Source organism: Glutamicibacter uratoxydans (assembly GCF_050753455.1).
Classification (GTDB): Bacteria; Actinomycetota; Actinomycetes; order Actinomycetales; family Micrococcaceae; genus Glutamicibacter; species Glutamicibacter uratoxydans_A.
On record NZ_CP192736.1, the window covers coordinates 856,825 to 913,789 of the forward strand.

A 56,965-nucleotide genomic window follows, 5' to 3' on the forward strand; every position below is an offset into this window, starting at 1 on the left:
ACATCACCGTCGACGCCTACCTGGCTGCCGGTCACTTCGATGACCCCAATCACGAGTACCTGCAATTTGTGCGTCAGGTCGGTGCTCGTCATGAGCACAGCCGCATTCTCGTGGCGAAGCGCGGGAGCCAGATCATCGCCAGCATGTCGCTGATGGAATACGGCAGTGCCTATGCCGATGTGGCACGTCCCGGAGAACTAGAAATCCGGATGCTCAGCGTGGACCCTGCCATTCAGCGCACCGGTGCCGGTCGGGCGATGGTCAAAGCTGCCGTGGCGCACGCCCGCAGCCTGCCCGGGGTGCACACCGTGTCGCTAACCACGGGTGGACACTGGGTCGCTGCGCGGGCACTCTATGAGCACATGGGCTTCACCCACCAAAGTGAGCGTGACTGGTTTGTGCCAGACACCGAAATCCGTCTGGTGGTTTACACCTACGCCCTCTAAGCTCGGGGGCGCCAGCTAGCTGTGACGCGGTGGCCGGTGGTGGGATGCTTCCCGCTGTCGGCCACCGCTTTGTCTTCTCCCGCCGCGCACCGCTCGAAGAATCCGAGTTTGTCCTTGCCAGCCACCGGTCTTCTTGGAACACTGAGGCCATGGGAATCATTTACGCAACCACCATGGATCCGACCAAGACCGAACTGTTAACCGCGTGGCTGCCGCACCAAGAGTTCTTTATCGGCGCCGGCACCCCACAATTAGAAACCGTCGGCGGGTTTCGTTTGGAAGATCCTGCCGGCGAAGTGGGCATGGAATTTATTATCGCCATCGATCGGCAGGACTCGGTGACCTATCACCTGCCCTTGAGCTACCGCGGGGCCGCCTTCCCGGGCGGGGAGGCACACCTTTTGGGAACCAGTGAGCACGGGGTCTTGGGATTGCGCTATATCTACGATGGGGCGGGGGATCCGGTCTGGAACCAATGTGTGCGGGACCTCTTCGCCGGGAACAGTACCCCGCAACACCAGAATATTTCCGACACCGACGAGCCCCGGGTGAGCCTAACCAGACCCGCCGCGGCTGCAGGCAGTCTTGAAATCATCCGTCGTCCGGTAACGGGTAGTGGGCCGGGGAGCGAAGTGATTGGGCTCTGGCAGGACCTGGACGGTGTGGAACAACGTGGCGCGGTATTGCGCATGGCGTAACTCTTCGCAACGGAGCTGATGCGTGGCCGCGGCGGTGCAGGGGCTAGAATTGGAGGAGAAATCCAACCGCCCATCCTAGGGAGATATATGTCTGCCATCAGCCGTGAGGACGTAGTGCATTTGGCACGCCTGGCTCACATCGAGATGAGCGACGCAGAGCTGGACAAGATGACCGGTGAACTCGGCGTAATCGTCGATGCCATCGCATCCGTCAGCGAAGTCGCATCCTCCGACATCCCGGCCACCAGCCACCCCATTCCGCTGACCAATGTGTTGCGTGAAGACATCGTGGGACAAACCTTGTCCATCGACGAGGTGCTGGCCAACGCACCGGACTCCGACTCGGACCGCTTCAAGGTCCCGGCCATTCTGGATGGTGAGTAAACCCATGAACGATTTGATTAAGCTATCCGCCACCGACTTGGCCGCCAAACTGCGTGCCGGTGAGGTCACTTCCGTGGCCGCCGTTCAGGCACACTTGGATCGGATCGCCGAGGTTGACGGAACCCTGAACGCCTTCCTGCACGTGAACGCCGAGGAAGCGCTCGCCGTGGCGGCCGAGGTCGACGCCATCCGCGCTGCCGGTGGTGCCGAGGCTGCGGTACTACACCCGCTGGCCGGTGTGCCGATCGCGATCAAGGATCTGATCGTCACCAAGGGCCAGCCCACTACCGCCGCCTCGAAGATGCTCGAAGGTTGGATGAGCCCCTATGACGCGACCGTGATCGAAAAGATCCGTGCCGCAAAGCTGCCGATGCTGGGCAAGACCAACCTGGACGAATTCGCGATGGGTTCCTCCACCGAGCACTCGGCTTACGGGGTCACCCGTAACCCGTGGGATCTGAACCGTATCCCGGGTGGTTCCGGTGGCGGCTCGGCTGCGGCCGTCGCCGCTTTCGAAGCTCCGCTGGCGCTGGGCACCGACACCGGTGGTTCAATCCGCCAGCCAGGTGCGGTTACCGGTACCGTGGGCGTGAAGCCAACCTATGGTGCGGTTTCGCGCTACGGTGCGATCGCTATGGCGTCCTCGCTGGACCAGATCGGCCCAGTTTCTCGCACCGTGCTGGATTCGGCCTACCTGCAGGAACTCATTGGCGGGCATGATCCGAAGGACTCCACCTCGCTGACTAACGCACTGGATGGTCTGGTGGCTGCCGCCGAAGCCGGGGCCACCGGGGACCTGAAGGGCCTGCGCGTCGGGGTGATCAAGGAGCTGACCGGCGACGGTTACCAAGAAGGTGTGCAGGCACGCTTCAACGAGTCGCTGGAGCTGCTCAAGACCGCCGGGGCGGAGATCGTTGAGGTCTCATGCCCGAACTTTAAGTACGCGCTGGGCGCTTACTACCTGATTATGCCTTCGGAAGTTTCCTCCAACCTCGCCAAGTTCGACGGCGTGCGTTATGGCAACCGGGTGCTTCCTCAGGACGGGGCGTTGACCATCGAACGCGTTATGGGTGCCACCCGTGCCGCCGGTTTCGGTGAGGAAGTCAAGCGCCGCATCGTGTTGGGGACCTACGCGTTGAGCGCTGGGTACTACGACGCCTACTACGGTTCGGCACAGAAGGTGCGCACGCTGATTCAGCGTGACTTCGAGGCCGCCTTCCAGCAGGCCGACGTGCTGATTTCCCCGACCGCGCCAACGGTCGCCTTCGAGCTGGGTTCGAACGACGACGATCCGCTGGCAATGTACCTCAACGACGTGGCCACCATCCCGGCCAACCTGGCCGGTATCCCTGGGATCACCGTGCCCGGCGGTCTGTCCGAGGGGCTACCGGTGGGAATCCAGTTCCTGGCACCGGCCTTCGAGGACGCTCGTGTCTACCGGGCCGGTGCCGCACTGGAAGCACTACTGGAAAAGCAGTGGGGTCACAGCCTGATTTCGCAGGCACCGGCCATTGATGCCGTGCAGATCGCGCAGAAGGCCTAAAGGGGGAACACGAAAATGACTACCGAAGAACTAGTCGACTTTGATGTTGCGCTACAAAAGTATGATCCGGTACTGGGCTTTGAGGTCCACGTCGAGCTGAACACCAAGACCAAGATGTTCTCCGATGCGCCCAACGCTTTCGGCGACGATCCAAACACCAACGTCACCCCGGTGGATTTGGGTCTGCCCGGCGTGCTGCCCGTGGTCAACAAGACCGCGGTGGAATACTCCATCCTGATTGGTCTGGCGCTGAACTGCCAGATCGCCCAGACGTGCGGTTTCGCCCGGAAGAATTACTTCTACCCGGACACCCCGAAGAACTTCCAGACTTCACAGTACGATGACCCCATCGCTCACGACGGCTGGTTGGACATCGAGCTGGAGGACGGCGAAGTCTTCCGTGTGGAGATCGAACGCGCTCACATGGAAGAGGACGCGGGCAAGCTGACCCACATGGGCGGCGCCGCAGGCCGTATTCAGGGCGCGGACTACTCGCTGGTGGACTACAACCGCGCCGGTGTGCCGCTGGTGGAAATTGTCACCAAGCCCATCGTGGGTGCCGGTAAGCGCGCGCCGGAATTGGCTCGCGCCTATGTGGCCGCGATCCGCGAAATCGTCAAGAACTTGGGTGTTTCTGATGCGAAGATGGAGCGTGGCAACGTGCGTTGCGACGCTAACGTTTCGCTGATGCCCAAGGGTGCACAGAAGTTCGGCACGCGGACCGAAACCAAGAACGTGAACTCGCTGCGCGCCGTGGAGCACGCGGTACGTTTTGAAATCGAGCGCCATGCCGCCGTGCTGGACTCCGGCGAGAAGATTGTGCAGGAAACCCGTCACTGGCATGAGGACACCCGTTCGACTACTTCGGGTCGCCCGAAGTCGGATGCCGATGACTACCGCTACTTCCCGGAGCCAGACTTGGTGCCAATCGTCACCACCGTCGAATGGATCGAAGAGCTGCGCGCCCGTCTGCCGGAGCCACCTGCCGAACGCCGCAAACGCCTGAAGGCCGAATGGGGTTATGCGGATAAGGAATTCCGTGACGTGGTCAACGCCGGGGTGCTCGACGAGATCGAGCAGACCATTGCTGCCGGTGCCACCGCGGCTGTAGCCCGCAAGTGGTGGATGGGTGAAATCGCCCGCCTCGCCAAGGCTGCCGATAAGGAGATCGCGGATCTGGGCGTCACCCCAGAAACCATCGTTGAACTGAACTCGCTGATCACCGCGAAGAAGATCAATGACAAGATCGCCCGCCAGGTGTTGGAATTCGTGCTGGCCGGTGAAGGCACCCCAAGCGAAATCGTTGAGCAGCGTTCGCTGGCCGTCGTGAATGATGACGATGCGCTGGGTAAGGCCGTGGATGATGCCATGGCCGCCATGCCGGATGTCGTTGAGAAGATCAAGGGCGGCAAGATGCAGGCCATCGGCGCCCTGATGGGTCCTGTAATGAAGGCGACCCGCGGTCAGGCCGATGCCGGTCGCGTACGCGAAATCGTGATGGAGAAGCTCGGACTCTAAGTCTTGAGTTTTAACCCGCCTCTGCTGCCATGCCTCCGTCAAGGAGGCATGGCAGCAGTTGTTTAAGGCTATTGCCCACGCTAGCGGACGGGTTAGCGCAAAAAATCTTGGCAACCCTTTCGCGAAGCAGGTTCCTGTAGCTAAGGCTCCTGAAGTGAAATCCGCTGAAGTTATTAGAGGACGCTGAGCTCCAAATACTTGATCCGGCTTGTCTAGTAAATATTTTTAGCTGTTGTTATGCTAAGTACCTGCTTGGGGCGGAAGGAGTAGGACATGCGTTCTTGGTCGCGGTTCGCCGCACTCGTCGTCTTGTTGATTGCAATGCTTGCCTTAATGATTTTCCAGTGGTTGCCCGCGCTGGCCTTCCTGCCGGTCGCCGGAGGTCTTCTAATCTGGGAGAACACCGAAGAGCTGAAATCCTCAACGGATTCTGCCTCCGCACACCGAGGTAGGTAAAGCTGGACACAATTGCCAGAGGAGAATGATTCACTCGACCATGAGACTACGCCGCGCAACAGCCAATGATGTTCCAGCAATTCAAACCATAGGGTTGCTCACTTGGCCAGCAACTTATCTACCGTTTGCTTCGCCCAATTTTGTTTTGGCTAATCTGAATTCCTGGTGGACTGAGGAAGAAGTGCAGCGAAGTATCGCGGAAGATGTAACGATTCTTGCGTGCGAAGAAAATCAGGTTCTGGGCATGTTAACTCTAGGGATGTTCGAGTCGGAACCGGTGATCTGGAAAATCTATGTTCTTCCAGCGGCACAGGGCAAGGGCATTGGTCGACGTCTGCTGAACGCGGCATTCGAGCAGGTGGGTGATTCGGCCGATATTAGACTCGAATTCGTGAAGGGTAATGAGCGGGCCCGGGCTTTCTACGAACGTGCTGGATTCGAGCTTGATTTTGAAGAAGACCCGGGCGATGGGACGACTACCGTATGGATGCGGCGTAAGGCGCTCAACGCTGTGCGCTGAGTGTCTTGAACAATAGGGTCATCGGCAAAGTGCTCAAGACAGGAATAGAGTAGGGCGATGAGCACCTCATCCGCTGGCGACCCTGCGTTGCCCGCATCCGAAGTCACCATTGACCTTGCGCTGGTCCGACAGCTCATTCGTGCCCAAGCACCGCAGTGGGGGCACGAGGAGATCAGTTATCTAGCTACCGGGTGGGATAACGAGGTTTACCGTTTGGGGCCGAAGCTGATTATCCGCCTACCGCGTCGGCAGCTTGGCCAGATCCTTGGGGACAAGGAGCGCAAGTGGCTTCCGCGGCTGGCTGTTGCCACCGGGGTGGACCTAGGTCTGGCGCTTTTTGTAGGGAAACCAACCGCGGCGTATCCATTCACGTTTTCCGTCTATCCCTTTGTGCCAGGTCGTAGTGCTGCAGAGTTGCCTCGACACAGACGAGATGAATACGCACGCGAATTCTCAGACCTCCTGCGTAGCTTGCATCAGAAAGCTGAGCCTTCGGCCCCCACCAGTGAGTTTCGAGGATGCCCGCTGGCTACGCTCAATGCGCGAACACACAAGCAAATTGCAACCCTTGGACGAGAAGCGCAAGCTCCGGCAAAAACGATTTGGGAAGCAGCGCTTGCCGCGGCTCCTTTCTTCGGAGCACAGGTCTGGCTGCATGGTGATCCACATCCCCAAAACACCATCGTGAATCATTCTGACCCCGCCGCACTTTCGATATCGTTGATCGACTTCGGTGACCTTTGTGCCGGTGACCCGGCCAGTGATTTGGGTATGTTCTGGATGCATTTCAGCCCCGCTGGCGTGGCTGAGGCCTTTGCTGCTTACGGTGTGGCAGAGGGTAGCTCGCGCTGGTTGCGGTCACGCGGCTGGGCACTAAGATATGCGTTGATCACTTGTGGGTTGGATAAGAACGACCCGCTAGGCCGTGTGGGGTGTGAAACTCTGGAGATCCTTCTAGCTGGCGAGAGAGCGCGACGCAGCTGAGAAATCAACCGATCACCAGACGCTTTACGGTATTTCTAATCGCCTCGATGACCTCTTCGACAGTGCCGCGGTGAAGGTGCTCCGCTCGCACAAGAAGGTCGATTTGTCTACCTGAATTTAGGTTCTTAATTGGTCGTAAAGTCACCTGTTCGTTTAGCGTTTGACGTGCGGTAAAACGAGGGAGGATGCCCAAGCAGCCGCTGGCCTGAATAAGCGCACCTGCGGTGGCGTAATCATTGACTCGATGCTCAACCCGTGGGGCCTTACCAGCTAGCGCGGCGATCGTTTCTAGGACATCGGCAGGTGAATAACCGGAACGCGAGACGACCCAGCGTTCATCGATGACTTGCTCGGGGGAGAGCTCTTCGAAGTTAGCTAATGGATGGTCGCGACGAATTGCGATATCTAATGGCTCGAAGGCTAAAGGAATCACGGCAATGCGATCCTCTGGCCAGGCGGCGGTGTGCGGCATGCGGTGCGCCAAGACCAAATCGTAGGACGAGGTCAACGCCGGAAAATCTTGCTGGGAGACGTCTTCGTCGGAGAAGTGAAGTGGTGGCAGTTGACCATGCGGGTAGCTGAGCAGGGGAGCGAAAATTGTTTGACCGATGGAATGGAACCCCGCAATTCTAATTGGAACATTCTGGTCTTGTTCTTGGGTGCGGATCTTCGCAGCTACCTCGGCCAAAGTGGAGGCCACCGATGCGGCGGCGGCGGCGAGAAGCTTCCCCTCAGCCGTCAGTACTAAGCGGCGGCCGTCCTTCTGCGTAAGTGGTGCGGGGAAGCTGCGTTGCAGCTGGGCCAAGTGCTGGGACACCGCTGAAGGTGAGACGAATAGGGCCTTGGCTACGGCATTGACACTACCTAGATCCGCGAGCTCACGCAGGATACGTAACTGATGCAACTCCATGAAGTAAATACTAAATCGTCGCATCAGTAAATCGATGATCTTCTAAGGTTTAGTCTTTCGCTGTCGGGTGCGAGACTTGAAGCAACGTCAGAACTGTCGCGCAGCCATTTGCCCGATCTAAGGAACCCATATGAAAGCACTGTACAAATCTGGTCCGCATGCCGGATTGGAACTTGTTGATCGTCCTGAGCCGGAAACCGGCGCACACGATGTCAAAATCCGGGTCATGACCACTGGCATTTGCGGTACCGACCTGCATATCGAAGCCTATGACGAAGCCGCTAAGGCGATGATCAACACGCCGTTGATTCCGGGACACGAGTTCTACGGCGAGGTCGTGGAAGTTGGTGACTTCGTCCACGGGGTCAAGGTGGGGGACCGGGTTTCGGGTGAAGGGCATGTCGTGTGCGGGATTTGCCGCAACTGCCGCGCGGGACGCAAACAAATGTGTATCAACGTGGACTCGGTCGGTGTCCAACGTGACGGAGCGTTCGCGCAATACGTGGTGATCCCCGAAAATAATGTCTACATCCACCGTGATGAGCGCATTACGCCGTTGCTAGGGGCGATCTTTGATCCGTTCGGTAACGCGGTGCACACCGCGCTGCAGTTCCCCATGGTGGGCGAGGATGTCCTCATTACCGGAGCCGGCCCGATCGGACTCATGGCTGCCGCCGTCGCCCGCCATATTGGTGCGCGCAATATTGCCATTACCGATGTCTCTGATTCTCGCCTTGAATTGGCCAAGAGCATGGGCGTAGATCTTGCGGTGAATGTGGGGAGCACTCGGATTAGCGAAGCGCAGCTGCAACTCGGGATGGTCGAGGGATTCGACTACGGCATGGAAATGTCCGGGCACCAGTCGGCGCTGCCGGAAATGATCGAGAACATGAACCACGGCGGCAAAATCTGTTTGCTCGGTTTGCCCAGTACCACCATCGACATTAATTGGGGAAAGGTCGTCACCCACATGCTCACACTACGTGGTATTTACGGCCGTGAAATGTTCGAAACCTGGTACGCGATGAGTGCCATGCTCACCTCCTCTGATCTCATGCGCGAACGAATCTCTTCGGTGGTCACCGACTTCCTACCCGCCACCGACTGGCAGCAAGGGTTCACCGCCGCCCGAAGTGGCAACGGTGGCAAGGTCGTGTTGGACTGGACCGTTTTCGGAAACTAAGAATTTCTCGTTACAACAAGGAGTATTTGCAGATGTACACGGATTTGAAAGACCAGCTGGCCGCGGAACTAGAGGACTTGAAGAACTCCGGGCTATATAAGGCTGAACGGCATATCGACTCGCCACAATCGGCCAGTATTCAGGCCGGGGAGTTGGGCAATGAAGCACGTGCGGTGCTCAATTTCTGCGCCAATAACTATCTTGGTCTGGCCGATGACGAGCGGATTATCAATGCTGCCAAACAGGCCATGGACGATCGTGGGTTCGGTATGGCATCGGTGCGATTCATTTGTGGAACGCAGGATATTCATCTTCAGCTAGAACACAAGCTCTCGGAGTTCCTCGGAACCGAGGGCACCATTTTGTTCTCTAGCTGCTTTGATGCGAACGGCGGGGTGTTCGAATCCCTTTTTGGCAAGGAAGACGCCATTATCTCCGATGCGTTGAATCACGCCTCGATTATTGACGGGATCCGCCTATCCAAGGCCGCACGCTTCCGCTACGCCAACCGCGACATGGCCGATCTTGAAGCCCAGCTGCAGGCCGTGAGCCAACTGAATGACGGAGCCGGAGCTCGACGTACCATCATCGTCACCGACGGTGTGTTCTCGATGGACGGCTACTTGGCACCGTTGGAAGAGATCTGCGATCTGGCCGAGAAATACAATGCCCTAGTGATGGTTGATGACTCGCACGCCGTAGGCTTTATGGGGCCCACCGGAGCCGGAACCCCGGAACATGCCGGAGTGTCACACCGGGTGGATATCTACACCGGAACCTTCGGTAAGGCCCTCGGCGGGGCCTCGGGTGGGTACGTTTCGGGTCGTGCCGAGATCGTGGAGATGCTGCGTCAAAAAGCTCGTCCCTACCTGTTCTCCAACTCGCTGGCCCCATCCATTGTGGCCGCGACCCTCAAGGCGCTGGAGTTGGTGGCCGGGAGCGGGGAATTGCGCAGCAAACTGGAGAGCAATGCGTCGCTGTTCCGTTCGAAGATGGCCGAGGCGGGTTTCGAATTGCTCGACGGTGAGCACGCCATTATTCCAGTGATGTTCGGCGACGCGGTCCTGGCCGGGCAGATCGCGGCGCAGATGCTTGAACGCGGAGTTTTTGTTACGGCCTTTAGCTACCCGGTGGTGCCGCAGAATGAAGCGCGAATCCGGGTGCAGCTGTCCGCGGCACATAGTGCACAAGATATTGAGCGTTGTGTTCAGGCCTTTATCGATAGCAGGGAAGCGGTAGCCTAAACAGTTCACGGTGTGTCCCATCGACCGCCGCAGGAGACCTGGGGTCGTGTCTGAATTTTCGTGGTTCGGGCATGGCCCCAAAGTGCTTAAACCCGCTCCGGACCTTCCGAATCCAGGTGAGACTTTTGCGCGAGAGTGTGTGAGAGCATTCCTCCGTCCGAAATACCGGATGCGATTTGCAGGCTGGGTGAGGCGGGAACTTGCACAGCACACTACGGTCGAAGATAACGGGACAGGACTGCCGCCGACTCCGACTTGAGCGATGTAGCGGCGGTCGCCAACCCGGGAGCTGAAACCGTGGCACCCGAGTCTAGGAAGTGACGATGAGCAGCCTGCTACTACGCAATATTGCCCAACTATCGACTGTCGATGCGCAAGGCACGGTGTTTCATGACGCTGCCGTTCTCATCCAAGATGGTTTTATCGTGTGGATAGGGCAGGATGCCGAAGCTCCGGAAGCTACCGAAATCCATGACCTCGGCGGCCGAGCCGTGCTTCCGGGCTGGGTGGACTCACATACTCACCTCATCTTTGGTGGAGATCGTGCCGAGGAGTTTGTCGCCCGCATGGCCGGTGAGTCCTATACTGCTGGCGGGATCGCGCAGACTACCAGTGCGACGGCCGCGCTGAGTGATGCCGAACTTCTGGCCGCGGTGAACGCACGACGTACCGAGGCACTGAGCATGGGTACCACCTGGATGGAGACCAAAAGCGGCTACGGACTGAGTCACGCCGAAGAAGTCAGGCACGTTCGGTTGATCCGGCCGGTGATCGATCAACTGACCTTTCTGGGTGCACATCTGGTACCGAAGGGTATGGATGCGGAGCAGTACACCGATCTAGTGGCTGGCCCGATGCTGGCCGATGTGATTGGTCAGGTCGACTTTGTGGACGTTTTCTGTGAACGCGGTGCCTTCGACCAAGCACAGAGCCGACGCGTCTTAGCGGCCGCAACCCGTGCTGGGCTTGCCACGAAGGTGCATGGAAATCAGCTCGGACCAGGCCCCGGAGTGCAGCTGGCCGTGGAATTTTCCAGCCATTCGGTAGACCACGTCAATTACCTTGAACCCGAGGATCTGCAGGCGCTCGCCAGCAGCTGGTCTGGCTGGGAGCGGCATACTCGCAGCGGTCTACGTGGCGTGGTCGCAACGTGCCTCCCTGCCTGCGACTTGTCTACTAGGCAGCCGTTTGCGCCAGCACGCGCCCTCGTGGACGCGGGAGTGGAGATCGCGTTGGCGTCGAACTGTAACCCCGGGACGAGTTACACCTGCAATATGAACTTCGTGGTTGCTACCGCGGTCTTACAAATGGGGTTGACCCTGCCAGAGGCCATTGCCGCGGCCACCTATGGTGGCGCGCTGGCCTTAGGTGTGGAATCGCAGGTGGGAAGCATTGAGATAGGCAAGCGCGCGGACCTTCAGGTTTTGGACGCACCCAGCGCAGCACATCTGGCCTATCGTCCGGGGATGGCGCTGACCTATGCGGTGTACCGGGCAGGTGAGCATCACCGCGGCATTGCGGATCGCGGACTGGAGAAGTAGCCCCACAAAACCTAGGCAAGCAGCTCGCTGTGCCAGTAGGCATTGCGTCGCGGCGTTTGCGAGGCGTCAAGATGCGTCGGCAACAGCACATGGGGTAAACCCTGATGCATGATCACTTTGATGATGCCAGCCTGTTCGGCGGTGTGATGGTTCCGGCAGAGTAGGCAGCCATAACGGATGTCGGTGGGACACCCTCCTTGCCAGCCACCCTGCGCTGCATGGTGCACATCGCAATTCCCCGGTGGTTGACTGCAGCCAGGAACCAGACAACCTCGATCCCGCGCAATGATGCCCTTTTTGAGGTAATCCGGGTAGAAGCGGCTGCTGCGGCCCAAGTCCAAGACTTGTCCATCTCCGCCAAAGACGACGGGAAGAATTTTGGAGCGACAGAGTAGTTGACGAAGATCCGTGGCGGATAGTTCTACCCCGTGTGCGGTAACGCCCTCGGCGGTAGACAAGTCCTGGAGATCCTGCAGTTTCATAAAGACCAGCAGTTCTGGTTCAACCGTTTTCGTTGGAGGCTGCTCACTGTGGGATACCGGAAGTAGGTCTTGGTTCTCGTCGCTCCGCTGGCGCGGCGGGCGGTTGTTACGCTGTTCGAGCAGCGCCAGCAGGGCATTCAGCCGTCGTAAGGATGGCGGAAGGTGTTCGTCGATTTGCTCCGCGAGATCCGTGGCGGTTATCGCTAGGGGGCCGTCCTGGACTGAATCCTTGGCGCTTTCGTCGGCTGCAGGGTTTTCGTTTGCTTCCATGGGGTCGATTCCCGCCCAGTCAGGTGCCGGATTCTCGCTCTTAAGCCATTCGGGAGTAGCAACCTCTGAAGCAGCTGGTGTGTGTTTCGGGTTCTGTGGGGAATCCGCGGTGGTTGAGGGGTTGGAACGGCGTTTACGCGCTGCCTGCCCGGCAAGAGTTCGAGCCTTATCGGCACCGGCCAACAGCGAACGAAGCAGCTCGGCATTGATGCCCCTAACCCGTAGCCGGTATTCATCGAGCCCATTGACGGTGCGTACTTTCACCAACCCTTCCTCCAGCGTGATTAGCTCGCTATGAGACTTACGGTATTTGCTCACGAGGGCATTGGTACGTTTGCGGCAACTACGTGGGTCATCTGAGCGCAACAGTTCGCTGGCATGTTCTTCTAGACTGCGTCCGTCACGGTGCCGAGCCGCGGGCGCCAAAGGTACGCCCTGCGCAATGGTGTCGGCCGGCTCTAGCCGGTTGAGAGCCCGCGCAGATTGCAAAACGCTGCGCGGATCGCAGTGTGGATCCAGCCACCGGGTAGCAAGTTGCGGGAAACGCGCGGTGGTGAGTGTTCCGGCCATAGTGATGCGCCCGACGACAAGTTGCGCGTCGGTGAGCATTCCGGCGGCCTCGTGGTAGTCGATGCGTAGCCAGGCCGACAGGAAGTCGGTAGGAGTTTTGTAACAGGGCCGCCCAGCCGCGAAACGCGCGTCACGTTCGTAGTCGGTACGTTGTTCGCGTAGCGCATCGTATTCGCTCATTTCGAGCGAATGCGCCCCGGTGGCGGCGGCCTGCAGGGCTAGTTGGAGACGGGCACGGTGCGCCAGATGCGCCAGCTGTTCGATATGACTCAGGTATGCCACGACCAGTCGTGGATCTTCGCGTTCTAGGCACTGCGCAACATTCTGCTGCAGCAATTGCAGCGTCAACGCGGTAGTGCGTTCGAGCATTTGGGCTGAAAACCGGTGACCCTGCTGCTGTGTGGCATCGAGCAGGGTTTGCAGTGCGAGGTCCAAAGATGTTTGGGTCATGCGTTCATCATCGGGTAGCAGCAGGAAAGTCAGGCGAGGATAAGGGAAAATGTGGATAACTTGACTTGGGGCTACGTAGACACGCTCAGAGCTAAATTCACGTCTTGTTTGCCCGAAAACATGGTTAGTGCTGGTGAGGTCGTGATAGACAAGGACTATGGCTACTACTGCAATTGATGGAAACCCAGTTCAGACCGTAGGCGAGCTGCCAGCCGTTGGCACCAAGGCTCCCGAATTCACTTTGACCGACACCGGTCTTGGCGACTTGACCAGCGCATCGCTGGCAGGCCGTCGTGTTGTACTCAACATCTTCCCCTCGGTTGACACCGGGGTTTGTGCAGATAGCGTGCGCAAGTTCAATGAGCTGGCTGCCGGGCTGGAGAACACCACCGTGGTGTGCGCCTCCAAGGACCTGCCGTTCGCGCTGGCTCGCTTCTGCGGTGCCGAAGGCCTAGAGAACGTAGTTGCCGCCTCGGCATTCCGTTCCAGCTTTGGCGAGGACTTTGGCCTGACTCAGGCCGATGGACCACTGCGCGGGCTGTTGGCTCGCACCGTGATTGTGCTCGATGAAGAAGGCAAGGTCATCTACAGCCAGCTGGTTGACGAGATCAAAACCGAACCTAACTACGATGCCGCGATTGCCGCGCTGAGCTAAACTCAAGTCGAATTCTTTCCGGCGTTTGCCCTACTGAAATATTCGGTGTGGCAAACGCCGGTTTTTATTGCCCGCGCTCCGACTCTTAGCTAACTGCGCGGGCGGCGGCATGGATCCGTGGGGCGATCTTGCGCAGTAACTTATCGAGTTTTGGCTCATCGGTGCGTGAGACCGTATCCGAGAATCGCTCCAAGCTCATCAACCCAAGCCAAATCCGGGCTCGGTGCGCCTGGTCGGCATCCGGTGCCACCTGGTCAATCAGCTCCTGGCCATGCCACAGGCATAGGTATGCCGTGTTCAGCGCCGGATCCCAGGCTGCGGCCAGATCCCAGTCCAAGATCCCGCTTAGCCGTCCATGGAGCCAGTGCACATTGTGCCCGGCCAGATCCCCATGGACCAACCCCGCCGGCACCTGTGCCAAGCGTGGCAGTTGCCCCCACAGCACGCGGGCCGGGGCACGTAAATCTTCTGGCAGTGCCTGGTAACTGGCGGCAATCCGTGCCTGCGTCCACGGGCCCCGGAACGCAAAAGGCTCCGCCAACAAGGGGCGCAAGGGCTCCACCGGGACTTCGGCCAACATTTTCACGATGTCCCGCAGGACCTTCGGGTCTCCCGAATGCGGGGGATGGGCAGCACCGGGGATGTAGCTCATCCCCACCGCGGCCTGTCCCTGATGTTCCACTAGCTCGGTGAGCTGCCGAGGAACCGGTACGGGAAGCAGATCGGCCAAGGCATTATGTAAGGCCACACTGCGCGGAAGCTGGGCGCTGGCCGGAGCGTCGCGTGCCATCCGTATCACCGCCGTCGGCGGTAGCAGCAACACCCGATGAAACTGCCCACCTTCCTCAACCCGGGCAGTTTCGGTGCTCATGTGGGGGAAGAGCCGTCGAGCCAGCTGGAGTTCGTTCACGGTGGCGGCACGGCTCATCGGCGGTCCTCTATGGTAAAAACAAGAATAATGGCTGGTTTCTACGCTAGTGCACAACTGGCGGCCAAAAAATCAGCCGCGACACAGTGTCACGACCTAGGATCGAATGCGTGCAAAGCAATCTGGAAAAGAATGGACTTCTCGGGGCGCTACCCAAGCCCCGGCAACTGAGATTTGAGGTCTTCCTAGTACTGGCGCTGTGCTTGGGGCAGTCGGCGGTGTACTCAATTGTCAGCTTCTTGGACAAGGTGAGTCGAGCGCCGCTCGGGGAGCAGACTACCTCGATGAATAACCCGCGCAGTGTCCGGCCGTGGTTCGATCTGACCTACCAGCTTTTGGACATTTTCTTTGCGTTGATCCCGGTGGTGTTGGCACTGTACTTATTGCTGCGCACCTTGGGGATCGGGCCGCGGCAGCTAGGACTTGACTTTGCCAAACCCTGGCGTGATCTAGCGTGGGGAACCGGACTGTTTCTGGTGATGGGGCTGGGCACCCTCGGGATTTACGCTGCCGGCCGGACACTGGGAGTGACGACGGCGTTGTCGGTGGTGAATCTCGACGACTATTGGTGGACCATCCCGGTGCTCTTACTCTCGGCGGTGCGGCACGCGGTGCTAGAAGAAGTCATTATGCTGGGCTTCCTTTTCGCTTATGGCAAGGCCTTGCGCCTTTCACCGTGGTTCATCGTGATTGCCTCGGCGCTACTACGTGGCAGCTACCACCTGTATCAGGGTGTGGGGCCGTTTATCGGTAATGCGCTCATGGGTGCGATCTTCGGGTGGTTTTACCTCAAATACGGACGGGTGATGCCGCTGGTGATCGCTCATTTCCTGCTCGATGCGGTCGGTTTTGTTGGGTTTGCGCTGCTGGGTCCGGCCATCGGCATCGGCGCTTAAAACGCACAAGGCAGGGTTGCGTGGTTCAACTGCTCCACGCAACCCTGCCTTGTCATGCTGCGGCCGGTGACCGGGACATACTCGGTCAGCGGAAGCACTATAGGACGACTTCACCCTTGCCAGTTTGGAAGGTTACCGACAAGATCCCCGGGGTTCCATTGGGCGCTTGGTAGTTCATGCTGACCTCGCCCAGTTGCACCTGATCGGGTTTGCCCAGCCACTCCAATACCCGGTCCCGGGACCCGGCAATGGTGATCTCATCGATGTAACCCGTGGGTTCCAAGGCACGCGATGGATGCAGATCCTCGGTGCCCTCATCCCAACGCAAGAGGTAGGGAACCTGTGGGTCTGCGATCAGACCCTTAATGCCAATCTGCTGCCAGGTCAGTTCTCGTCCATCGGGGAACTTTCGGTTGCCCGGAACTGCCTGACGGCCCAGGCGCTGCTCGGCGTCGGACATATCGTCGAGTGACACGCACCAACCCATCCAACCGCCACCCAGTTCGGAACGGGCGCGAACGGCCTGACCGAAGGGGGCTTTGAGGCTGGCAGGGTGGTTCAGTACCTCGACCACTTCGAGGTACTGGTTATGCTTCAGCGGGAAAATTACATTGCGCGTTCCGAAACGCGGGTGTACTCCGCCTTTGACGAATTCCAGGCCTAGCGCCTCGGAAATCTTCTCGGCGGTTTCCAGTAGTCCCTCGGGACCACATGCGTACGAAACGTGATCTAGCCTCATCATGCGCCCATCATGCCACCAATGTGATCCTAGTCTCGACTTAGGCATACCTAAGTATGTCTCCGGTTGTTGACGATGAGATTCGAGCGAAGAAAAACGGGCCGGGTTTTATGACCGATTACGACAGTTATCCCGCGCTGAAGATTGCATCGCTGCACCCGGTCAGTCAGACTGGACACTAGGTCATGAGTCCCAGTATTGAAGCCCCGGCTTGCTGGGCGGCAACCCTCCACCGCGGTGGGGTGCCCCGGGTGAAGACCTGGCCCTGTGCGCAAAAGCGTACGAAGGACAAGCGCGGGTTACACCCTGAATGCTGGCAATAGATGCCCGCCCCACGAAGGGTGTTCATCAGTGGTGTATCCCCGAATAGTTGATGAACTATGGGAGGACTACCGATGAGCGATAATTGGTCATTCGAAACACGTCAGATTCATGCCGGCCAGACACCAGATCCGCAGACCGGTGCTCGGGCCCTACCGATTTATCAGAGTACTTCCTTCGTGTTTCCCGATGCGCAGACTGCGGCCGACCGCTTCGCGCTACAGGACCTCGGACCGATTTACACCCGTATTGGTAATCCCACCCAGGAAGCGGTGGAGAACCGGATCGCCAGCCTAGAAGGCGGCGTGGGCGCGTTGCTGCTGGCTTCGGGGCAAGCGGCCACCACTTTTGCCATCCTCAATCTCGCCGAGACCGGTGACCACATCGTGGCCAGCCCAAGTCTCTATGGCGGAACCCAGAACTTGTTCAAGCACACCCTGAAAAAACTGGGTATTGCGGTGACTTTCGTCAGCGACCCGGACGATCTTCAAGCGTGGAAGGCCGCCATCCAGCCCAACACCAAAGCGCTCTTTGGTGAGGTGGTCTCCAACCCCCGCCAGGATGTGCTCGAAATTTCCGCCATCGCCGAGATTGCACATGCGGCCGGTATCCCACTGCTGGTCGATAACACCCTGTCCACCCCGTTCTTGATCCGTCCGATCGAATTCGGTGCCGACATTGTGATTCACTCGGCCACCAAGTATCTCGGTGGGCACGGAACGGCCATAGCCGGGGTCATCGTGGACTCGGGGAATTTCGACTTTGCCGCCAACCCAGAAAAGTTCCCGGGCTTCAACACCCCTGATGAGTCCTACAACAACTTGGTGTTCGCCCGCGATCTGGGGGTGAACGGAATTTTGGGTGCCAACTTGGCCTACATTCTCAAGGCGCGCGTACAGCTACTACGCGACCTCGGCTCAGCTGTATCGCCATTCAACGCCTTCCTGATCGCCCAAGGCTTGGAAACACTGTCGCTGCGCATGGAGCGTCACGTGTCCAACGCGGTGCTGACCGCGCGCTGGTTGGAAGCTCACCCGCAGGTCGAGCAGGTCGCCTACGCCGGGTTGGAATCCTCGCCGTGGTTTGAACGCGGCCGCAAATATGGTCCGAATGGGACCGGCGCGATCGTATCCTTCGATCTGGCCGGCGGGGCCGAGGCTGGCAGGGCCTTCGTCGACGCGCTGGAATTGCACTCAAATGTGGCCAACTTGGGAGATGTGCGGTCCTTGGTCGTGCACCCGGCCTCCACCACCCACGCCCAGCTCACCGCAGAGGAGCGTGCCGCCGCAGGCGTGCGTGACGGTTTGGTGCGGCTGAGTGTTGGACTGGAGAACGTGAAGGACATTCTGGCTGATCTGGAATTAGGTTTCGCCGCGGTGGCGGCGCAGCAAGCGAACAACTTGGCTGAATCGCACTAGCCCATGACTACGACCGTGACTACTGAAAAATCTCTGACCAGCTCCCGGCATGGAGTTTCTGGCCTGCGCCGGCACCTTGCCGTGGGCGAGTACCGCTTCGAAACCGGAGGGTACTTGCCGCAGGTGACCCTCGCCTATGAAACTTGGGGTCAGCTCAACGCCGAAGCCTCCAACGCCGTGCTGGTCACCCACGCCTTGACCGGCGACGCCCACGTGAGTCAGGGGGAGTCGGACTACGCCGGATGGTGGGAAGATTTCGTTGGACCGGACCGGGCCATCGACACCAATAAATACTTTGTGGTGGCGGTCAATATTATTGGCGGCTGCAACGGCAGTACTGGCCCGGGCTCCCCGGACTCGGCGGGAGTAGCGTGGGGGTCGCGTTTTCCCTTCACCACGATCAAGGATTCGGTGCACCTGGAGACTCGTCTGGCCGACGCGCTAGGTGTTCCGGCGTGGCACACCGTCATCGGTGGCTCGATGGGTGGAGCGCGTGCCTTGGAATGGGCGGTGCTCTATCCGCAGCGGGTTCGCAACTTAGTGGTGATGGCCGCGTGTGCCCAGGCGACAGCAGAACAGATTGGCTTCGCCCAGGTGCAGAGCGAATCGATTCGTTTAGATCCGCACTTCGCCGGCGGAGATTACTACGCTACCGGTCAGGCCCCGGATGCCGGGTTGGGGGTAGCACGCCGGCTGGCGCACCTGACCTACCGTTCCGAGGCCGAGCTACAAACTCGTTTTGGGCGCTTGAGCCAGGGCTCCGAAGATCCTTTGGGATCGGCGAGTTGGCCCCGCGGACGCTATATGGTTGAAAGCTACCTGGATCATCAGGCGGCTAAGCTGGCCCGACGCTTTGACGCGAATAGTTATTTGGTGCTGACCGAAGCTCTAATGAGTCACGACGTGGCGCGCGGATTCGGCTCGCTGAGCGAAGCTTTGGGTCGGTTGGCCTCGGTCAATACGGTGATTGCGGCGGTCACCTCGGACCGGTTGTACTTACCGGAACAGTCTGAAGAACTGGCCTTGCTGATCCCTTCCGCAGGGCAGGTGCACTATATCGACTCACCGATCGGTCACGATGGGTTCCTGACCGACGCGCATCAATTGGCCGAGGTACTGGCCGAGCGAGTCTTTACCGAGTAGGCCCCTGCATTGTTTGAGCGACTTAGCTAAGCGGCGCGCACGGTAACAACGCGGTGGGGGGCTCCCAGTCCACGATGGGCTGGGAGCCCGCACACTTTAACCGGTGCGGATCTACTGTCCGGCACCCAGCGAATCGTTGGGCGCCGGGCTGCTAAAGGGCACGGGTTCTGGGCGTTTGGGTGTGATGCCATCTCCCGAGGACTGATGGCGTAGCCGACGCAACACCCAAGGGGCCAAATGTTCGCGGGCCCATTGTAAATCTTCGAGCCGAGCGGTGCGCCAGGTGCGGGTGTCGGGTTCGAAATCGATCTCGGGCACCAACTGGTGCGGCACATTCAGCGCGTCCAGAGCCATCGCGGCAATGCTTTGGTGACCGAGCGGGGAGAAATGCAGCCGATCTTCGGACCACATCGCGGGGTGGCGCAATTCGCGCAGCGCCCACAAATCGGCCACGACGGCATCGTAACGTGCCGCTACCGCACGAACGTTCTCGTTGTAGATTGCCACTTTGCCACGAATCCCGCCCAGCACTGGGGTATCGCGAATATCTGGGCCGTTGAAGATCAGCAAGGTGGCCCCGGTGCCGGCTAGCTTCGCAATCGCGGCATCGAGCTGATCGGCAATCTTATCCGGGTCTCCGCCGGGGCGCAGGACATCGTTGCCGCCAGCGCAAATGCTGATCAAGTCGGGGTTCAGGGCGATGGCTGGTTCGAGCTGTTCATCGACGATCTGTTTGATCAAACGGCCGCGGATTGCCAAGTTGGCGTAGGAAAAATTTTCGACGCTGGAGCTGAGCTGTTCGGCCACCCGGTCGGCCCACCCGCGATGTCGGCCGGGGTTGCTCTCATCGGGGTCTCCGATACCTTCGGTAAAGGAGTCACCTAAGGCGATATAGCGCCGCCAAGGGTGGGGCATGAGGTTATCCGAAGCTGCCGAGGTTTCCTTGGAATTCTGTACCACACACCCATGATTACTGCTGAGTAACCAAAGTTCAAGGAGGCGGAGAAAATATCATCCTTGGGGAGTAGCGCGTAGGCTGGAAGACACTATGGACGATACAGCTGTTGCCCCCGTTGCGTTGATTTCCCGCTCTGCAGCCGACCGTGCTGGCACCCCACTGTTGGTGCTCTTGCACGGGTACGGTTCCAATGAAGAGGACCTGATGGGTCTGATGCGGATGCTGCCCGAAGAGTTCACCTATCTGTCGGTGCGTGCTCCGTTACCTGCCGGTCCGGGATATTCTTGGTTCCCGCTCACTCAAGAGATCGGTTACAGCATCGAATCGGTGGAAGCCAGTGTGGTGCAACTCTGGGAATTTCTCGGCCCGGTGCTGGAAGAGTTTTCCTCGGTCACGCTTCTGGGCTTTTCCCAAGGTATGGCAATGGCCACTTCGCTGGCTCGCTACCAGCGCGAGGCGTTCCGTGCCGTGGTAGGGCTCTCCGGGTTCGTCGTGGATTCCCCCGAATCAAAAATTTTCGATGATGCGGCACTAGAAACTCATCCGTTGCCCTTGTTCTGGGGACGGGACCTAGCTGACCCGGTCATTACCTACGACAAGATTGATTACACCATGGGGTGGGTGCCGCAACATACCGAGCTGACCCATGAAACCTACCCACAGATTGGGCACTCGGTGTCAGCTCAGGAGCTTGCAGACGTCAGCGATTTCCTGCGCAAATACGTGCTGGACTTGCCGAAGTAGCGCAAACCGGTATCCGCGGCCCTGCCGGGAGCATCGCCGGTGGGCTACTGGGCGCGTTCCACGGTGACACACTCACCGTGGACGCACACCACCTCGCCGCCACGCAACTGGGCACCGCGACGGGTTTCGACTTCACCGTCGACGGTCACCAGACCCTCGGCAATAAGTTCTTTGGCATGCAGCCCATCTTCGGCCAGATTGGCCAGTTTTAGTAGCTGTCCAAGGCGGATGGACTCATCACGGATTTCAATAGGGAAGTTCTCTGCGGAGCTCATAACACCATTGTTCCCCATCACCTGCGGGGTCGCGGTCTCACGGTGCCTAATGAGTTGCACGTCTCACCCAGCCGTCACGATGCTACGCCGCGGGGCAATGGGAGCTAACCTTGAAAGGTATGTTTCCACCTGCGGACCGCAACCAGCGGCCTCGTGATACCCATGGAGTTGATATGGCGCCACAGTCCAAGCTTGATCAAGTCATTTCCCTCGCCAAACGGCGTGGTTTCGTCTTCCAGGCCGGTGAGATTTACGGCGGTTCCCGTTCCGCATGGGATTATGGACCGCTAGGTACCGAGCTGAAAGAAAACATTAAGCGCGAATGGTGGCAGACCTTCGTGCGTGGGCGCGAAGATATGGTGGGTCTGGATTCCTCCATCATCCTGCCAAAGGCCGTCTGGGAAGCCTCCGGTCACGTCGCAACCTTCACCGACCCGTTGGTCGAATGCACCCAGTGCCATAAGCGTCACCGTCAGGATCACCTGCTGGAGGCCTTCGAGAGCAAGAAGGGCCGTCCAGCCCAAGACGGGATGAGCGAAATCGCCTGCCCGGATTGCGGCACCAAGGGTCAGTTCACCGACCCGCAGCTGTTCTCCGGGCTGGTTAAGACCTACCTCGGCCCGGTGGATAACGAAGCGGGCCTGCACTACATGCGTCCCGAAACCGCGCAGGGCATCTTCGTGAACTTTGCAAATGTGCTCACCGCCAGCCGGAAGAAGCCCCCCTTTGGCATCGGCCAGATCGGTAAGGCTTTCCGCAACGAAATCACCCCGGGTAACTTCATCTTCCGTACCCGCGAGTTCGAACAGATGGAAATTGAGTTCTTCACCGCACCGGAAGATGCCGACCATTTCTTCAACGAATGGGTTGAAGCCTGCTGGGCCTGGTTCTTGGATCTGGGAATCACCGAGGAAAACTTGCGTCGCTTCGACGTGCCGGATTCCGAACGCGCCCACTACTCAGCCGGAACCATCGACTTTGAATACCGCTTCGGCTTCCAAGGCTCGGAATGGGGAGAGCTGATGGGCGTCGCGAACCGCACCGATTACGACCTGTCGAGCCACACCAAGGCATCGGGCAGCGAGCTGAGCTACTTTAACCAAGCCACCGGGGAACGCTACACCCCCTATGTGATCGAACCATCCTTCGGCCTGACCCGGTCGATGATGGCGTTCTTGGTGGATGCTTACACCGAAGATGAAGCTCCGAACACCAAGGGCGGGGTGGATAAGCGCACCGTGCTGAAGCTGGATCCACGCTTGGCTCCGGTGAAGGCCGCCGTACTACCGCTAAGCCGCAACGCCGATTTGTCCCCGAAGGCCAAGGATCTGGCCAACGAGCTGCGTAAGCGTTGGAACATCGACTTCGATGACGCCGGGGCGATCGGCCGTCGTTACCGTCGTCAGGATGAAATCGGTACTCCGTTCTGCATCACCGTGGACTTCGACACCCTTGAGGACAATGCGGTGACCATCCGTGAGCGTGACACCATGAGCCAGGAGCGCATCGCCCTGGACCAGGTCACCAGCTACCTTTCCGAGCGGTTGAACGGAGCCTAGGGGCATGACCGAAGTGAACTTCCGCTCCTGGCGTTCGGGCGATGACCTGGAATTGCTGCAGGTTTTCGGTGACCCGCGCTCGCCGCAGGCGCACCAGGACCGCACCATGTTGCGCGCCGATTCCGACGCACCGTTCTCGCGCTGCTTGGTGGCAACGATCCAGGACGTAGCGGTTGGCGCCGGGGTGGTGTTTGCTTCCTCGCTGCACCCGCAGCGACTGTGGCTCTATGTTGAGGTGGCGCCGACTCATCGTCGGCAGGGGATTGGGCGTGCGCTGGTTGAGCAGTTACGTGCGCTCATCCCTGCCTCGCAGACTCAGGCCCTGAAAGCCCGGTACACGGTGACTCCCGGGGATAGTGCCCAGGCTCCGGCCGGTTTCGTCGCCGCACTGGGGCTGCGCAGCATTCAGATCTCACGGGACGTGATTTTGGAACCCGGGGCGTTAGCCGAACCGGATTTCGAAAGTAATGAGCGGGTGATCGAGGAGATCGCCACCGGCAGCGTTGAGCTGACCACGGTGGTGATGGACTTCTACAACGCCGTTCACGACTGGGATCCAGCCAAGATGACCGTTGGTTCGGCGCAGCAGATGCTGCTCAACGATGCCACCGGGGCCCAAGGTGCCTTGGTACTGCGCGATAAGCCCAAGAGTGCTGGAGGGAAGATTTTGGCCTTCGCGGTCAGCTATGTTCCTGCTCGGGCCGAGGCTCCCACGGACGTGCTGGTCGGGCATAATCCGGCCTTCACCGATGATGAGGTGGCCGAGGCGGTGCGTGACATGGTGGCGATGCTGATCCACCAGTATCCGGTGCAACTCGAGGTGGATTCTTCGATGTTTGTGCTTTCTTCCTTGGTGGATGCACTGGAGAAAGTTGAACAGGCCACGGTAATTTCCACTACACACATTATGGCCAGTGACGCATAAGTTTTGTGCGGCATAGTTTCAAGCCTTGGCCGGGTCCTTAGGGCCTCGCCAAGGCTTTTAAGTCGCCGGATGGCATTGGCTGTTGAACATGGCGTGAGATGACTTGGACGGTGGGCTCGAAGTGAGAACTGCCCCGAACTGAGCGTAGGATCAGCCCCGAAAGCAATCAAGGAGTTCCATGGCGAACACACCCACCGCTAAGTTCGGTGCACCGAGTAAACGCGGACTGCTACTTGGCCTCCTGCTGGCCGTATTTGGTGGGGCAACCATGCCCTTGCAGAGCCGGATTAATGGGGCGTTGGGGCAAGAAATGGGTTCACCCGTGGGGGCGGCCCTGATCAGCTTCATCGGTGGGCTGGCTCTGCTCATCCTGATGTGCCTGCTTGTTGCGCCTTACCGCAAGGCAGCACTCAAGATCGTTCCGGTGCTGCATGAACGCCGCTTTCCGTGGTGGTATTTGATCGCCGGAGCGGTCGGTGCCAGCACCATCATCTCCCAAGCGGTAGCCGTGCCGCTGGTTGGTGTGGCGCTTTTTACCGTCTGCTTGGTGACCGGACAAACTATCGGCTCCCTGCTGGTAGACCGTGTGGGTTTCGCCTTAGGGGTGCGCCGCAGGATCAGCCCGCTGCGTTTACTCGGTGCGATCCTCACGATCGCCGGGGTGCTCTGGGCCGCTAGTCCACGACTTTCGGTGGACAGCAGCGTGCTGCAGCTACTTCCGGCGCTGCTCTTTGCGATTTTCATCGGCACGGCCATGGGGTTTCAAGCCGCATCCAACGGGGTGCAAGCCCGAGAGTTTGGGTCCCCGGTGGCTGCGACGCTGGTGAACTTCACCGTGGGAACGATAATGTTAGCGGTCAGTTTTGCGCTATTGCGCCCGGCTGAACTGGGGCTGGCAGACTTGCCAGGTCAATGGTGGTACTACATCGGCGGGATTTTCGGGGTGTGCTTCGTGGTCATCTCCTCGTTGCTGGTGCGTTACCTCGGTGTGCTGTTGACCGGGTTGGGGATGATCGGTGGGCAATTGGTGGGTTCCTTGTTGCTGGATATGTTCTTTCCCAGCGCCGGGACGTTGCTGCACCCGGCTACCGTTGCCGGGACGATCCTGACCTTGTTGGCGATCGCCTTAGCGTCGATCTCCGGTTCCCGCTCCGGGCCCCGCCGTCCAACAACCTCATGAGTGCAGCGGGGAACCGGCTTGCCATCTAAGCGCTTTGCGCCGCAACAACAACTCGGTCTGCGTGCCACGGCCGGGGCCATCACTCTGGCCCGGAACCGTGGCGTTTAGCGCCATCCCAGCTGCGGGGCCACGTACTTCAAGATGGACTCGATGACGTGGGCGTTGTAGTCCACACCCAGCTGGTTGGGAACCGTGAGCAATAGCGTATCGGCCGCGGCGATAGCCTCATCCTCGGCCAGCTTTTGTGCCAATTCATCCGGCTCCCCAGCATAGGACTTGCCGAAGACCGCGCGGGTCTTCGCATCGATGTTGCCCACCTGATCCGAGCTGTAGCGGTCGCGACCAAAATACTGCCAGTCGCGTTCATCGGTCAGCGCGAAGATGCTGCGGCTGACCGAGACCCGCGCTTCGCGCTGATGTCCCGCCTCTTTCCATGCCTGACGGTAGAGTTCGATCTGCTCGGCCTGCTGAACGTGGAACGGCTTGCCCGATTCGTCGTCCTTCAGTGTGGAGCTCTGCAGATTCATGCCTAGCTTGGCAGCCCACACGGCGGTGGCGTTGGAACCCGAACCCCACCAGATGCGTTCACGCAACGTATCCGAGTGCGGTTCGACGCGTAGCAACCCTGGCGGATTGGGGAACATCGGCTTGGGGCTGGGCTGGGCAAAACCTTCCCCGGAGAGGACTTCAAGGAAGCGCTCGGCATGGCGTCGACCGATGTCAGCATCGGACTCGCCATCCTGCGGTGTAAATCCGAAGTGCCGCCAGCCGTCGATCACTTGCTCGGGTGAACCGCGGCTGAGGCCCAGCTGCAGCCGGCGTTTGGAGATCAGGTCGGCCGCACCGGCATCTTCGGCCATATACAGCGGGTTCTCATAGCGCATATCGATGACACCGGTACCGATTTCAATGCGGTTGGTGCGTGCGCCGATGGCGGCCAGCAGCGGGAATGGGGAGGCATACTGCTGGGCAAAGTGATGCACCCGGAAGTAGGCTCCGTCGGCGCCCAGCTCCTCGGCGGCCACGGCCAGATCGATGGCCTGCAAGAGGGCATCGGAAGCGCTGCGTGTGCCTGATTGTGGATGGTCGGTCCAATGGCCGAAGGACAAGAATCCGATCTTCTTCATACTTGAGGCAACAAGTAATTTTCGGGGGTTATTCCGTTGCGTGCTCCCGCAGGCTGAGTGGGCGAGCCGCTTGCGTAGTTGTTTTCGAGCATCATCGACGACGAGGGGCCGACGTGGGTGAATCGAGTGGGCATCGGGTTAGCCGCAGCTAAGGAAGGTGCCGGAGGTAAGGCCATAGGCAGACGCGCTACTTGGCGCGTTGAGCATCGCACCGTACCGCACCTGGCACAACGTCTTACTGTGCTTCTACCGGAACGATGAGCACCTCTTCGCCGTGGAGGAGGAGCAGCGCCTGCCTGGTTCCGGGAGGCAGTTCATCCAGACGGGTACTTAGCTCCACGGCGTCGGTGACCGGTTTGGCGCTGGCATCGGTGCGTACTAGATGTTGCACCGGCAACCCGGTCAGCTGCTGCAGTTGCGCGGCCAAGTGGGCATTGCCCTGATCGGTCACCAAGGTCAGTGCGCTCAGCGAGTCGTTGCGTGCCGGGGCAGCTGTGAATTCCGACGCTGTTGGCGATCCGGCGACTGGTCGACGCAGTTGGCTCCGGTCGCTACGCCACACCGCGAAGTGGTATCCGGCGACCACGGTGGTCGCAATGAGTAGACCCAAGGCGGCACGAACTTCACCGAGCAGGGTGGGTCCCACTTGCTCCGGGGTGAGGAAGTAGGCAAAGATCCGGTAACCGACGACGATGAGCGCGACCAGCGCAACCAGGGCGCTCACCCCGAATACTAGGGTCAGGTAGACGCGTCGGTGCTCGGCGGGCGCGTGGATCGCTGGGCGCCAAAAGACTAGCCATGACACCATGCCCACCAGCAACAGCGCGGTGCCCACCCGTAAGATCTCGCTGGCGGAGTTTCCCATCAGCGGGGCATTAAACGCGGTGAGCAGGGCATTGATGATCATCCCGAAACCGCTGGCCGCCAGCACCAACGCGATGCCACTAACGACCTGACGCCCGGCCTCGCGCAGCCACGCATTGGCTTGAGCCAGTACCGCGGCAAAGTAAACCCAGGCGAGCGCACCAGCCAAGGCGAATCCTGCGGCAAGCGGTAGGTCTTGAGCGATCCGACCCGACACACTGTCCGCGTCCATTGGCAGGGGCAGAACGCTGGCGAGACTGAAGACGCTACCGAGCAGGCAAGCCAGCGATGCCACCGCGCTGGCCACGACCAACGCCAGCTGCGCCACAGCGTCTTGAGCAAACCGTAACCGCAGCCCAAACCAATGCCAAGCCCACATCAGGGCATTGATCAGCACCCAGACACAGATATTGACCAGCATCGGCAAGTTTGCGGCGCCATAAATATGGGTCAGCGCATCGTGCGGGAGAATTGAGCCGAGTCCGAGATATAGCAACGCGGCAAGACTGAGCGCTGCCACCAGCAGGAAGTAATAGCTGGCCACTTGCCAGCCAAGATTCGGGAGCCGTCGCGGCGCGATTTCTGGTTGGCGCAGAATCCGGTGCTGCCAGAAAGCCAACACACCCCACGCCACACCCAGGCCCAGCTGATCTTGCCAATAGCCCGGACGACCCGCGGCCAATTGACCGAAAAGCACGCTGAAGTTGTGAACCGAGATCATGGCCGCCAGCGCATAGACCGCCGCGGCCTGCACAGACCAGACCAGTGAAGAATTCTCCCGCTGGATGCTCAAGAACCGGCGCAATTGGCGCCACAGAATCCAGGCCAGAGGGCCTGCGATAATGGTCTGTGCCAAAGCTAGCGGAAGCTGGGTGGACCCGAACTCGTCCACCGCGAAACCCTGAAAAACCGAGGTCAGCAGACTAGCGAGCCCACTGGTGAAAACCATCAGCAAGATAAAGAACAGCAGGTGTAGCACCAATTGGCGCACGGTGCTGAGGATCGGGGCCGGGGCCATCCCGGTGGCGGTGCTCATCTCAGTACCCCAGCTCTGCAGCGGTGCACATGGACAGCGGGTACGGGGCGAGGGTGACCTTCCACGCGCCGTCTTTGCGCTCTAATTCAAAGACATCTTCATAGCTGCCCTGCCAGGTAGCGAATGGGCCACCGAGGTAGGAGTCGTTCATCTGCACCTGCACGGTAGCCCGGTCACCATTTTCCCGCACGCTGAGAAGATCGATCCCCTGCTGGCTGTCCACGTGGTACAAATTGCACGGACGGTCACCGGGTTGTGCCGAGAGTGCGTTGGCCTCATCCCAGCGTTCCTCCATGTATGCCAGCGTGTAACCTTGCACCGCGGCCTGGGGCGTTCCGGTTTCGAGGGGAGCTTGGCCCGGGCGCGACAGAACCACCACGAACGCCGTGATGATCACCACCGCACAGAAGGTGGCCAACACCCATAAGGTTCGCCGCGCGGGCGAAGCAATCCTAGTCATACGATCATTCTGAGCCCTTAACGGGTGCTTCACCAGCAGGCTGCGGTATCGGTTTGATCAAGATCTCATCTGTAAACCAAAAGTCTTTGAGATAATAGGTCGGTGACCCTGTTGACTGAAACTTCCGCTGACGCCCAGACACCAATGAAACTCGAGCTACCACCCCTACAGTTGGGTAAGTACCGCATCGAGACTCCAGTGGTGCTCGCGCCCATGGCTGGCATTACCAATCGCGCTTTCCGTCGGCTCTGCCGAGAATACGGTGGCGGGGTGTATGTCACTGAGATGGTGACCGCCCGCGCGTTGGTGGAGCGCAATCCAGAGTCTATGCGCATCATTTCCCACGATGCCGATGAGGAGCTCCGTTCCATCCAGATTTACGGGGTGGACCCAAAGACCGTGCGCGCCGCGGTACGCATGGTGGTTGACGAAGATTTGGCAGATCACATCGATTTGAACTTTGGTTGCCCAGTTCCCAAGGTCACCCGTAAGGGCGGGGGAGCGGCCCTGCCCTGGAAGACTGGGTTGTTCACCTCGATCATCGAGGCTGCCACCTCCGAGGCGGCCAAGGGTGAGGTTCCGTTGACGATCAAGATGCGCAAGGGCATCGACGAGGATCACCTGACGTATTTGGACTCGGCGAAAATCGCCCGGGACCACGGGGTCGCCGCGGTGGCACTACACGGCCGTACCGCGCGTCAGCACTATTCCGGTCAAGCGGACTGGGATGCCATCGCCACCCTGCGTGAGGCACTACCGGATGTTCCGGTGCTGGGCAACGGGGATATTTTTTCGGCCGAAGACGCCGTACAGATGGTTCAGCAGACCGGCATTGACGGGATCGTCGTGGGGCGCGGCTGTCAGGGCCGCCCATGGCTTTTCGGTGACCTGCAGGCCGCGTTTGAAGGGCGTGCGGATCGTTTCCGTCCGGGACTACGCAAGGTTGCCGACACCGTCTATCGGCACGGGGAGCTGCTCAGCGAATACTTTGAAGACGAAGGCAAGGGGATGCGCGACATCCGCAAGCACATGGCCTGGTACTTCAAGGGTTACCCGGTGGGCGGCGAAATTCGTTCCGAACTGGCCAAGGTGCCATCCTTGGCCGTATTGCGTGAGCTGTTGGACTCACTGGATTTGGATATGCCATATCCCGGAGTGGATGCCGAAGGAACTCGTGGCCGTGCTGGTCACCCGAAAAAAACCCATCTACCAGACGGATGGTTAGACAGCCGGGACATGGATGAGAAGCATCGGGCAATGATCGCTGCCGCCGAACTGGACATCTCCGGGGGATAACCCCGCAAGCCAGCGCCAAAAACTCACTAGACTGGGATGTATGACCGAACTATACGGGTATACCGAAGCCGATCAGGAACGCTGGGTCCCCGAACCGGCTAAGAAGGCCTACCGGACCGCATTTGAGCGAGATCGTGCCCGCGTGCTGCATTCCTCGGCCTTGCGTCGACTGGGTGCTAAGACTCAAGTGGTTGCCCCGTATTCGCATGACTTTGTCCGTACTCGACTCACCCACTCACTGGAGGTAGCGCAGGTCGGCCGCGAATTGGGGGCAGCCTTGGGCTGTGACCCGAACGTGGTGGATACCGCCTGTCTGGCTCACGACTTAGGTCACCCACCCTTTGGACACAACGGGGAGAAGGCGCTGGATCAGCTGTGTGAGCAGATCGGCGGTTTCGAAGGTAATGCGCAGACGCTACGCCTGCTGACTCGGTTGGAAACTAAAACCTTCCGGCACAACGGTGCCTCGGCCGGGTTGAACTTGACCCGAGCCTCGCTAGATGCCTCGTCCAAATATCCGTGGACCCGAGACGACGCACCCATTCGCAACGGCAAGAAAACTGGGAAGTTTGGCGCCTACGTCGATGATCTGCCGGTGTTTAGCTGGCTACGGGAGGGACTGGACACGGTTCCCGAACAGGTGTGCATGGAAGGCCAGGTCATGGATCTAGCCGATGACATTTCCTACTCGGTGCATGACGTGGAAGACGCCATCGTGGGCGGCAACCTGCAATTGCGCTGGCTCCGCGATACAGGGCAGCGCGACCGGGCGTTAGAAGTGACCAAGCAGTGGTACTTACCGGGGACCGCGGAGAGCGAGATCGAGTCGGCGCTTACCCGGTTGGAGCACACCGTGGAATGGGTGCCACATGCCGACGGGTCGCGTCGATCGATGGCGGCGCTGAAGGACATGACAAGCCAGTTCATCGGACGTTTTTGTCAGGCCGCGATGGATGCGACCCGCGCCGAATACGGTACGGGGGCATTGACCCGCTACAACGCGCAGTTGATCGTTCCCGAGCAGACGGCTCACGAAATCGCGGTGATGAAGGGGATTGCTGCCTCCTATGTGATGACCGATGAGGACCGGCAGCCACTTTACGCCGAACAGCGGGAATTACTAACTGACCTTGTGGGTTTCCTGATGGAGACCGAAGAGAAGTATTTGGAACCGATTTTCGCCGCCGATTGGCATGACGCCGCTGATGACAGCGCCCGATTGCGGGTAGTGGTGGATCAGGTGGCTTCCTTGACCGATGCCTCGGCGAAGGAATGGCATGCCACCTTGATCAAGGGTGAAAGTTTTAACGAACGCCTGTTCTAGGTGCAGGGTCAGGGTGCGTTCCGCGCAGAATACTGCGTCCACAACGCGAAGATGGCTAAGGGGTAAGGGTGGGCAACCACCTCTAAAGTGAGGGTCATGGCAGGGCTAATTAGACGTGAAGATATCGACGAGGTGCGTAACCGCATCGATCTGAAGGAGATCGTCGAGTCCTACGTGACGCTGAAATCCGCAGGAGTAGGCTCCTATAAGGGCCTATGCCCTTTCCACGATGAACGCAGTCCTTCCTTCCACATTCGTCCTCAGCTAGGGACTTTTCACTGCTTTGGCTGTGGCGAGTCTGGTGACGTGATCGCGTTTATTCAGAAGATGGATCACTCCTCCTTCAGCGAGACGGTCGAGGGCTTAGCCTCCCGAATTGGCTACGAATTACGCTACGAAGATGGGGGCAGCGGACCTCGCAAGGAAGAGTACGGTAAACGCCAGCGTCTGGTGGACGCGCACAAAATCGCCGAAGAGTTCTTTCGCAGCCAGCTGGGTAGTGAAGAAGCCTCGATTGCCCGGGAGTTCTTGACCGGTCGGGGTTTCGACTCGCAGGCTGCGGCACAATTTTCCGTCGGCTACGCGCCTAAGGGCTGGGACGGGCTGTTGAAGCACCTGCGGTCCAAGAGCTTCGTCGATGAAGAACTGAAGCTCACGGGCATGTTTTCGGAAGGCAACCGCGGTATCTATGACCGCTTCCGCGGTCGGCTGATCTGGCCGATCCGTGATTTGGCCGGAGCCACCATCGGTTTTGGGGCACGCAAACTACACGAGGATGATCAGGGACCGAAGTACCTCAACACCCCGGAAACTCAGCTGTATAAAAAATCCCAAGTTCTTTACGGCATAGATCTGGCGAAAAAACAGATCTCCAAAGAGCGGCAAATCGTGGTTGTGGAAGGCTACACCGACGTCATGGCCTGCCATTTAGCCGGGATCACCACCGCCGTTGCTACCTGCGGTACAGCCTTCGGCACCGACCACATTAAGATTGCCCGTCGGCTTTTGCAGGATGATGGCAGTGGTGGTGAAGTCATCTTCACCTTTGACGGAGATGAAGCCGGACAGAAGGCGGCGCTGCGTGCCTTCGAGGAAGATCAACGTTTCATTGCCCAGACTTACGTGTGCGTTGAACCCTCTGGAGCTGACCCTTGCGACCTGCGGCTGGCACGAGGGGATGAGGCAGTACGTGAACTAATCGAACTCAAGCGCCCACTGTTTGAATTTGCGATCCGCGCCGAACTGAAGAAGTTCAACCTCAATACCGTCGAAGGCCGGGTACAGGCGCTCCGCAAAACTGCCCCGATCGTTGGGCAAATCAGGGATTCGGCAATTCGTCCTGGGTATTCTCGTGAATTGGCCGGTTGGTTGGGGATGGATAACGATGATGTGAACCGTGCCGTCGGTGCCGCGATCCGGCGTTCCCGGCTCCCGCGTTCCACTGTCCAATCCGCAGAACCGGTGGCTGAAACTGATGTGCCGGCTCAGGATGCTGGGCCGGGCTTTGAACGTCCAGATCATCGGGACCCGGTTGTGCGTTTGGAGCGACAGGCCCTGGAAGTGATTGTTCAACAGCCGCAACGCTTGGGTAACGAGCAGTGGCAGGCCTTTTACGAGGCGAGGTTCATGGCACCAGCACATGCAGCGATCCACTCGGCGATCGTCGCGGCTAGTGCCGCCGGCGCTTCGGCTACCGCTTGGGTAGAAGTTATCCGTGAAGAGGTTCCGGAGCAGCTCCGGTCGTTAGTTTCGGAAATCGCGGTGACTTCGATCCCTGCCTCGGACGAAAATAGCTTGGCACGCTATTGCACCGACATTATTAACGGATTGATTGAGCTACAAATCACACACCGCAAAGCAGAACTTATTGGACGCCTGCAGCGTTCCGAAATGAACCCCGAAGGTGAGGAATACTCCCAGATCAACCGGGAGTTAATGGAACTGGAGATGCGTCGAAGGATCCTTCGCGGCAACTAGGAACCTCGTTTTGGTTTTTGGTTGATGCTCGGGTAAAGTTATATCTCGTTGCAATCCTCCATAGCTCAATTGGCAGAGCATTCGACTGTTAATCGAAGGGTTACTGGTTCAAGTCCAGTTGGAGGAGCTTTCAAGAGGTTCCGACTTGTTTCACACGAGTCGGAACCTTTTCCTTTTCCTTCAACCTGCCCTACCCCATGGGAGTCTCTCGGTCAGCGTGCTGCGGGTGAATTCCGCTTGCGGCTACCAGCTGGATTTGAGCCCCCACCAGATGCCCGCAACGGTCACCGCGAGTGCAACGAAAAGATCCGGAGCCGGTCCGCCAGCTGTTTGGCTTCATTCGGGTATTGGGTGGGCAGCGTGGCGGTGGTGCAGAAGGTCGTCATCTCACGGATGCTGTTCCAGACCTGGACCCTCGACTGCGGATCAAGCCCGGTGGCGGGCTCGTCGAGCAAGATGGCTGGCTCATTGCATGCTGATCCCACGGTGATGTCTAACCGCAGCAGCGTGTCCCTGCATGGGCTGAGGCATTGCCCCTGCCTCTCGGCTCAGGTCAAAGCAGTCAAAAAAGCTCACCGGTGACTCACTCCAGTCCGTGCAATGGGAGCGAGCAGTGCCTAGATGCTTCTGGATTCTCCGCTCAGGCCCACACCGCGTAGCCCTGCAAATCCCTGTAGGACTTGTGCAGCCCCCGAACTTTTATTGCGTGGATAGCTGATCATCTTCTTTCTTTTGCTCGGCCCGAGCGATTGCCTCGATCAGTCGGGCTCGTTCCTTGTCGATCCAACGCCTTCAGCCTAGCGATGTTGAGCTTGTACTGTTTCTTCTGTTCCAGTGATCCGGTCATCATTTCAATCCATTTGGTAGCCATGATTCAGTGTCCTTTGCTGTCGTGGGGGAGAGCGTTGATTCGGTCGACCAGTTCGTTCCAGGATGACCAGAAACCCTTGAGTTGGGCCCTGCCGGTTTCATTCAGGGTGAAGACCTTGCGTGGCGGTCCCTTGGCGGAAGGCACTTTTTCCACGGAGACGAACTTCTTTGTTTCGATCCGAACCAGTAGTGCATATATCGTGCCTTCTGCGATATCGGTGAATCCGCGTTCGCGTAATTCTGCGGTGATCTCATAGCCGTACGCGGGGCGTTCGGTGAGGATCGATAGCACAATGCCTTCGAGGGTGCCTTTCAGCATTTCGGTCATTTGGGTTCCCACCGCCCCTCCTATCTACTTAGCGATGTTAGGTACAAGTAGATAGTAGAACTAGGTAGCGGTAGGTAGCAATACTTATTAGTCACGTTTTTTCTGAGGACCGCAATAGCGAGGACGATATGGGAACGAACAGTCAAAAAATATTGCGGAAAGAATGGGCGCATGCCGAGTAGGATGGCTCGCATGGACGATGCAGCCAGATGGCGGTTGATTGACGAAGAACGGCAACGGCTAGGCGAGGTGCTCCAAGCTCTGGAGCCCGACAAGTGGGGGTCGCAGACCCTTTGCGGGAACTGGGATGTGCGCCAGACCGTAGCTCACCTCAGTGCAGCCGGCTCCACAGGAACTGGAGGCTGGCTGGCTAATATGGTGCGCTCCGGCTTTGACACGAACCGTCACAACGAACGCCTCTTGACCCGCAACCTGAGTCAGGATTGGCAGGAAACCTTGGCGCGCTATCAATCGTTGTCCACGAGTCGAGTTGCACCGTTGGGGTCGGTGCGAGGAATGCTCGGCGAAGTTCTGGTCCACGGACAAGACATTGCTCGGCCGCTGGAAATCGAGTTGATGCCTTCCATCCGTGCGGTTCGAGAGGTTGCCGAATTCTTCGCCGCTAAAAACTTCGCGGTGAACAGTAAGACCATGATCAAGGATATTTCCTTGATTGCAGTTGACGATGAATTCACCACCGGTTCTGGACCGGAGGTCCGTGGCTCGCTACTGGATCTAGTGATGGCCATGGCAGGACGGGGTGAGGTCTGTAGCAAGCTGGAGGGAAGCGGCGTCGCAATACTCGTCTCCCGGATCCGCTAGCGCACAGCGCCAAACGTCAGCTTTAATTCCATTGCCGTGACAACCGCACGGGGCTGCTGGCTGGTTCGAGGCGGCAGGAAGCCAAGGGTGGCAGTCGAGTAGCTGTCACACGTCAGGCGTGCCGCCATTCGTATGAGACAAAATGGATCGGCGACTTTCCCGTGGAACTCTTGTTCGTCGGCAAATGGGCGGCGAACGCATTTGATATGAGGTTGCCCAACACTCTGCGAACTTTGGTGTCCGTGATCGCCATTCAGCCTTCTCAGATCCATGAGCATCGTACTGGGGCTGATCCTGTCGACGCTACTGGGATTCTGCAGCGTCGTCACGGATATGAAGTCGCCCGGTGCTCCAAGCACTGACCTAGTCCGTTGTGTTCTCTCAATTGGGACTGCCTGCTGGTTCAACGGTTGAAAGCCTATGTATCACCCCTGACCTCGGATTGGGTGTCACCTGTTTCGCTGTGTATCCATTTCTCGGGGGACTGTTCGCCTTTGGCGCCATGATCTTGGCTGGACCGCTAGGCGTGGGTATCGGGATGGACTTCGGGATCCGGGGCCTTGCGCACATGGGTTTTAGCGCGCCTAGCGGGGGTGGTTTACTTCTTGCTGCTATTGACAAAGGATCGGAGTGTTCAAGACCCGTCTGTCGATGGAGAAGTCCACGAGTCCAAGCAGGTAGGCTTGAATTCTGATTAGCTGCCCACCTCAAAGGCCACTCACCTCGTGAAACTCGTTATCGATGCCCGGTATACCCGTATAACCCATCATGACGGGATCAGTCGTTTCACGGCGGGCCTTATTGAAGCTGCTTCCCAGCTGGCCGACGTTACTATGCTGATTAATGACGTCCGGCAGCTGCCTATGCTTCCGGAGGTTCCCTACCTGAAGGTATCGTCCCCGACCAGCGTCCTCGAGCCGTTGGTTGCGTTGCAGGTCAACAAACTGCATCCCGACGTTGTGTTCTCTCCCATGCAGACCATGGGTACCTTCGGGCGGAAGTATCCGGTGATCCTGACCCTGCATGACCTGATCTACTACTCGCACCCTCGCGCCCCGAAATTTCTACCGGCGCCGATCCGGCTGGGCTGGTTCCTCTTCCATCAGGTGTATTGGCCGCAAAGAATGTTGCTCAATCGCCCCGACGCGGTTGCGACGGTCTCGCAGACCACCGCACAACTGATCAAGCGTCATCGGTTGACCCGAAAGCATATCGGAGTGGTCTCCAATGCCCCCAGCGGAGACTCTCAGGTACGTGATTCATCGCTACGACCTGATAAGACCCTGCTCTATATGGGTTCCTTCATGGAATATAAAAACGTTGAGACGCTGATCCACGCGATGCGCTTCCTTCCGGACTTCGAATTGCATTTACTGAGCCAGATAAGTGACCAGCGGCGTGCCGAGCTTACAGCGTTACTCCCAAATGATGCCAAGGTGATCTTTCATTCCGGGGTGGATGAAGCACAGTATCAACAATTGCTCAGCCGGTGTACTGCCTTGGTGACACTCTCGCGGGAGGAGGGCTACGGATTGCCGTTGGTCGAAGCAATGAATGTCGGTACGCCCGTGGTAGTCACCGATATGCCGATTTTCCGGGAGGTCGCAGCCGATGCGGCACTCTACGCGGGTGCGGACGATGCGTACGGCTTTGCACAACAAGTCCAGCTATTGGCAGATCAGGAACGTTGGCAGGAATACTCGCAGCGTGCCGCGCAGCGGGCTACGGAGTACTCTTGGGACAAATCCGCACAGCAATTGCTTGAGCTGGCAGAGTACGCGATAGACCACTATAAGAAGTGAGCTCTAGGCGGAGGAGCTCGGTACGATGACGTCGTTTCAACGCTCATGCGTTGCTGTCGAAAACCGGTCCGGAGCAAGGTAACCACCCGATTTGAAAACCGTGGTTGGCCAGTGCTAAGGTATTACTCGTTGCGATCCTCCATAGCTCAATTGGCAGAGCATTCGACTGTTAATCGAAGGGTTGTTGGTTCAAGTCCAACTGGAGGAGCTCATTCTGGCCCTGATCCGCATTACGCGGGTCGGGGCCAGACTCGTTTAAGATCTCTTCCCCTAAGAGCTGCCCGAGGGTAATGCCAAGACGACCCGAGATGGCCATTAGCTGCGACAAGGTGAACGGCGTCTTGCCATTTAGGCGCGATGAAATGGCTGGTTGCGTAAGGTCGAACATCGCGGCAATTTCTGCCTGGGTGACCTTCTTGCGCATCAGCCAAACTTTCACCTCCATGCCCACGGCCTGGTCGACATGTGCTCGGTTGGTAACCTCTATAGTCATGCCTTCACTGTATAAGGATTATCGTCACTAGTCCACGGTATGCCTGAAATTTATCGTGTCAGCTTATATTTGGGGGTTGCTTAATATTATTTGAGCTTATAAATTGAAACTATGGCTACTGAATATCAGCGATATCTTCGCGCCAACATCACCAGCGAGATGTTGAAACAAGGTCTAGAGCAAGAACAGCTTGCCCGATGGATAAATCGGTCACAGCCAGCTTTAAACGATCGGCTACTTGGGCGAACAGACTTTCGCATTGGCGAGCTAATTCTCATTGCTGAGCACCTCAGCGTTCCACTGCAGAGATTCTTCGACGGAATCCACACTGAGGATGCGCAATCAAAGGTACGGGCCTCATGAGCTCAACACACGAAGTCGAGATCATCGTTGAGGACGAGGGGCTGCCAGCTGGCCAAACAAAGGCTTTGGCTGCCAATGAAGCACGCGAGGTAACGGACAAGATTCGGCAGGCGCTGTCATTCACATGGGAATTGGTCAAGATTGCCTACCAAGGCCGCGCATGGGATGCACTCGGCTATTCGTCGTGGAACGACTACTGCATACGTGAGTTCGGTACACACCACATCAAGATACCGATGGAAGACCGACAGGAAATTGTTGGATCCCTCCGTGAAGCAGGGATGAGCATTAGGGCCATCGGCACCGCCACTGGCCTCGGACGGGGAACCATTGACCGAGAGATCCAGAAGTCCAAACATGCAGGTGTCCCAAATGGGACACCTGCCGACGAGCCGAACGTTACGGCTGAAAACAAGGCAGAATCCACGATTTCAGAAGAATCGCCTGCGTCAAAGATCCAAGGCATTGACGGCAAATTCTATGACCGTGAAGTGCCGAAACCAGCAACTCCAACGTCTGCTTCTTCGTTCGATGAGGATCAGGCACCCGAGGACGGCGGGATTTTTCCTCTTGACGCTACAGAAGTTCTAAATCGCAACGCGAAAGCCCGCGCGCAGAACATCCAACGCCTCACCGGCTCCAACGGCAAGTACTCCCAGGCGCCATTGCCCATGGTGATCCAGCTCGCCGGTCAGATCGCATACACCAGTGCGGGCGCTGACGACCTTGATCTGGAAGAAGCCACCTCACTGGCCGACAACGGGTCTCGTGCGGTGCTCGTACTCACCCAGCTACTGAAAACCGTGGACACGACCGTGATTGTCGACGCGGGCACCATAGAGAAAATCCGGGCCAACCTCAACGACGCGCAAGAAACCATCGATGAGGTTCTGACCATTCTCGAGGAAGGCTAACCATGAGTGAGAACGAAAAAAGCCCCTCGAACGAACTGCAATCGTTCGAGGGACCAAACACTTCGGTAAGCGTTTCGAAGTACGACCAGTATACGCACAACACCGTTGCATCCACCATCAAAGATCAACCGCGCCGAATCGACCCCGATTCGCACAAGATGCTGTGGATCGCTGTCGGGCTGGTCGGGTTTGTCGGTGCGATCAGCTTCATGGTCTCGTACTCCGGTCTGGTGGCTGTGGCCGAATGGGCCGGACTGCCGCCGGCGATGCGATGGGCCGTGCCGATCTTTATCGATACGGCCATCCTCGTCTATTCGATCGCGGTGCTGATTCATCGCTCCCGTGGCGAAAAGACCTGGGCCTCCTGGACCTCACTGGCCGCGTTCACTCTGGTCTCGGTGCTGGCCAATGTCGGGCACGTCTTGTTGGATGAGCGGAGCATGGATGATTTCCGTACCTGGATCGGCGCCCTGGTTGCGGGGATGGCACCCATTGGTGTGTTCGCCGCGACGGAAGAGCTTGGCAGGCTGGCCATTGCCCGCCCACACGAACGCCAAGCCTTCGATGCTGGTCTCGTGCCGGTGGGGGATGATCGACCGAATCCGACCCCGCCAACACCACGACCCGATAGCGACCAGAGTGCATTGAACGACGTGACACCCGTAGCCGCCGCGGAGCACGCAAGGAGGCCTGTCAAGGGCCAGCGCAGCCCTGACCTGGTCCCGGCATCAGCCAACCTTGGCGAGGCACTGGGCAAGGTGGAATCTACCGTAGCGGAATGGGGTCGAGCCCAGGCAGTAGAGCCATCTCACGACACGACACGTGCTCCACGAATTTCTGCGACGGTGTCTGCCGGGATGGCCTCAAGTAACGGTCAGGTCGATCCATGGCGCAACACACTGCCCGTGGCAGACACAGTAGCCATTCCGGTCGAAGAGCCTGCAGGTGCTTCCGTGACTGGTTCTGCGGTATCGGGTGACGGGGATCAGCCGCGGTCGATGTCCAGCGTGCGTTATCTGGACCCGGCGGCCGAGGAAGAACGCATCCTCCACGCCCTGCTGACCGAGCATGGGCGGGACTTGACCGCCAAGCACATCGCTAACGCCCTGGGCAAGGTCGTGCGCACCGGCCAGCGGAAACTCGCGAAACTGCAGAAGCAACACCCCGAAATCTTCACTTCCGACGCTCAGGAAGAGGCCTAACCATGACCCACGAATTCTGCCACTCAAAACACAGACGTAGAGGCTTACGAATGATGGGAATTGGCGATGAGTAACGAAGCACAATCGCTGGTCAGGAAGCTGGGCGGCTCAGGTGACTTCTCCTCAAGTCAGGTCATGATCCTGCTGTTGTTGGCGGACCATGCTGATGAGAAATGGGAATGCTGGCCCAGCCTGGCGCTCTTGTGCCACCACAGCCAGTTCAGCGAGCGCACGGTCCGCAGCAGCATTCGGGCGCTACGTGAAAAAGGAGTGCTCACCGTCAGGGAGCAGCGCTCACAGGCCACCGGGGCCCGCCTGGAGAACCGGTACCGGCTGAACAAGGCCGTCATCGAACCGTTCGCGCTGCGCGGCGACCAGCGGTGGGAGCAGACCAAAACCAGGCGTGCCGGACGCAGTGCCGCGGTACGCTCCCAGGTTCTTCCGGTGAGTGAAGAACCCGATGGGTTCATCGCCGATGGCCCCGCCTACGGGGTGCTGGTCGCCGCCGGACCATACCCGGCAACAGTTGCCGGGTATCTAGATCCGCATGATTGTGCCCCGGCAACTACTGCCGGGCATCAACCGGCAACTGCTGCCGGGTATCCGAATCCGCGTGATTCTGCCCCGGCACCTGTTGCCGGGTATCGGGATGCCCGGCAAATAACGACCGGATGCCCGGCAAATAACGACCAAAAACCTGTGGTGCCTCTTAAAGGAACCCGCGCGGATTTAACCATCAATCATCAATCATCAATCAGCACGGTCCCCGACCCGGTGCCCGCGGCATCCACCTCGGGCGACGAGACGATGATGGACGACGATGATCATAATCCGGGTTCTTCGGGGAAGGCTGAGATTCATCGGGGAGTGAATCTTGCCCAGCTGTTCGCTCTGATGCCCGAACCACTCCGGATGCTGGATGCGCTGCAAGCTCGTCGGTTGATTGATCTGGTGTTGGCCCGGGCCGGAACCATTTCGGTGAAAAGTCCGCTGCGGTACGTGGCCAAGGCCTGTCAACAAGACCCCGAAGGGTTGGCCTGGTTGATCACGGCACCCGAAGCCCAACCCACGGCTGGGTTCCTCACCCCTCCGGAAACCTCGCCCACACGGGCGGTTCCGGCGGATCCGATGGTCGCCGAATGCGACGAGCATCTGTGGGCGCATCCGAACCCGCAAGCGATCTGTCCGGGATGCCGCGCTGATGCGCTCTCGGCCCCGGAACCAGACCAAGAACGGCCGCCCATGCCGCAACCTGGTGACTTCCGCACCGACCTCCGGTTGCGGCTCTCAGTGGGGGACTGTGCCGGTGAGAGTGTGGGGGAGCTGCCGTGGGGTTCTGATGATGAGCCGGGATTCTAGGTGGGTGAGCGGGATGAAAACCACCACGCGAACCAGCCAGCCGTGCTCGCATAAACGTCCGGTGACCGGCCAAGCCCACGGGGAAATCACTCTGTCGGTTGATTCTGAATCTCTGGAACAACGCGACGAAGCATTGTGGAGGACAGGCAGCATGAGTCAGCCACAACCACGCACCGACCCCGCCCCAGCCAAGCGCAATGAGGTGAGTGAGGAGCAGTTGGCCCAGGCGGTGCAGAAATCCGAGCCAGCGATCCGTTCCATCCTTGGCCCGGCCCTGCGCGAAGACTGGGCGGATGTCTTGCAAGAAACCTACATTTCCGCAGCCCACGCGTTGCCTCGGTTTGATGGGGCCTCCCTGCAGGCTTGGGTGAACACGATCGCCCGGCGCAGGGCGTACGACCATATCAGCAGTGCGAGTCGGCGGAAGAAGCATCAGGACCATTTTGAGGTGGCATCGGTGGGACGAACCCAGAGCGCGGTGTCGCTCATCGCAGAAGACTTTTCCGAACACATCGATGACCGTCTGGACGCGGCCGCCCAGCTTGCGGGAGTGATCGACCAGGTTGAAGCGTTCATCCAGAACCAGGCCACGAGCCACCGGGCGCTGGAACTGATCACGACGTTCGGGGATGACGTGGAAACGGCGGCGCGGGCGATGGTGATCAGCGAAGACGCGTTACGGGCCTGTCGCAGGGAGTTCGTTCGTTGCGCGATTGTCGTCGCCAAAGCCACCGGTTGTCGTGACCAGGGGCTGAAGCCCACCATGGGGGTGCTGATCGAATGCATGCCCGCTGGCGGTGAGTCTGGTGAATGGGTGGCCGAGTTCGTGCAGCAGGTGCTGGCCAGCGGCGGCTTCGGCAATGTTGATTTACAGCGGCTGATGATCCGCACCGGGCTGTCGTACAACACGGTGCGGCAGTACCTCAAGGAAGCCAAGTGGTTGATGCAGATCGCAGCGACCGTCCTGTCACAACCTCCCTACAACAACAAACCATGAGGCTGTCGCTGGAGCGATGACACCGATGACATACGTCGAATGCGGATACGACACCGAGAACGACGGGTACGACAACCCCTGATATGACACACCGAGTCCGACACCGGAGGAGTACTGGCGATGAGCATGAAACAAAGGCGCAGCATCCGTTCGGTGTCGTTCACTGTCCAGGAACTGGGCATCGTGTCGTGGGGGCTGAAACGCGCCGGACAGACCCGGGCGATGCTCCCGTCCACGCAGCCCTTGGGCACCAGCGTGTCGTGCCCCGAGGAGTTTTGGGCCCGCCTGCAACGGGATGTGGAAGACACCTGGTCCGAGGATGATGGCGTACTGGATGACGCCGTGGGTGTCATCCACGCGCTGAGGGACCTGGATCTGCTGTTCACGCGCTACCTGGCTCCAGGCGATGCGCAGAGCGCGGAGCGGTCGATCGGTGGGGCTGAGGTGGTGAATCAGCATCATCAGGTGATGTTGTGCCTGTGGGTGCTTCCCAGGATTTCTGCTGAGGTGGCCACCGGTGGTGGGCAGTTCACCGGCCGTGAACTGTCTACCGCCATCGAGGTGCAGCGCAAGCTCCAGGTGTTGCAGGATGACTTGTTTTCCGGGGTGGTCGGGGAACCGGCGAGGCCGAGGCCACGCTCGTTCTCGGGGAGGATCGCGTGGGCTGCTGCGGTGCGGTTCAACCGGTGGGTGGCGACCTCTTTCCCGGACGACCGCCATGCCGCGTTCTCTGATACTTCGGTGTTCGGGCGGTTGATGCGCCGGTTGACCCGGGACCCGCACCGGGCGGTACGGGTGCGCTGGATCCTGGGCGCCGGCAGTGTCCTGGTGATGTTTGGCCTGGGGTCACTGGTGCTCCTGCTATGACACGGCGGCTGATGTCACGGTTGGGAAGTTTCGTAGTTCACGGTGGAGGTAGATCACGATGAGGCAGGCACTGGTCAGAGCGGATCTGGGCAGGATCGATGTTCAGACCGGGCAATTCGATACGGTCGCCTCCTGGGCGTTGGGGTCGGCGATCGTGTTGGTGGCGATTTCCATGATCATGTGGGCGATGGTGATCCCGGTGATGCGGCGCAACGGCCGGTCCACGATGGCCGAGGGGATCAACAAGCTCGCCCTGGGTGTGGTCGCGGCCGCGCTGCTCAGCGGCGCGGTGTCCTTCGCAACCTGGAACAGTACCTCGGCAACCACCACGGGCCTGATGCCGGTCGAAGCCCGCACCGGAAGCCTGACGATAGAGAAAAGGCCGGCGTTGTCCACGTGCCCGTCGGGGGTGGTGCGGAACTTCGACTGGTGGGAGGAAGAGATCCATGGGGTCAGCTATGAGGTGCTCCGGTCCCTGATTGGGGATGGCGCGGCCGCGCAGTTCAAGGACCAGGTCGCCGACACCACCGGCAACGGGGTCACCCGGACCGAGAATGCGGTGGCGTCGGTTCATTGGATTCCCACGGGTCCTGATTGCACGTCGAACAATTTTGAGGCGCAACCCGCCTCGACGGTGACAGTGATGTACTACACCACGGACAAGCCTTGGGTGAGATTGTCGGCGATCCAGCCACCCCCACAACGCTTGGACGTCACAGCAAAATAACCCCCACACCAGGCCCCAGACACTAAGTTCCAAGCACGAGGCTCCAGGCTCGGGGGTTCCGGCTGATAGCGCCGGACGGCGCACCCGCGGCGATCAGGCGTTCTACTCATGGCCTTCAGCTCTGCGTGAGCTGGGGCCATTTGCTCAGGAACCCCCAGAAAACCCGTGTCCCGGTGGGGGCGGTGACATACGTGGGGGCTTGTTGTCTTGATTCGTTGGTGTCCGCATTGTTTGCCCGTTCGAAGGAGAGCACGATGACCGTGTCAGTGGCACAGAAACTATTCGAGATGTCGTGGGGTGTGGGGCAGGGCACCGCCCTGGCGCAGACGATTGATCCGGGAATCACCCCGAAGACCGATGCCCCCTGGATCACCTTCCTGCAGGACATCGGCGGCTGGCTACAAACCACCGCGATCGTGATCGGCGGCATCGTGGCGATCATTCTGATGATTCAGATGATGTTCGCCAAGCTGAACAAGCGGTCGATGGATGATGAGACCGTCTCCAAATTCATGTGGGTGCTGGTAGCCTGCGCGATCATCACCGCGGTGTCCTCGGTGATCCGCTGGGCCTCGGGCCTCTCGGTCCTGTTCGTGTTCAACTAACATGGGGGCCGGGCCATGAATTCCCATGATTTCCATGACCTGTTCTGGGGGTCGATTCAGGCGTTCGCCCAGTGGGCGTGGTTCATGCTTGAATCCTCGTTCCGGAACACGGAAATGGACTCACGCTGGTGGATCTCGGTCATTGGCGGTGACATGACCGTCACCACCGGGGCAGACACCGTGGTGCAGCACATCCCGGGCATGCTCAACATCATTGTGGTGGCCGCGATCCCGCTGCTGATCGTGTTCGCCGCGATCCAGATCGTCATCTCGGTGTTTCGCGGGTCCACGGTGGGCATGGTTCGGGCCTTTGTTTCGCTGATCATGGGTATCCCCGCGGTCTATATCGTCGCCGGGCTGCTCTACACGGTATCGATCGGCATGGATCAGGTCAGCCTCTCCATTTTGTCGATCGGTGGCGGGGACACCACGGGCACCGAAGCGGTGATGCAGCTGTTCGGGATCACCTTCGACACGGCCTCCAACCGGGTGTTGATGGATGAGAACTACCAGCAGTGGGCGATGTCGCGGGATCGCGGGAATATCGGTGGGGTGTTGTTCGGGGTGTTGATCGCCCTGATCGTGTTCCTGGCCGCGTTCTTCCTCACCGCCATGATGGTGCTACGCCTGGTCGCAATCCTGCTGTTGGCGGTCTTCTTGCCGATCGCGGTCTATGGGATGACCCTGGACGCGGCGAAGGGCATGTTCAACCGGTGGCTGGGCATCGTGGTGGGGTTACTGCTGGCCAAACCGGCCGCTGCGGTCACTATCAAGATGGGGATGACCATTTCAACGACCGCCCCGGACGCGTGGCAGTTCGCGGCCGGGATCGTGTGCCTGTTCGCGGCCGCGTTCATGCCGTTGTTGCTCACCCAGTTCGTCTCGTTCATTACCTCCGGCCAAGACTCCCTGGACCGTGCCGCCCTGGCTGGGGCTAGCGGCGGGTATCGGCAAGGGGTCGCCTTGGTGCGTGGCGGGCGTACCGGGTTCACCCGGACGGTGCGCAGCACCGGCCGGTTCATGCGCAGCACCGTGGGCCGCGGCGGCGCACGCCGATAGAAGAGGAGGGACAGACATGTCTGAGCAGTTCGAAGAGTCGCCGGTGCATTTCGGGTCGCATTCGCGTAACGGCGTGTACCTGGGACTGGATGCCACGCAGGTGACGATCGTCGGCAGCGGGGCCGGCGTGTTCGTGTTGTGCTGCATGGTCTCTGGCACGGTGCCGGACCCGATGCGGATCCTGGGCCTCGGGCTGGTCGTGCTGCTGGTGTCCTTGGGCGTTGGTGTGCCGCGGTTCGCTGACCAGACGATCCCGCGGTGGATGCGCATTATCGGCAGCCGGCTGATCCGCGGCACCCGGAACCACCTGGTGTATTTGCGGAAATTCGATGAGGAAGGCCACACCATGGACACCCACCAGCCCCCAACAGCCCAGTTGCGTGACCCGTTGGACCCGTTGTTCCTGCGTGATGTGAAAGGCCGGTTGAAACTGGGCGCGCCGCAGCGGTTGAGCCTGGGCGGTTCGGAAGCCGACAACCTGGTGATCTACGAAGGGCCCAGGAGGATCGCGTTCATCTATGACCCCCGCCGCGGGACGGGGACGGTGGTGGCCCGTACCCGGTCCACCAAGGCGCTGGATTTGGAATCAGATGAGGCGGCCAGTCAACGCGTGGAGTCATTTTCGCGGCTGCTCAACGGTGCGTCCTCGGTCCAGGGCCTGTTGGGTATGCAGTTCGGTGACCAGGGCCGGAAGGTGTCCGGCTCGAAGATCCTTGAATACTATGACGAGCGGATCCAGGTCGCCGGGTCGGGGGCGGGGGATGAAATCAACGTGTTCGCGGATCAAAGCTACCGGGACCTGATCACCACGGCCAGTTCCTCCTACATCCATGAGACGTGGGTGGCGTTCATTTTCAGCCGCGGGCATTCCGGGATTGAGCGTAGCGTGAAAAAGAAGGGCGGCGGGGTGGCCGGGTTCTTTGACGCGGTGCTGGATAAGCTCTCGGCGCTGGAGGACATGATCGATGAATGCGGCGCCCACGTCACCGAATGGCATTCGCCCCGGTCGATCAGCGAGGTGATTCGGGTCGCGTTCGACCCGCAGGCCAGCACGGTACTCACGGATCGTCGCGGTGACTTCGCCGGGGTGGCTGTGGCTTCGGCCGGGCCGATGGCGGTGGATGATCGGCAGTGGGATCACTTGCGCACCGATACCGGGTTCCACCGGGTGTATCGGGTGATGGAGTGGCCGCGGCAGCGCGCGGAGCTGGGGTTCATGCAGAACCTGATCCTCACCGGCGGGCACCGTCAGACGGTGACGATCATGATGATGCTCAAAGACCAGGAGAAAGCCTACCGGGAGATCGATAGCCAGAAAGCCGACTGGGAAACCACGCACAAGACGCACGTGAAGATGAAGAAGATGTTCTCCCGCCGGCAGGCCAAAGAACTCGAAGACATCGAAAACCGTGAAGAGGAACTGGTGGCCGGGCACGCAGCCTACACGTTGGGTGCGTTCGTGACGGTGTCCAGTGAGAGCCTGGCTGATCTGGAGGCGGATTGCGCGGCCATGTCCGGGGGTGCGTCCAACGCCAAAACCGAACTGCGGGCCTTGTATGGGCAGCAGTTGACGGGGTTCATCGCCGGGGCGTTGCCCCTGGCCCGCGGCCATATCGGCCACTAAACGAAAGCACAGGAACAAACCATGAACACGCGATCCGCCGTCGAAACCAACCCACCTCGGGCCTGGAACCTGGCCGGCAGCCGTTCGAACGCCGAGAATTCGTTGCCCAGGGTGGTGAGGTAGCCGATGGCACGCCAAGGAATAGCCGACCACGTTCGTGGGTGGTTCACTCTCGGTCGTCACCGGCAGCTGGGGGTGGTTGGAGTCTATGACCGGGCCACCAGCAAACAGTTCGCCATCGCCGGCAAGAGCCTGGCCCGACAAACCCTGCGCGCTGAGCGCACCGCCCAGAACCTTGGTGATCAGGGATACCCCACACCCCGGTACGGCGGCAAGGGTCGGAACAAGCGGTTCCACCTCTACGGGGCGGCGAAAGTCGCCCAACGGTTCCTACCCACCACTTCGGGGACCGGGGCGATGGTGTATCCGTGGGTGGCCGGCCCTTCACTGGGGCTACGTGGCCCTTATATCGGGGATGACATGTATGGTGGCGGCGCGTTCTGCCTGGATCCCTGGGACCTGTACAAGCGCGGGATCATCCGGGGGATGTCGATGATCGTGCTGGGCAGCGTGGGCATGGGCAAATCCTCTTGCGTGAAAAGCTTCGCCGCCCGCCACGTGCTGCACGGCCGGAAACTGGCGGTGCTCAGTGACCGGAAGGGCGAATGGACCCCGGTGGTGCGGTGGCTTGGCGGCAGCACCATCAAGGTTGCTCCCGGTGGGGTCCAGCGGATCAATCCGTTGGATGCCGGGAACCGGCCCTCGGTGAACTCCGAAGGCCGGCTGTTGTCCGATGAGGAATGGTGTCACATGGTCCGTGACCGCCGCCTCGGGCTACTCGAAGCTTTGGGGGCAATCCTCAAAGGCCGGGCGATGGATTCGGAGGAAAAACGCGGCCTATCCTTGGCCCTGGATCATGTGGTGGACCTGCGCGGGGATGACGCGGTGCTACCGGATATCGTCGCGTTCCTGTTGCAGCCGCCCGCGTCATTGACCGGGACGCTCCGATCGGCGGCCGAGTCGTTGGGCAACGCGTTTACCCGGTGCACCGATGGGCGGTTGCGTGGCATGTTTGATGGGCCCTCCAACGTGGAGTTCGATCAGGAACTGTCGGCCGTGTCGGTGGATACCAGCTCCTTTGGCGGAACCAGCGGCGAGGTCCGCGCCATCGTCAACGCCTGCGTGGGGTCGTGGGTGGAAGCGATGATCACCAACCCCGATAACGGACAACGGATCTGTGTGTATGAGGAAGGGTGGGACAACATATCCTCGGACGCCGACCTACAGCGCATGGTCGACGCCTGGAAACTGGCCCGGCATTACGGCATCTTCAACATCCTGGTGCTGCACAAGCTTACCGACCTGGACATGGCCGGGGACAGCGGCTCGGCCATGTACGCCAAAGCAAAATCCCTGCTGGGCGATGCCCCGTACAAGGTGGTGTACCAGCAGCCCGCGGTGGAGGACCCGATGCTCCGCGACGGGCTGGGCCTCTCTGACCGGGAGATCCGCACCATCCACACACTACCGATGGGCACCGGGCTGTGGATGGTCGGGGAAACCGACCGGTACAAGGTCCGCAACCGGCTAACGCGGGAGGAAATGCCGATCTTTGACACGAACACGCGCATGGACGTGAAGGAAGCGGTCCCGGCATGAGTACCTCACACCCGAACACCAGCAACGGGATGCTGACACCCGTCCTGATTTTGAGCGGGTTCGCCCTGGTCGGGTTCTATGTCCTGGTGGGCATGATCGTGTACCGGGCCACCTGCGGCGTACCCTTCCAACCGGAATCCTGGTTGGCGACGCTCCGGTTCCTGTGGACCAGCGACACCACCGCGTTCACCACCCCAGGCGTACCCTGCACCATCCCGGCCGCCACCCTGTGGGCGTCACTGATCGGGGTGATCTTGGTGCTCGCGGCCGGTATCACCTGGGGCGGTGTGGCCTATGCCCGGTATAAGGAATCCGATGAGTTCTTCGTAAGGGACTTGAAGTCTCGTCCGGGGGTGGCCCGAGCCCATGAAATCCGCAAATTCTATGGGAAACGCGCCACGGTCAAGAAGGCGCCGACGATCCGCCCCAGCCTCACCAAACAGAAGACCACAGCAGCCACAAAGAAATCCAAGCCCAAGATCGGGAAGCCGAACCCCAACACCGCAGTGGTTTCGCGGGCCCTGGGTAGCTCCCTAACGCCCGTGGAGCCACCGAAAAGAGCCCAGCCGGGTGATGTGGCGTTGCTGGCCGGCACCAGCCAGGGCACCCCGGTGTGGCTGCTGATGGAAGAATCCATCCTCCTGATCGGGGCACCCCGCTCCGGCAAAGGCGTGCACCTGGTGATCTCCTCGATCATTGACGCACCCGGCACCGTGGTGACCACCTCAACCCGCGCGGATAACTATGCGGCGACCTACAAGGTGAGGCAGGACAAAGGCTCCACCGTGGTGTTGTTCGACCCGCAAGGGCTGACCGGCCAGAAAACAACCCTGAAATGGTCCCCGATTGCCGGGTGTGATGACCCGATGAAAGCCCAACAACGCGCCAACTCGCTGATATCCGCCACCGGGCTGGGCAAAGGCGGCTCCAATGAGGAATGGCGGGCCCCGGCCGTGCTGATCTTGCAGTCGCTGCTGCATGCGGCTGCCGTGGATGACCGGTCGATCGATGACCTGATCCGTTGGGGCAACGACCTGGGCGCGGCCCGCGAAGCCGTAGACATCCTGGAACGCAACCCCCGAGCCGCGGAAGGCTGGTCGAACTCGCTCAAAGATGTCATCGAAGGGGATGCGAAGATGGCCGGGTCTAAATGGTTCGGCGTCTCTAACGTCATGGTCGGGCTCTCTGTTCCGACGGTGCGTGCGGCCATGGACCCCAAGCACCCTTCCGAGGTGTTCGATATCGATGACTTCATCAACACGAAGGGCACCTTGTACCTGGTCGGCACCAAAACCGGTGGGGGAGCGGCTGGTGCGTTTCTGATCGCGATGATGGATGAGATCACCGAACGGGCCCGCGAAATTGCGGCCAAACTCCCTGGGAACCGGTTGGACCCGCCGATCGCGTTGATTCTTGATGAGATCGCCAACATGGCCGGGTCATGGCCAGGACTGACCACGTTGATGTCCGACGGCGGGGGAGTGGGGATTTGTCCGATGCCGGTCTGTCAGGATGTGGCGCAGTTCCGCGATAACTGGGGCGACCAGGCGGCGCAGACGATCTTCGGGTCGGCGACCATCAAAATCCTGCTCGGTGGGTCCTCGAATCCCGAGGATTTACGGAAGTTCGAGTCCCTGCTGGGTAACCGTGAGGTGTCGCGGCGGTCCAGGTCGTGGGGTTCGGGGCAACGCTCGACTTCGGAGCAGTCCCACGAGGTGCCGTTGATGAGCGTCAAGGAACTGCGCATGCTGCCGTTCGGGACCGGGATGCTGTTGGCCCCGCGCCGCCAGCCGATCCTTCTGGAAATGGACGGGTACTGGAAGCGCAAAGATTCCGCGCAGATCGAGGTGTCCAAGAAGTCGTACGACCCGGCCGCGAACATCAACGAAAGTGACCATGGTGCAGCGCGGTCACAGGAGCATGATGTTGAGAAGGTGTGGTGATCCGAGGTGGGTTGGTCGTTGCGCCGGTCCGGGCGCGAAGAGCACCGACACTTATTTGCGTTCCCGTGGGTGGGGGTGGCGAAGGCTCCGCTGGTTCAGGGATTGCCGCTGCGGCGGGAGGGAACCGGCCTGTCAGGTGTGTGGTGCCCGTCTGGATGAGACGGGCACCCTGGATTTACACTGCGCCTCCTATACGGGAGTGACCCAAGATGTGTCTGGCCGGTGGCAGGCTCGCGAAGCAGACGCGGACCTGTTGCCGCTGTGCCGGGAGCATCACGAAGAGCTGCACCGTATCTTGGATCAGTACGGCCGGGACTACATGGGGTGGAACCGCCGACGTGCCAGTGTCGTGATCATTGCAAGGCTCCGGACAAATCACTCGTAAATGAAGGACAACACGGAATGAATCCAGAGAACCGGTGCCACGTATGCGGTACGACCAACCGAGACCGCTACTGGCATACCACCAGCGGCACCTATCTTGATCGGGCCGTTTGCCGGAGGGCGGATCGTGAGCAGGGGGTGTGGTTATGCACGATCTGTGAAGACGGCGTTCACCGGTGGATGAAAGACTACCCAGATGACCCGCAAGCCGCCAAAGAAGGGGTGAAGGAAATGGTGCGACGCCTCAGAACTGCAATCTTCACCCCGCGCCGCACTAAACGCCGCCGCACCGACAGAAAAGGAAAGGATTAGATCGTGAGTGATCAAGACACCACCAATGGAGTGGATGGCCAGTGGGGTGATGACGAGGACTGGAACTTTGAACCGCTGGAGCAAACCGCCATACTGCCGATTCAGGGTGGTGGCTCAGTTCCGGCCACTTCACCAACCCCCACGATTCAGGGAACACCCTTGCCTGCCCATGTGGATGACGATGTCGTTGAAGCGGTCGAAGATGCCCCGGCCGTGTGGTTCGGGATCCAGTTTCAGCGGATCCCACCCGAACTGAAGCAAGACGCCTGGATCGGACTACGGCGGTGGGTCGACTGCTTCGTGGTACAGCACAACATGTCCAAGGAAGTCCGCCCGTGCTGGTTTGAGCACCCTGATGTGGTCAACGAGCTGTATGCGACGATGTGCGCCGAATATAAGGTGTGGGAGGAAGGAGCACCCGGGGTGGGCCCGTTCCTGTCGTTCCACACCTATCTGCCGGGTCTGCGGCAAAGGCTGGTGGAGTCAACGCAAAAGTTCTGTAGTGCGACCGAACACAAATGGGAGCAGCCCGAACCCATGAAGTACGACGAGGCGCGGTGGAGTCATGTGCGCGACACCGTACAAACCACCAAAACGATTCCACGCGACGAGTCGGCGACTGTCAGCGTCCGCGTCACGACAGATGAAGGCAACAAGACATCGAATGTCGTCAAGGTCGGCGCGGTCACCACGCCACACCTTGTCGCCCCCACTCTGGAAGTACTTGAACGAGCAGCCCCGGACGAAGTCAGCGTGTCAGCGACATGTCACCGCAAAGACCCGGTGTCGTGGCAAATTTCCGCAGGCAATGATTGGGTTGACGTTGAACCGGAGATCGAGGACGACGTCTCATAAATCAGGGCATCTGAGACCTTTTGACTTCACCGAGATGTCAATTTGACTTGGTGAGTTTGAACGAAAGTCCTTGATCCACTGACGAGGTTAAGGTCCGCCTTAGCGCCCTTGGCCTGTCGATTCGCAGTCCCGGAGCACATAATTGACTACCCGATAAACAACCTGCAATAAACAACCCTCAGGACATGAAGAGCTTCGTCTGATTCGGTAGGCGTTCAATGACGATGCAACAGTCAATGCTGTTCGCCAGAACAGTGCGCGTGATTTCGATTTCTGAATTCAGGTATGTTCTATTTTTATCGAACAAATTTTCGCCTAGTAGATTATTCTAATGCAATCTATGATGCGTGAATAAGTTCGGCAAATGTTGGGGTGAGAAATCGAGTCGATCTTGGATTTAGGAATCTGCGAGTATCATGAAAACCTTGGGGGAAAGATGCGATCGGAAGACAAATCCAACGATGCCTGGACAATAATCTCCACAGGACCCAATTCATACATAGTTACGCGTAAGAAGACACCTTCTTCCTGGTGGCGTAGAGCCATTCGTTGGTTATGGAAAAGGAAGGCTTGGTTTGTAACCACGGTAATTTCCCTGGCAGCATTGGGTGCGGCTATTGCTCCGATGGTCTACGATGATGCCGATGATTTTTGTACCCATCAGAATCCCGGAAGTCTCTCAACAGACCAAAGCGAGGAGTGGAACCCGGTTCAAGGGTATATGGATTGGTATATCGGTAAATTCGTTTACAAATGTAGTTTTTTGTCTGAATCCCAGGCACTCAAAGCCATCACATCTTATAAGGGCAGATCGGCTGGAGCTGATCTGGTTGGGTCCCTTTAAGCAGTCCAGCAGCTATGCGATAGCTAACTGATTCTCTCTAACCCATTCATCCCAAAACCGGGACGGCGTCAACCCATCCAAAGACCCATGGGGACGCTCATGATTGTAAATGTCTTTCCATTCATCAGCCAAATACTTCGCTTCCACCATAGTGTCCATATTTTCCCCGGAAAGCTGTTCACGCCGGAACTGCGCATTGAACGACTCAATAAAACCGTTCTGCCAAGGTGAGCCCGGATCGATAAACGCAGTGGACACCCCCACAGTATTGCACCATTCCACCAGCGCGTCAGCAGTGAACTCAGGCCCGTTATCACACCGCACAAACGTTGGCTGGATCCCAGTTTCAGCAATGATGTCCTCCAAAACAGCCACCACATCAGCAGCTTTGAAAGACCTGCGGGGAATGATCGCCAAAGCGGTCCGCGTGTACTCATCAATGACATTGAAGAACCGGATATGACGGCCACAAGAGGTGACATCCGACTGGAAATCAAAGCTCAGTACATGCATCGGGTACTCGGCGGTCAACCGCTTCTGTTCCCCAGCGTCTGGGCCGGTGCGCCGCTTCTTTCGACGCTTGGGCTTACAGACCAGGCCTTCTTCTCGCCATAATCGTCGGATGCGCTTGCTGTTCAAGGCAGTGTCTTTCCATCGTTCGGTGGCCAGCAAGTGCCAGCGGGCTTTGCGCCATCCCCACGTTGGATGCTTAGACGCGACAGCCCTCAAGTCGGCTCGTAGCTGCGCTTCGTCAAAGCTCATCGGTGTTTTTTTCTTACGTAGTGCAGAGCGGTTCTGGCCCAGAACTTGGCAAGCGAAGCGTTCGGACGCCCCGAATTTTTCCATCGCCATCCGTACAGCACGGCGGCGTGGTTCGGGGCTTAGAATTTTCCCTTGGCAACCTCAGTAAGGATGTCGTTGGCGAGCATCTGATCGGCGAGCAGCTTCTTGAGGCGGGCGTTTTCCTTCTCTAGCTCTTTGGTGCGTTTGCTGGCTTCAGCGTTTTTCTCGGACCCGTACTGGTTGATCCAGCGGTACCAAGTAGCTTCAGTGATCTGCAGTTCCTTGATGACCTCGATCATCGGGTGGCCTTCATTGAGCATCTTCTGTCCTTGGCGGACTTTAGCGATGACCTGGTCTGGTGTGTGTCTGCGTGCCATTTTTCTGTGATTCCTCCTGTGTCCATTGTCGGACACGAGTACTCACATAGTCACTGGACTACTTTCCGGGGACCCAACCAGATCCTTTTCGTGGGTGGGAGAAACTCTCAACCAATCTGCAATCCATTTGGTCTTATGATTCCTTCATGGCGCGTTGGGATCACGTGGGCTACGCAGAGGTAACGTACGCATCGCAGCATCGAAAAAGCAAAAAAATCGTAGGCTTGGTGATCAATGATGGTGACAATGTCGAGGTTTCGAATCCTGAAGAAGATGAGTCTGATGTTGAAGCTGGTGGCAATAGTGAGCTTTCGTTCAACACTTTTGAAGTTGAAGTGAGGCTCTACCAGCTGGCACCGGAGGAAGGCACAGTCGAGAGTCAGCTTCAATCTGGATGGATCGGCACGTACTACTACGATATTCACCTCGTGCAGGAAGAAAATTCATGGTCTATTGACAGTATTATTAGCCTCGACCAAACAGGCGGGGAGCGCGAACGAGCTCAATACGGACGTATTCTTCTAGCATATAAAGCAAGCACATGGGCGGCACCGGACAAGAGCGATGACAGAGACAAGCGGCATACCAAGACTATAAAAAGTACCTCAGTAGGGGGGCTTCCCGTCTACTGCAAGATCGATGATGATAGTGGAACTCCTGACTCGTTCTGGTATCGCACATCTCTTGGATGGGTGCATGAACTCGATATAGAGACGCATGAGATAAGGAACGACCGAATGTGCCACGCTAAGATGTCATCCTTCACGGTCCACGAGTGAAAGAAGCAGTATCGTGGCCAGACTCAACGAGTCTTCAACGCGAAACCTTAGGGCAACCTATGGCGAATACACCGTGGCGAAACGCGTAAGTAGAGGAGAAGATCAAAAAGTTGTCTACGATCGACTATGCATTGGTCTCCCAGCTGGCCGCGCGACAGCCTGCCCGCTTCCAGGAAACAGCTGTTGCTTGTCTGCTACGTGAGTGGACGAACGCCTATGAGCAAACAAGTCCAGACGCAGATGTGGTCACGATGTCTGACGGCAATGTGACCTTCCTTTTTGACATGGGAAGCGATGACATTTCAAGACCCGCAGCACGAACGATCGCTGCATTTGGGTCCGTTGAGAAGCCTCTGCTCTCCCGGGATCTCGTCTATCAGGCTGGGTTTCCCACGAAGAAGGTGGGCAGCTCAACCCTCGATCGTGGACACATGATGCCATACACGGGAGGCGGTCAATTCGGTCCCAACATTTTCTTGCAAGATCGTGCGCTAAATAGAGGATGGTCGGCTCAAGGCCGTCGTTACCGTGCGTTAGAAACCACCGCGACGACCATTCCTCACGCCATGCTGTTCTGCCATCTCATTTACCAAGACAACACCGATGTCCCAGCACGAATAGAACTAGGCTATGTATCAACTAGTGAACTTGTAGTAGATGCCTTTATCAACAGAACCGATACTTTCATCAAGGACTTTTTCAATGACGATGCAAAGTCAGTCGCAAAGCTTCCGGCTGTCCTTGATACCCTTACCAAAAGCCAGTTCGGCGACATTGGAGAAGAAACAGCACGAGCCTACCTCGAGGATGTCGACGCAACGATAGTCTCTCTTGGCGACAGCGGCCTTCCTCGGGACTCTTCCAGACAGGATCTTGATATCGTCGCCCTTCTCGATGATGAACTAATCGCATTCGAGATCAAAACAACCTTCTTCAGCAAAAATGCGGGTAGGCTAACGAAGAAGGGGGACTTGTACCGGCCGAGGTTAGGTAGAGCAAAGGTTCGCGGGGATTCGCAACCCTCATTCGATCAAGGAAGTTTCGCCTACACCAAACAGCGCCTGCAAGAGACTATCGCTGTCGATGGAATGATCGAATCGCGGGTTATAGCCGTCGACTTCAAAGCCTTTAAAATCCAGCAATTCCTTCTAAACTCCAAGGGCCGGATAATTCATCCCTGTTCGCCAGTCACTGACTGCGCCGATTTTGCGCTTCATGGCATGTCCGAAATCTTCAAACACCGTGGCTACCTATAGCGTGAACGGAAAATTGGGTGTTTAAGACGCAAGAACGCTCACGGTTAATAGAGGTTAATAAAGAGGGTTCACTCTCGAATTCCGCAGCCTTGAGTTTGACGATCTACCTTTGCAGAGCTCATTTCGATCATCAGGAGTGGCGCTCACCTTCCTAAGGGGGGATGGTCCGCGGGAATAGCGTCTTGGCCACTGAAGCCCTTTCGGGCAAAGAATGACCGGGGTATGGGGGCGGTTGGCTCAATGACGAGACCTTTGGCCGGGGATGGTCCTTCGTGTGTCAAGTCGGCGTTTTGTGACTTTGACTGATTCTTCGGTGCATGCACACTACACACGAAGGGGTAGGGCGATGAAGATTGGACCGAAGACAGTCACTGGGAATCTGGCTGAAGATCCGGTATGGCGTACCAATGCAGGTAGCGGCGAGAACTTTTTGACGTTGAAGCTTCTAGAGACCCAACGGGTCCAGAACCGCGAAACCCGTCAGTGGGAAGACGGGGAGACGATCGCTTATGACATTGCGGTGCGGGAACAACGGATGGCGCAGCACATCGCCAACTCGGTGCACAAGGGCGACCGGCTGACGGTGGTCGGAAACTACCAGGTTGAGCCTTATACGAGTCGGGATGGTAAAGCGGGGCTCGGGCATCGGATCTACGCCCATGAGGTCGCAGCCAGTCTGAGGTTCACCGACGCCCAGTTGCCGGAACGGCACCCCGA

At 58.9% G+C, this 56,965-nt stretch carries 52 protein-coding genes, 2 tRNA genes and 1 riboswitch (2 of these 55 running past the window's edge); of the genes, 41 read left to right on the plus strand and 13 right to left on the minus strand.

Going from position 1 to position 56,965, the window contains the following annotated elements; all coding sequences use genetic code 11:
- The 8 genes from ACQQZ8_RS04010 to ACQQZ8_RS04045 all read left to right on the plus strand — a co-directional run.
- Nucleotides 1-446, plus strand: partial view of a GNAT family N-acetyltransferase gene (locus ACQQZ8_RS04010; protein ID WP_431711406.1) — the 3' portion only. 85 nt of this gene lie to the left of the window's left edge; the window shows 446 of its 531 coding nt (coding positions 86-531); its start codon lies beyond the left edge, outside the window; its stop codon occupies nt 444-446.
- Nucleotides 447-595: 149 nt separating this feature from the next.
- The gene (locus ACQQZ8_RS04015; protein WP_431711407.1) at nt 596-1,144 is read left to right on the plus strand and encodes a maltokinase N-terminal cap-like domain-containing protein; all 549 of its coding nucleotides are present in this window, start codon (nt 596-598) and stop codon (nt 1,142-1,144) included.
- 87 nt (nt 1,145-1,231) lie between these two features.
- Nucleotides 1,232-1,528, plus strand: coding sequence for an Asp-tRNA(Asn)/Glu-tRNA(Gln) amidotransferase subunit GatC (gatC, locus tag ACQQZ8_RS04020; RefSeq protein WP_431711408.1), 297 nt, complete (start codon nt 1,232-1,234; stop codon nt 1,526-1,528).
- A 4-nt stretch (nt 1,529-1,532) separates the two neighbouring features.
- A complete protein-coding gene (gene gatA, locus ACQQZ8_RS04025; protein ID WP_431711409.1) occupies nt 1,533-3,071 on the plus strand; it encodes an Asp-tRNA(Asn)/Glu-tRNA(Gln) amidotransferase subunit GatA in 1,539 nt (512 codons plus the stop codon).
- Nucleotides 3,072-3,086: 15 nt separating this feature from the next.
- On the plus strand, nt 3,087-4,589 hold the full coding sequence (gatB, locus tag ACQQZ8_RS04030; RefSeq protein WP_431711410.1) for an Asp-tRNA(Asn)/Glu-tRNA(Gln) amidotransferase subunit GatB: 1,503 nt from the start codon (nt 3,087-3,089) through the stop codon (nt 4,587-4,589).
- Between the two features lie 273 nt (nt 4,590-4,862).
- Nucleotides 4,863-5,045, plus strand: a complete 183-nt coding sequence (locus ACQQZ8_RS04035; protein ID WP_431711411.1) for a hypothetical protein — start codon at nt 4,863-4,865, stop codon at nt 5,043-5,045.
- A 25-nt stretch (nt 5,046-5,070) separates the two neighbouring features.
- Nucleotides 5,071-5,565, plus strand: a complete 495-nt coding sequence (locus tag ACQQZ8_RS04040) for an N-acetyltransferase family protein (RefSeq protein WP_431711412.1) — start codon at nt 5,071-5,073, stop codon at nt 5,563-5,565.
- Between the two features lie 57 nt (nt 5,566-5,622).
- On the plus strand, nt 5,623-6,549 hold the full coding sequence (locus ACQQZ8_RS04045) for an aminoglycoside phosphotransferase family protein (protein ID WP_431711413.1): 927 nt from the start codon (nt 5,623-5,625) through the stop codon (nt 6,547-6,549).
- 4 nt (nt 6,550-6,553) lie between these two features.
- Here the strand turns inward: ACQQZ8_RS04045 and ACQQZ8_RS04050 are convergent, their stop codons facing one another.
- Complete coding sequence (locus tag ACQQZ8_RS04050) at nt 6,554-7,459, minus strand: LysR family transcriptional regulator (RefSeq protein ID WP_431711414.1); 906 nt, start codon at nt 7,457-7,459, stop codon at nt 6,554-6,556.
- A 130-nt stretch (nt 7,460-7,589) separates the two neighbouring features.
- On the opposite strand from ACQQZ8_RS04050, the gene tdh reads away from it, so the two are divergent.
- The 3 genes from tdh to hutI all read left to right on the plus strand — a co-directional run bounded on the left by tdh (nt 7,590) and on the right by hutI (nt 11,427).
- Nucleotides 7,590-8,642: an L-threonine 3-dehydrogenase gene (gene tdh, locus ACQQZ8_RS04055; RefSeq protein ID WP_431711415.1), complete on the plus strand. Its 1,053-nt coding sequence runs from the start codon at nt 7,590-7,592 to the stop codon at nt 8,640-8,642.
- 32 nt (nt 8,643-8,674) lie between these two features.
- Nucleotides 8,675-9,886: a glycine C-acetyltransferase gene (locus tag ACQQZ8_RS04060; RefSeq protein ID WP_431711416.1), complete on the plus strand. Its 1,212-nt coding sequence runs from the start codon at nt 8,675-8,677 to the stop codon at nt 9,884-9,886.
- A 323-nt stretch (nt 9,887-10,209) separates the two neighbouring features.
- Complete coding sequence (hutI, locus tag ACQQZ8_RS04065) at nt 10,210-11,427, plus strand: imidazolonepropionase (protein WP_431711417.1); 1,218 nt, start codon at nt 10,210-10,212, stop codon at nt 11,425-11,427.
- 11 nt (nt 11,428-11,438) lie between these two features.
- On the opposite strand, the gene ACQQZ8_RS04070 is transcribed toward hutI, so the two are convergent.
- Nucleotides 11,439-13,199, minus strand: coding sequence for a hypothetical protein (locus tag ACQQZ8_RS04070; RefSeq protein WP_431711418.1), 1,761 nt, complete (start codon nt 13,197-13,199; stop codon nt 11,439-11,441).
- A gap of 157 nt (nt 13,200-13,356) precedes the next feature.
- On the opposite strand from ACQQZ8_RS04070, the gene tpx reads away from it, so the two are divergent.
- The gene (gene tpx / locus ACQQZ8_RS04075) at nt 13,357-13,854 is read left to right on the plus strand and encodes a thiol peroxidase (protein ID WP_431711419.1); all 498 of its coding nucleotides are present in this window, start codon (nt 13,357-13,359) and stop codon (nt 13,852-13,854) included.
- A gap of 85 nt (nt 13,855-13,939) precedes the next feature.
- Here the strand turns inward: tpx and ACQQZ8_RS04080 are convergent, their stop codons facing one another.
- Entirely contained in the window at nt 13,940-14,782 is an 843-nt protein-coding gene (locus tag ACQQZ8_RS04080; RefSeq protein ID WP_431711420.1) for a phosphotransferase family protein, read from the minus strand.
- Between the two features lie 110 nt (nt 14,783-14,892).
- Between ACQQZ8_RS04080 and ACQQZ8_RS04085 the strand changes: the two genes are divergently transcribed.
- Complete coding sequence (locus ACQQZ8_RS04085) at nt 14,893-15,678, plus strand: CPBP family intramembrane glutamic endopeptidase (RefSeq protein ID WP_431711421.1); 786 nt, start codon at nt 14,893-14,895, stop codon at nt 15,676-15,678.
- 97 nt (nt 15,679-15,775) lie between these two features.
- Here ACQQZ8_RS04085 and ACQQZ8_RS04090 read toward each other — a convergent pair whose 3' ends face one another.
- Nucleotides 15,776-16,420 carry a VOC family protein gene (locus ACQQZ8_RS04090; RefSeq protein ID WP_431711422.1) on the minus strand — a complete coding sequence of 215 codons (645 nt, stop codon included), beginning with the start codon at nt 16,418-16,420 and terminating at the stop codon, nt 15,776-15,778.
- Nucleotides 16,421-16,598: 178 nt separating this feature from the next.
- Nucleotides 16,599-16,718: riboswitch (SAM riboswitch) on the plus strand.
- 94 nt (nt 16,719-16,812) lie between these two features.
- On the opposite strand from ACQQZ8_RS04090, the gene ACQQZ8_RS04095 reads away from it, so the two are divergent.
- Both ACQQZ8_RS04095 and metX read left to right on the plus strand, forming a co-directional pair.
- Nucleotides 16,813-18,156, plus strand: a complete 1,344-nt coding sequence (locus ACQQZ8_RS04095) for a bifunctional o-acetylhomoserine/o-acetylserine sulfhydrylase (RefSeq protein WP_431711423.1) — start codon at nt 16,813-16,815, stop codon at nt 18,154-18,156.
- Nucleotides 18,157-18,159: 3 nt separating this feature from the next.
- Nucleotides 18,160-19,299, plus strand: coding sequence for a homoserine O-acetyltransferase MetX (gene metX / locus ACQQZ8_RS04100; RefSeq protein WP_431711424.1), 1,140 nt, complete (start codon nt 18,160-18,162; stop codon nt 19,297-19,299).
- A 111-nt stretch (nt 19,300-19,410) separates the two neighbouring features.
- Here the strand turns inward: metX and ACQQZ8_RS04105 are convergent, their stop codons facing one another.
- On the minus strand, nt 19,411-20,214 hold the full coding sequence (locus tag ACQQZ8_RS04105) for an SGNH/GDSL hydrolase family protein (protein WP_431712129.1): 804 nt from the start codon (nt 20,212-20,214) through the stop codon (nt 19,411-19,413).
- Between the two features lie 133 nt (nt 20,215-20,347).
- Here ACQQZ8_RS04105 and ACQQZ8_RS04110 point away from each other — a divergent pair, with 133 nt between their 5' ends.
- Entirely contained in the window at nt 20,348-21,001 is a 654-nt protein-coding gene (locus ACQQZ8_RS04110) for an alpha/beta hydrolase (RefSeq protein WP_431711425.1), read from the plus strand.
- Between the two features lie 44 nt (nt 21,002-21,045).
- Here ACQQZ8_RS04110 and ACQQZ8_RS04115 read toward each other — a convergent pair whose 3' ends face one another.
- The gene (locus ACQQZ8_RS04115) at nt 21,046-21,276 is read right to left on the minus strand and encodes an RNA-binding S4 domain-containing protein (protein ID WP_431711426.1); all 231 of its coding nucleotides are present in this window, start codon (nt 21,274-21,276) and stop codon (nt 21,046-21,048) included.
- A 173-nt stretch (nt 21,277-21,449) separates the two neighbouring features.
- Here ACQQZ8_RS04115 and ACQQZ8_RS04120 point away from each other — a divergent pair, with 173 nt between their 5' ends.
- The 3 genes from ACQQZ8_RS04120 to ACQQZ8_RS04130 all read left to right on the plus strand — a co-directional run bounded on the left by ACQQZ8_RS04120 (nt 21,450) and on the right by ACQQZ8_RS04130 (nt 24,940).
- Nucleotides 21,450-22,835, plus strand: coding sequence for a glycine--tRNA ligase (locus ACQQZ8_RS04120; RefSeq protein WP_431711427.1), 1,386 nt, complete (start codon nt 21,450-21,452; stop codon nt 22,833-22,835).
- 4 nt (nt 22,836-22,839) lie between these two features.
- Nucleotides 22,840-23,760 carry a GNAT family N-acetyltransferase gene (locus ACQQZ8_RS04125; RefSeq protein WP_431711428.1) on the plus strand — a complete coding sequence of 307 codons (921 nt, stop codon included), beginning with the start codon at nt 22,840-22,842 and terminating at the stop codon, nt 23,758-23,760.
- 178 nt (nt 23,761-23,938) lie between these two features.
- A complete protein-coding gene (locus tag ACQQZ8_RS04130; RefSeq protein WP_431711429.1) occupies nt 23,939-24,940 on the plus strand; it encodes a DMT family transporter in 1,002 nt (333 codons plus the stop codon).
- Between the two features lie 104 nt (nt 24,941-25,044).
- Here the strand turns inward: ACQQZ8_RS04130 and ACQQZ8_RS04135 are convergent, their stop codons facing one another.
- From ACQQZ8_RS04135 to ACQQZ8_RS04145, 3 genes are all read right to left on the minus strand, one after another.
- Nucleotides 25,045-26,067: an LLM class flavin-dependent oxidoreductase gene (locus ACQQZ8_RS04135; RefSeq protein WP_431711430.1), complete on the minus strand. Its 1,023-nt coding sequence runs from the start codon at nt 26,065-26,067 to the stop codon at nt 25,045-25,047.
- A gap of 235 nt (nt 26,068-26,302) precedes the next feature.
- Complete coding sequence (locus ACQQZ8_RS04140; RefSeq protein WP_431711431.1) at nt 26,303-27,967, minus strand: DUF5671 domain-containing protein; 1,665 nt, start codon at nt 27,965-27,967, stop codon at nt 26,303-26,305.
- 1 nt (nt 27,968) lies between these two features.
- Nucleotides 27,969-28,427 (minus strand): hypothetical protein, encoded by a 459-nt coding sequence (locus tag ACQQZ8_RS04145; protein WP_431711432.1) that lies wholly within the window; start codon nt 28,425-28,427, stop codon nt 27,969-27,971.
- Between the two features lie 144 nt (nt 28,428-28,571).
- Here ACQQZ8_RS04145 and dusB point away from each other — a divergent pair, with 144 nt between their 5' ends.
- The 4 genes from dusB (at nt 28,572) to ACQQZ8_RS04165 (ending at nt 33,151) form a co-directional block, all read left to right on the plus strand.
- Complete coding sequence (dusB, locus tag ACQQZ8_RS04150) at nt 28,572-29,723, plus strand: tRNA dihydrouridine synthase DusB (protein WP_431712130.1); 1,152 nt, start codon at nt 28,572-28,574, stop codon at nt 29,721-29,723.
- A gap of 40 nt (nt 29,724-29,763) precedes the next feature.
- Nucleotides 29,764-31,047 carry a deoxyguanosinetriphosphate triphosphohydrolase gene (locus ACQQZ8_RS04155; protein WP_431711433.1) on the plus strand — a complete coding sequence of 428 codons (1,284 nt, stop codon included), beginning with the start codon at nt 29,764-29,766 and terminating at the stop codon, nt 31,045-31,047.
- A 96-nt stretch (nt 31,048-31,143) separates the two neighbouring features.
- Nucleotides 31,144-33,024, plus strand: coding sequence for a DNA primase (gene dnaG / locus ACQQZ8_RS04160; RefSeq protein ID WP_431711434.1), 1,881 nt, complete (start codon nt 31,144-31,146; stop codon nt 33,022-33,024).
- Nucleotides 33,025-33,078: 54 nt separating this feature from the next.
- A tRNA-Asn gene (locus tag ACQQZ8_RS04165) sits at nt 33,079-33,151 on the plus strand.
- Between the two features lie 157 nt (nt 33,152-33,308).
- Here the strand turns inward: ACQQZ8_RS04165 and ACQQZ8_RS04170 are convergent.
- Entirely contained in the window at nt 33,309-33,509 is a 201-nt protein-coding gene (locus ACQQZ8_RS04170) for a hypothetical protein (RefSeq protein ID WP_431711435.1), read from the minus strand.
- Between the two features lie 389 nt (nt 33,510-33,898).
- Complete coding sequence (locus ACQQZ8_RS04175) at nt 33,899-34,234, minus strand: PadR family transcriptional regulator (RefSeq protein ID WP_431711436.1); 336 nt, start codon at nt 34,232-34,234, stop codon at nt 33,899-33,901.
- Between the two features lie 180 nt (nt 34,235-34,414).
- Between ACQQZ8_RS04175 and ACQQZ8_RS04180 the strand changes: the two genes are divergently transcribed.
- The 3 genes from ACQQZ8_RS04180 to ACQQZ8_RS04190 all read left to right on the plus strand — a co-directional run bounded on the left by ACQQZ8_RS04180 (nt 34,415) and on the right by ACQQZ8_RS04190 (nt 37,054).
- The gene (locus ACQQZ8_RS04180) at nt 34,415-35,044 is read left to right on the plus strand and encodes a maleylpyruvate isomerase family mycothiol-dependent enzyme (protein WP_431711437.1); all 630 of its coding nucleotides are present in this window, start codon (nt 34,415-34,417) and stop codon (nt 35,042-35,044) included.
- 725 nt (nt 35,045-35,769) lie between these two features.
- The gene (locus ACQQZ8_RS04185; RefSeq protein WP_431711438.1) at nt 35,770-36,846 is read left to right on the plus strand and encodes a glycosyltransferase family 4 protein; all 1,077 of its coding nucleotides are present in this window, start codon (nt 35,770-35,772) and stop codon (nt 36,844-36,846) included.
- 135 nt (nt 36,847-36,981) lie between these two features.
- Nucleotides 36,982-37,054 (plus strand) — tRNA-Asn (locus ACQQZ8_RS04190).
- On the opposite strand, the gene ACQQZ8_RS04195 is transcribed toward ACQQZ8_RS04190, so the two are convergent.
- Entirely contained in the window at nt 37,016-37,339 is a 324-nt protein-coding gene (locus ACQQZ8_RS04195; RefSeq protein ID WP_431712131.1) for a helix-turn-helix domain-containing protein, read from the minus strand. The two genes, ACQQZ8_RS04190 and ACQQZ8_RS04195, sit on opposite strands and share 39 nt — an antisense overlap.
- A gap of 359 nt (nt 37,340-37,698) precedes the next feature.
- Between ACQQZ8_RS04195 and ACQQZ8_RS04200 the strand changes: the two genes are divergently transcribed.
- The 12 genes from ACQQZ8_RS04200 (at nt 37,699) to ACQQZ8_RS04255 (ending at nt 52,209) form a co-directional block, all read left to right on the plus strand.
- Complete coding sequence (locus ACQQZ8_RS04200) at nt 37,699-38,616, plus strand: hypothetical protein (RefSeq protein ID WP_431711439.1); 918 nt, start codon at nt 37,699-37,701, stop codon at nt 38,614-38,616.
- Nucleotides 38,617-38,618: 2 nt separating this feature from the next.
- Nucleotides 38,619-39,818 (plus strand): DUF2637 domain-containing protein, encoded by a 1,200-nt coding sequence (locus ACQQZ8_RS04205; RefSeq protein WP_431711440.1) that lies wholly within the window; start codon nt 38,619-38,621, stop codon nt 39,816-39,818.
- 66 nt (nt 39,819-39,884) lie between these two features.
- Nucleotides 39,885-41,177 carry a helix-turn-helix domain-containing protein gene (locus tag ACQQZ8_RS04210; RefSeq protein WP_431711441.1) on the plus strand — a complete coding sequence of 431 codons (1,293 nt, stop codon included), beginning with the start codon at nt 39,885-39,887 and terminating at the stop codon, nt 41,175-41,177.
- A gap of 13 nt (nt 41,178-41,190) precedes the next feature.
- Nucleotides 41,191-42,174, plus strand: a complete 984-nt coding sequence (locus tag ACQQZ8_RS04215; RefSeq protein WP_431711442.1) for an RNA polymerase sigma factor — start codon at nt 41,191-41,193, stop codon at nt 42,172-42,174.
- Between the two features lie 120 nt (nt 42,175-42,294).
- Entirely contained in the window at nt 42,295-43,041 is a 747-nt protein-coding gene (locus ACQQZ8_RS04220; RefSeq protein WP_431711443.1) for a hypothetical protein, read from the plus strand.
- 58 nt (nt 43,042-43,099) lie between these two features.
- A complete protein-coding gene (locus ACQQZ8_RS04225) occupies nt 43,100-43,768 on the plus strand; it encodes a hypothetical protein (RefSeq protein ID WP_431711444.1) in 669 nt (222 codons plus the stop codon).
- Between the two features lie 254 nt (nt 43,769-44,022).
- The gene (locus ACQQZ8_RS04230) at nt 44,023-44,373 is read left to right on the plus strand and encodes a hypothetical protein (RefSeq protein ID WP_431711445.1); all 351 of its coding nucleotides are present in this window, start codon (nt 44,023-44,025) and stop codon (nt 44,371-44,373) included.
- A gap of 15 nt (nt 44,374-44,388) precedes the next feature.
- On the plus strand, nt 44,389-45,432 hold the full coding sequence (locus ACQQZ8_RS04235) for a type IV secretion system protein (RefSeq protein ID WP_431711446.1): 1,044 nt from the start codon (nt 44,389-44,391) through the stop codon (nt 45,430-45,432).
- A gap of 16 nt (nt 45,433-45,448) precedes the next feature.
- Nucleotides 45,449-47,056: an SCO6880 family protein gene (locus ACQQZ8_RS04240; RefSeq protein WP_431711447.1), complete on the plus strand. Its 1,608-nt coding sequence runs from the start codon at nt 45,449-45,451 to the stop codon at nt 47,054-47,056.
- A gap of 126 nt (nt 47,057-47,182) precedes the next feature.
- Nucleotides 47,183-48,715 (plus strand): conjugal transfer protein TraC, encoded by a 1,533-nt coding sequence (locus ACQQZ8_RS04245; protein WP_431711448.1) that lies wholly within the window; start codon nt 47,183-47,185, stop codon nt 48,713-48,715.
- Nucleotides 48,712-50,658 carry a type IV secretory system conjugative DNA transfer family protein gene (locus ACQQZ8_RS04250; RefSeq protein ID WP_431711449.1) on the plus strand — a complete coding sequence of 649 codons (1,947 nt, stop codon included), beginning with the start codon at nt 48,712-48,714 and terminating at the stop codon, nt 50,656-50,658. The genes ACQQZ8_RS04245 and ACQQZ8_RS04250 overlap by 4 nt, the downstream gene beginning before the upstream one ends.
- Nucleotides 50,659-51,357: 699 nt before the next feature.
- The gene (locus ACQQZ8_RS04255; RefSeq protein WP_431711450.1) at nt 51,358-52,209 is read left to right on the plus strand and encodes a hypothetical protein; all 852 of its coding nucleotides are present in this window, start codon (nt 51,358-51,360) and stop codon (nt 52,207-52,209) included.
- 856 nt (nt 52,210-53,065) lie between these two features.
- On the opposite strand, the gene ACQQZ8_RS04260 is transcribed toward ACQQZ8_RS04255, so the two are convergent.
- Nucleotides 53,066-54,213 (minus strand): IS3 family transposase gene (locus ACQQZ8_RS04260; protein WP_431711163.1). Its coding sequence is split into 2 segments (ribosomal slippage): nt 53,066-53,940 and nt 53,940-54,213, totalling 1,149 coding nucleotides; the frame shifts between segments, so codons are not numbered across the junction.
- 146 nt (nt 54,214-54,359) lie between these two features.
- On the opposite strand from ACQQZ8_RS04260, the gene ACQQZ8_RS04265 reads away from it, so the two are divergent.
- The 3 genes from ACQQZ8_RS04265 to ACQQZ8_RS04275 form a co-directional block, all read left to right on the plus strand.
- On the plus strand, nt 54,360-54,992 hold the full coding sequence (locus ACQQZ8_RS04265) for a hypothetical protein (RefSeq protein ID WP_431711451.1): 633 nt from the start codon (nt 54,360-54,362) through the stop codon (nt 54,990-54,992).
- 110 nt (nt 54,993-55,102) lie between these two features.
- A complete protein-coding gene (locus ACQQZ8_RS04270) occupies nt 55,103-56,248 on the plus strand; it encodes a hypothetical protein (RefSeq protein WP_431711452.1) in 1,146 nt (381 codons plus the stop codon).
- A 346-nt stretch (nt 56,249-56,594) separates the two neighbouring features.
- Nucleotides 56,595-56,965 carry the 5' portion of a single-stranded DNA-binding protein gene (locus ACQQZ8_RS04275; protein WP_431711453.1) on the plus strand. 223 nt of this gene lie beyond the right edge of the window, so 371 of the gene's 594 nt are visible here — the first part of the coding sequence; its start codon is at nt 56,595-56,597; the stop codon falls past the right edge of the window.

Excerpts from the sequence above, each read along its gene's own strand:
- ACQQZ8_RS04035 (WP_431711411.1), top strand. The coding sequence starts at position 4,863 with ATGCGTTCTTGGTCGCGGTTCGCCGCACTCGTCGTCTTGTTGATTGCA.
- ACQQZ8_RS04205 (WP_431711440.1), top strand. The coding sequence starts at position 38,619 with ATGAGTGAGAACGAAAAAAGCCCCTCGAACGAACTGCAATCGTTCGAG.
- tpx (WP_431711419.1), top strand. The coding sequence starts at position 13,357 with ATGGCTACTACTGCAATTGATGGAAACCCAGTTCAGACCGTAGGCGAG.
- ACQQZ8_RS04050 (WP_431711414.1), bottom strand. The coding sequence starts at position 7,459 with ATGGAGTTGCATCAGTTACGTATCCTGCGTGAGCTCGCGGATCTAGGT.
- ACQQZ8_RS04225 (WP_431711444.1), top strand. The coding sequence starts at position 43,100 with ATGAGGCAGGCACTGGTCAGAGCGGATCTGGGCAGGATCGATGTTCAG.
- ACQQZ8_RS04015 (WP_431711407.1), top strand. The coding sequence starts at position 596 with ATGGGAATCATTTACGCAACCACCATGGATCCGACCAAGACCGAACTG.
- ACQQZ8_RS04195 (WP_431712131.1), bottom strand. The coding sequence starts at position 37,339 with ATGACTATAGAGGTTACCAACCGAGCACATGTCGACCAGGCCGTGGGC.
- ACQQZ8_RS04070 (WP_431711418.1), bottom strand. The coding sequence starts at position 13,199 with ATGACCCAAACATCTTTGGACCTCGCACTGCAAACCCTGCTCGATGCC.
- ACQQZ8_RS04125 (WP_431711428.1), top strand. The coding sequence starts at position 22,840 with ATGACCGAAGTGAACTTCCGCTCCTGGCGTTCGGGCGATGACCTGGAA.
- ACQQZ8_RS04245 (WP_431711448.1), top strand. The coding sequence starts at position 47,183 with ATGGCACGCCAAGGAATAGCCGACCACGTTCGTGGGTGGTTCACTCTC.
- ACQQZ8_RS04130 (WP_431711429.1), top strand. The coding sequence starts at position 23,939 with ATGGCGAACACACCCACCGCTAAGTTCGGTGCACCGAGTAAACGCGGA.
- ACQQZ8_RS04115 (WP_431711426.1), bottom strand. The coding sequence starts at position 21,276 with ATGAGCTCCGCAGAGAACTTCCCTATTGAAATCCGTGATGAGTCCATC.
- ACQQZ8_RS04155 (WP_431711433.1), top strand. The coding sequence starts at position 29,764 with ATGACCGAACTATACGGGTATACCGAAGCCGATCAGGAACGCTGGGTC.
- gatA (WP_431711409.1), top strand. The coding sequence starts at position 1,533 with ATGAACGATTTGATTAAGCTATCCGCCACCGACTTGGCCGCCAAACTG.
- ACQQZ8_RS04265 (WP_431711451.1), top strand. The coding sequence starts at position 54,360 with ATGGCGCGTTGGGATCACGTGGGCTACGCAGAGGTAACGTACGCATCG.
- ACQQZ8_RS04135 (WP_431711430.1), bottom strand. The coding sequence starts at position 26,067 with ATGAAGAAGATCGGATTCTTGTCCTTCGGCCATTGGACCGACCATCCA.
- ACQQZ8_RS04210 (WP_431711441.1), top strand. The coding sequence starts at position 39,885 with ATGAGTAACGAAGCACAATCGCTGGTCAGGAAGCTGGGCGGCTCAGGT.
- ACQQZ8_RS04235 (WP_431711446.1), top strand. The coding sequence starts at position 44,389 with ATGAATTCCCATGATTTCCATGACCTGTTCTGGGGGTCGATTCAGGCG.
- gatB (WP_431711410.1), top strand. The coding sequence starts at position 3,087 with ATGACTACCGAAGAACTAGTCGACTTTGATGTTGCGCTACAAAAGTAT.
- ACQQZ8_RS04200 (WP_431711439.1), top strand. The coding sequence starts at position 37,699 with ATGAGCTCAACACACGAAGTCGAGATCATCGTTGAGGACGAGGGGCTG.
- tdh (WP_431711415.1), top strand. The coding sequence starts at position 7,590 with ATGAAAGCACTGTACAAATCTGGTCCGCATGCCGGATTGGAACTTGTT.
- gatC (WP_431711408.1), top strand. The coding sequence starts at position 1,232 with ATGTCTGCCATCAGCCGTGAGGACGTAGTGCATTTGGCACGCCTGGCT.
- metX (WP_431711424.1), top strand. The coding sequence starts at position 18,160 with ATGACTACGACCGTGACTACTGAAAAATCTCTGACCAGCTCCCGGCAT.
- ACQQZ8_RS04110 (WP_431711425.1), top strand. The coding sequence starts at position 20,348 with ATGGACGATACAGCTGTTGCCCCCGTTGCGTTGATTTCCCGCTCTGCA.
- hutI (WP_431711417.1), top strand. The coding sequence starts at position 10,210 with ATGAGCAGCCTGCTACTACGCAATATTGCCCAACTATCGACTGTCGAT.
- ACQQZ8_RS04080 (WP_431711420.1), bottom strand. The coding sequence starts at position 14,782 with ATGAGCCGTGCCGCCACCGTGAACGAACTCCAGCTGGCTCGACGGCTC.
- ACQQZ8_RS04060 (WP_431711416.1), top strand. The coding sequence starts at position 8,675 with ATGTACACGGATTTGAAAGACCAGCTGGCCGCGGAACTAGAGGACTTG.
- ACQQZ8_RS04095 (WP_431711423.1), top strand. The coding sequence starts at position 16,813 with ATGAGCGATAATTGGTCATTCGAAACACGTCAGATTCATGCCGGCCAG.
- ACQQZ8_RS04230 (WP_431711445.1), top strand. The coding sequence starts at position 44,023 with ATGACCGTGTCAGTGGCACAGAAACTATTCGAGATGTCGTGGGGTGTG.
- ACQQZ8_RS04105 (WP_431712129.1), bottom strand. The coding sequence starts at position 20,214 with ATGCCCCACCCTTGGCGGCGCTATATCGCCTTAGGTGACTCCTTTACC.
- ACQQZ8_RS04045 (WP_431711413.1), top strand. The coding sequence starts at position 5,623 with ATGAGCACCTCATCCGCTGGCGACCCTGCGTTGCCCGCATCCGAAGTC.
- ACQQZ8_RS04240 (WP_431711447.1), top strand. The coding sequence starts at position 45,449 with ATGTCTGAGCAGTTCGAAGAGTCGCCGGTGCATTTCGGGTCGCATTCG.
- dusB (WP_431712130.1), top strand. The coding sequence starts at position 28,572 with ATGAAACTCGAGCTACCACCCCTACAGTTGGGTAAGTACCGCATCGAG.
- ACQQZ8_RS04090 (WP_431711422.1), bottom strand. The coding sequence starts at position 16,420 with ATGATGAGGCTAGATCACGTTTCGTACGCATGTGGTCCCGAGGGACTA.
- ACQQZ8_RS04145 (WP_431711432.1), bottom strand. The coding sequence starts at position 28,427 with ATGACTAGGATTGCTTCGCCCGCGCGGCGAACCTTATGGGTGTTGGCC.
- ACQQZ8_RS04180 (WP_431711437.1), top strand. The coding sequence starts at position 34,415 with ATGGACGATGCAGCCAGATGGCGGTTGATTGACGAAGAACGGCAACGG.
- ACQQZ8_RS04040 (WP_431711412.1), top strand. The coding sequence starts at position 5,071 with ATGATTCACTCGACCATGAGACTACGCCGCGCAACAGCCAATGATGTT.
- ACQQZ8_RS04220 (WP_431711443.1), top strand. The coding sequence starts at position 42,295 with ATGAGCATGAAACAAAGGCGCAGCATCCGTTCGGTGTCGTTCACTGTC.
- ACQQZ8_RS04250 (WP_431711449.1), top strand. The coding sequence starts at position 48,712 with ATGAGTACCTCACACCCGAACACCAGCAACGGGATGCTGACACCCGTC.
- ACQQZ8_RS04120 (WP_431711427.1), top strand. The coding sequence starts at position 21,450 with ATGGCGCCACAGTCCAAGCTTGATCAAGTCATTTCCCTCGCCAAACGG.
- ACQQZ8_RS04140 (WP_431711431.1), bottom strand. The coding sequence starts at position 27,967 with ATGAGCACCGCCACCGGGATGGCCCCGGCCCCGATCCTCAGCACCGTG.
- ACQQZ8_RS04215 (WP_431711442.1), top strand. The coding sequence starts at position 41,191 with ATGAAAACCACCACGCGAACCAGCCAGCCGTGCTCGCATAAACGTCCG.
- dnaG (WP_431711434.1), top strand. The coding sequence starts at position 31,144 with ATGGCAGGGCTAATTAGACGTGAAGATATCGACGAGGTGCGTAACCGC.